Annotated in this window: 33 protein-coding genes and 9 tRNA genes (1 of these 42 running past the window's edge); 15 read left to right on the top strand and 27 right to left on the bottom strand. The window is 64.7% G+C overall.

The features are described from left to right. Positions 1–1,285: 1,285 nt before the first annotated feature. Positions 1,286–1,672, bottom strand: a complete 387-nt coding sequence (locus QWL29_RS15935; RefSeq protein WP_182988985.1) for a hypothetical protein — start codon at positions 1,670–1,672, stop codon at positions 1,286–1,288. An 18-nt stretch (positions 1,673–1,690) separates the two neighbouring features. Here QWL29_RS15935 and QWL29_RS26650 point away from each other — a divergent pair, with 18 nt between their 5' ends. Then, complete coding sequence (locus tag QWL29_RS26650) at positions 1,691–2,062, top strand: helix-turn-helix domain-containing protein (RefSeq protein WP_308635549.1); 372 nt, start codon at positions 1,691–1,693, stop codon at positions 2,060–2,062. Positions 2,063–2,310: 248 nt separating this feature from the next. Continuing rightward, positions 2,311–2,811 carry a hypothetical protein gene (locus tag QWL29_RS15925; RefSeq protein ID WP_305823855.1) on the top strand — a complete coding sequence of 167 codons (501 nt, stop codon included), beginning with the start codon at positions 2,311–2,313 and terminating at the stop codon, positions 2,809–2,811. Positions 2,812–3,568: 757 nt separating this feature from the next. Here the strand turns inward: QWL29_RS15925 and QWL29_RS15920 are convergent. From QWL29_RS15920 to QWL29_RS15870, 11 genes are all read right to left on the bottom strand, one after another. Further along, positions 3,569–5,809: a hypothetical protein gene (locus tag QWL29_RS15920; protein WP_305823854.1), complete on the bottom strand. Its 2,241-nt coding sequence runs from the start codon at positions 5,807–5,809 to the stop codon at positions 3,569–3,571. Continuing rightward, a complete protein-coding gene (locus tag QWL29_RS15915; protein ID WP_305823853.1) occupies positions 5,806–7,398 on the bottom strand; it encodes a site-specific integrase in 1,593 nt (530 codons plus the stop codon). Before QWL29_RS15915 ends, QWL29_RS15920 begins: the two co-directional genes overlap by 4 nt. Further along, positions 7,349–8,497 (bottom strand): tyrosine-type recombinase/integrase, encoded by a 1,149-nt coding sequence (locus tag QWL29_RS15910; protein ID WP_305823852.1) that lies wholly within the window; start codon positions 8,495–8,497, stop codon positions 7,349–7,351. The genes QWL29_RS15915 and QWL29_RS15910 overlap by 50 nt, the downstream gene beginning before the upstream one ends. Positions 8,498–8,723: 226 nt before the next feature. Continuing rightward, positions 8,724–9,167 (bottom strand): inner membrane protein YiaA, encoded by a 444-nt coding sequence (yiaA, locus tag QWL29_RS15905; protein ID WP_305823851.1) that lies wholly within the window; start codon positions 9,165–9,167, stop codon positions 8,724–8,726. Between the two features lie 76 nt (positions 9,168–9,243). After that, a complete protein-coding gene (gene crcB / locus QWL29_RS15900; protein ID WP_305823849.1) occupies positions 9,244–9,630 on the bottom strand; it encodes a fluoride efflux transporter CrcB in 387 nt (128 codons plus the stop codon). After that, positions 9,615–10,145: a molybdopterin synthase catalytic subunit MoaE gene (gene moaE / locus QWL29_RS15895; protein WP_305823848.1), complete on the bottom strand. Its 531-nt coding sequence runs from the start codon at positions 10,143–10,145 to the stop codon at positions 9,615–9,617. The genes crcB and moaE overlap by 16 nt, the downstream gene beginning before the upstream one ends. 20 nt (positions 10,146–10,165) lie before the next feature. Continuing rightward, on the bottom strand, positions 10,166–12,793 hold the full coding sequence (locus QWL29_RS15890; protein ID WP_305823847.1) for a DUF349 domain-containing protein: 2,628 nt from the start codon (positions 12,791–12,793) through the stop codon (positions 10,166–10,168). Positions 12,794–12,979: 186 nt separating this feature from the next. Further along, positions 12,980–13,522, bottom strand: a complete 543-nt coding sequence (locus QWL29_RS15885) for a hypothetical protein (RefSeq protein ID WP_305823846.1) — start codon at positions 13,520–13,522, stop codon at positions 12,980–12,982. A 294-nt stretch (positions 13,523–13,816) separates the two neighbouring features. Continuing rightward, positions 13,817–14,302, bottom strand: coding sequence for a DUF2804 family protein (locus QWL29_RS15880; RefSeq protein ID WP_305823858.1), 486 nt, complete (start codon positions 14,300–14,302; stop codon positions 13,817–13,819). Next, positions 14,259–14,798, bottom strand: coding sequence for a DUF2804 family protein (locus tag QWL29_RS15875; RefSeq protein WP_305823845.1), 540 nt, complete (start codon positions 14,796–14,798; stop codon positions 14,259–14,261). The genes QWL29_RS15880 and QWL29_RS15875 overlap by 44 nt, the downstream gene beginning before the upstream one ends. Continuing rightward, positions 14,795–16,018: a winged helix-turn-helix domain-containing protein gene (locus tag QWL29_RS15870; protein WP_305823844.1), complete on the bottom strand. Its 1,224-nt coding sequence runs from the start codon at positions 16,016–16,018 to the stop codon at positions 14,795–14,797. Before QWL29_RS15870 ends, QWL29_RS15875 begins: the two co-directional genes overlap by 4 nt. A 161-nt stretch (positions 16,019–16,179) precedes the next feature. Between QWL29_RS15870 and QWL29_RS15865 the strand changes: the two genes are divergently transcribed. The 10 genes from QWL29_RS15865 (at position 16,180) to QWL29_RS15820 (ending at position 27,164) form a co-directional block, all read left to right on the top strand. Beyond that, complete coding sequence (locus QWL29_RS15865; protein WP_305823842.1) at positions 16,180–17,418, top strand: exonuclease SbcCD subunit D C-terminal domain-containing protein; 1,239 nt, start codon at positions 16,180–16,182, stop codon at positions 17,416–17,418. Continuing rightward, the gene (locus tag QWL29_RS15860; RefSeq protein ID WP_305823841.1) at positions 17,415–21,179 is read left to right on the top strand and encodes an AAA family ATPase; all 3,765 of its coding nucleotides are present in this window, start codon (positions 17,415–17,417) and stop codon (positions 21,177–21,179) included. The genes QWL29_RS15865 and QWL29_RS15860 overlap by 4 nt, the downstream gene beginning before the upstream one ends. A gap of 64 nt (positions 21,180–21,243) precedes the next feature. After that, a complete protein-coding gene (locus QWL29_RS15855) occupies positions 21,244–21,456 on the top strand; it encodes a DUF1287 domain-containing protein (RefSeq protein WP_305823840.1) in 213 nt (70 codons plus the stop codon). Between the two features lie 283 nt (positions 21,457–21,739). Continuing rightward, positions 21,740–21,949, top strand: coding sequence for a hypothetical protein (locus QWL29_RS15850; RefSeq protein WP_305823839.1), 210 nt, complete (start codon positions 21,740–21,742; stop codon positions 21,947–21,949). 1 nt (position 21,950) lies between these two features. Then, positions 21,951–23,090 (top strand): methyltransferase, encoded by a 1,140-nt coding sequence (locus QWL29_RS15845; protein WP_305823838.1) that lies wholly within the window; start codon positions 21,951–21,953, stop codon positions 23,088–23,090. Between the two features lie 178 nt (positions 23,091–23,268). Beyond that, positions 23,269–23,345 (top strand) — tRNA-Met (locus QWL29_RS15840). 71 nt (positions 23,346–23,416) lie between these two features. After that, complete coding sequence (locus QWL29_RS15835; RefSeq protein WP_305823837.1) at positions 23,417–23,653, top strand: hypothetical protein; 237 nt, start codon at positions 23,417–23,419, stop codon at positions 23,651–23,653. Positions 23,654–23,664: 11 nt separating this feature from the next. Continuing rightward, a complete protein-coding gene (gene dbpA / locus QWL29_RS15830; RefSeq protein WP_305823836.1) occupies positions 23,665–25,071 on the top strand; it encodes an ATP-dependent RNA helicase DbpA in 1,407 nt (468 codons plus the stop codon). Between the two features lie 119 nt (positions 25,072–25,190). Further along, the gene (locus tag QWL29_RS15825; RefSeq protein WP_305823835.1) at positions 25,191–26,684 is read left to right on the top strand and encodes a serine/threonine-protein kinase; all 1,494 of its coding nucleotides are present in this window, start codon (positions 25,191–25,193) and stop codon (positions 26,682–26,684) included. Positions 26,685–26,687: 3 nt separating this feature from the next. Further along, entirely contained in the window at positions 26,688–27,164 is a 477-nt protein-coding gene (locus QWL29_RS15820; RefSeq protein ID WP_305823834.1) for a TssQ family T6SS-associated lipoprotein, read from the top strand. Positions 27,165–27,175: 11 nt separating this feature from the next. Here the strand turns inward: QWL29_RS15820 and QWL29_RS15815 are convergent, their stop codons facing one another. The 3 genes from QWL29_RS15815 to earP all read right to left on the bottom strand — a co-directional run bounded on the left by QWL29_RS15815 (position 27,176) and on the right by earP (position 30,718). Continuing rightward, positions 27,176–28,780, bottom strand: coding sequence for an amidase (locus tag QWL29_RS15815; RefSeq protein ID WP_305823833.1), 1,605 nt, complete (start codon positions 28,778–28,780; stop codon positions 27,176–27,178). A gap of 130 nt (positions 28,781–28,910) precedes the next feature. Continuing rightward, entirely contained in the window at positions 28,911–29,486 is a 576-nt protein-coding gene (locus tag QWL29_RS15810; protein WP_305823832.1) for an elongation factor P, read from the bottom strand. 65 nt (positions 29,487–29,551) lie between these two features. Next, positions 29,552–30,718, bottom strand: a complete 1,167-nt coding sequence (earP, locus tag QWL29_RS15805; RefSeq protein WP_305823831.1) for an elongation factor P maturation arginine rhamnosyltransferase EarP — start codon at positions 30,716–30,718, stop codon at positions 29,552–29,554. 355 nt (positions 30,719–31,073) lie between these two features. On the opposite strand from earP, the gene QWL29_RS15800 reads away from it, so the two are divergent. The 3 genes from QWL29_RS15800 (at position 31,074) to QWL29_RS15790 (ending at position 34,714) form a co-directional block, all read left to right on the top strand. After that, positions 31,074–32,201 carry a hypothetical protein gene (locus QWL29_RS15800; RefSeq protein WP_305823830.1) on the top strand — a complete coding sequence of 376 codons (1,128 nt, stop codon included), beginning with the start codon at positions 31,074–31,076 and terminating at the stop codon, positions 32,199–32,201. A 226-nt stretch (positions 32,202–32,427) separates the two neighbouring features. Further along, complete coding sequence (locus tag QWL29_RS15795) at positions 32,428–32,673, top strand: hypothetical protein (RefSeq protein WP_305823829.1); 246 nt, start codon at positions 32,428–32,430, stop codon at positions 32,671–32,673. 49 nt (positions 32,674–32,722) lie between these two features. Beyond that, positions 32,723–34,714 carry a S8 family serine peptidase gene (locus QWL29_RS15790; RefSeq protein ID WP_305823828.1) on the top strand — a complete coding sequence of 664 codons (1,992 nt, stop codon included), beginning with the start codon at positions 32,723–32,725 and terminating at the stop codon, positions 34,712–34,714. A 66-nt stretch (positions 34,715–34,780) separates the two neighbouring features. On the opposite strand, the gene QWL29_RS15785 is transcribed toward QWL29_RS15790, so the two are convergent. From QWL29_RS15785 to QWL29_RS15730, 12 genes are all read right to left on the bottom strand, one after another. Continuing rightward, positions 34,781–34,856 (bottom strand) — tRNA-Glu (locus QWL29_RS15785). A 70-nt stretch (positions 34,857–34,926) separates the two neighbouring features. After that, positions 34,927–35,002 (bottom strand) — tRNA-Glu (locus QWL29_RS15780). Positions 35,003–35,072: 70 nt separating this feature from the next. Beyond that, positions 35,073–35,148 (bottom strand) — tRNA-Glu (locus QWL29_RS15775). A gap of 29 nt (positions 35,149–35,177) precedes the next feature. Continuing rightward, a tRNA-Ala gene (locus QWL29_RS15770) sits at positions 35,178–35,253 on the bottom strand. Positions 35,254–35,345: 92 nt separating this feature from the next. Continuing rightward, positions 35,346–35,421, bottom strand: a tRNA-Glu gene (locus tag QWL29_RS15765). Between the two features lie 29 nt (positions 35,422–35,450). After that, positions 35,451–35,526 (bottom strand) — tRNA-Ala (locus tag QWL29_RS15760). 92 nt (positions 35,527–35,618) lie between these two features. Beyond that, a tRNA-Glu gene (locus QWL29_RS15755) sits at positions 35,619–35,694 on the bottom strand. A 34-nt stretch (positions 35,695–35,728) separates the two neighbouring features. After that, positions 35,729–35,804, bottom strand: a tRNA-Ala gene (locus QWL29_RS15750). 194 nt (positions 35,805–35,998) lie between these two features. Next, on the bottom strand, positions 35,999–37,390 hold the full coding sequence (gene gltX, locus QWL29_RS15745; RefSeq protein ID WP_305823827.1) for a glutamate--tRNA ligase: 1,392 nt from the start codon (positions 37,388–37,390) through the stop codon (positions 35,999–36,001). 93 nt (positions 37,391–37,483) lie between these two features. Continuing rightward, positions 37,484–41,176, bottom strand: a complete 3,693-nt coding sequence (locus tag QWL29_RS15740; protein ID WP_305823857.1) for an AMP-binding protein — start codon at positions 41,174–41,176, stop codon at positions 37,484–37,486. Further along, complete coding sequence (locus tag QWL29_RS15735; protein WP_305823826.1) at positions 41,169–42,554, bottom strand: aminotransferase class I/II-fold pyridoxal phosphate-dependent enzyme; 1,386 nt, start codon at positions 42,552–42,554, stop codon at positions 41,169–41,171. Before QWL29_RS15735 ends, QWL29_RS15740 begins: the two co-directional genes overlap by 8 nt. 40 nt (positions 42,555–42,594) lie before the next feature. Next, a protein-coding gene (locus tag QWL29_RS15730; RefSeq protein ID WP_305823825.1) for a bifunctional diguanylate cyclase/phosphodiesterase crosses the window boundary here: on the bottom strand, positions 42,595–43,090 show its 3' end. The gene runs 2,042 nt beyond the window's last position; only the last 496 of its 2,538 coding nucleotides appear in the window; its start codon lies off the right edge, out of view — the gene reads right to left on this strand; the stop codon is at positions 42,595–42,597.

Genomic DNA, 43,090 nt, shown 5'->3' with positions numbered 1-43,090 from the left:
GCCTGACTCACACTAACCGGCCTCCACGAAAGCCGGGGCGGTTCACAGCGAATTGCTGCACCGATGGTGGGGGGAATGGTGACGGCACCGCTTCTGTCGCTGTTCGTCATCCCAGCTGCTTGGCGTTTGCTGCAGGAGCGCGCTATACCAGGACGCTAGGTACTCGACCGCAAGCTCTGACTGTAGCTGGGCTAACAAAAGCAGTTCGCCCAGCCGGTGCGGCTTACAACGTCGTTGCGGCATACGCAATACAACCGTGCATAAAACGATTCGCTACACATTGGCTCACTGAAGTCGACACCTCGTCCGGACTTCGGTGAGCCTTTGTAGAGCAGCCTGATGACCACGTATCTGGAAATTGATGAACTAGCCGTATTGTTGGGAAGAAGCGCCCATACAATCAGGCGGAACCTCCTCCGAAACCCAACAGCCGTGCCGCCAAGGATGTACATCCCTGGGACGAAAATGCTTCGGTGGCGGGCACACGAGGTAGAAATCTGGATGCATGAGACTGGCTGGACTCGACGTCCCTCGTGGTTGGGACAGCGAGGACCTGACGCATTGACCGCCATCGCGGTCGGTCGAGAAGCCACAGCCTCAAGGCCCGCATCGGCCGAGGAGATGATACCCAGCTTGCCATCGACAACGCTCAAAAGTTGAATGCAATACGCTGCTGCCGATTTATGTACCTGCTCAGCCCTACCGGTGCAGCGCACGTCCAGGTGTACTAGAAAGACGCACGGAACTGCCCAACTGCCTGCACAAGAGTACGCAGATTTAGGGAGCATTTCGCCCCTGATTGTAATGACGGACGAATCCGCTCAGTATCACCGCAAGCTACGGCACGTGGAAGTCAGCGGCCTCATGAACGGAGCCAACCTCACGCACATACGCGGATTCAGGGAAGCTTGCGGCCGAGCGTGTAGCGAGACCATCTGTCGCGGCCTTTGCCTTAGTTGCGAGGTAAAAGAACTGACTACACATGACATAGGCCTACATCGGAATTGATGCCTAGCCAGCGTATTTGAGCGGCCCCCGGTAGGCTTACCGTCTGTAGTAGGACGCCGACCTACCGAAAAACTAGAGCGATGGCTGTGGCAATTAAGCTTATCAGCAATGCGCCCATCCCCACGCTGACCAGGAATATGGGCGCTCGCTTTTCGTCCTGCAATATCGCTCGTATTTTCTTAAGCATTCGTAACCCTCATCAAGGCCGTTGCCACTCATCCGCAAGACTTCAATCTGGACTCGCGACCGATGAACGGGCTTCGACTGCGACATCTACCTAACACTCTGCAGTGCATACCGGGCGCGCCAAAACTTTTGCAAACTGAACATTTAAGCTCTCTTTTCGGAGGTCGTACTCGACCAATCTTGATACCAGTTCGTCGCGAGCGTGGACATATAGCTCTTCGCAAAGACCGGGGATGAGTTCGTTCGCGTTTTCGTCGAGATACGCCAGCCATTCCTCGTCCTGCATCTTTACCAACTCGCGGATGTAGCCCCGGAGAACAGGCGCTAGCTCAGCAATTTCCTCATCACTCGTCCCGCTGTCTACCAACAGCGCTAACTCTCGAATCAGCGCGATAAGCAGGTCAACAGGAAAAAAGCTGGGCAGTAAATTGCGACCTGTCCGGCGCGAAAGCTCCAGTTTTACCGTAGCTACTGACATAAAAAGTCCAGTCTGTGAATGAAGTTTTTAGGGTTGAAGGCGCCATTTTCCATCGCCGCAGAGGGTGCTCCCCATGAAGCGGTCATGCGCATGCCGTATCGTGAAATATTGTATACTATACTTTATAGACGTACTATGGGGATTCGCACATGCTGCTGGCACATGAGCGCTCCTTTCAAATTTTTAACCGCCCGAGAGCGGTTTGCCCGCAATTTACGGGAGTGGCGTTCGAAGCGCGGTCTCAGCCAAGAGGCGCTTGCAGCAGAATCTGGCCTCTCGAGAGTGTTTTTGTCCAGAGTCGAAACCGCCGCCGCCACAGTTTCATTAGATAACGTGGAAAAGCTGGCCCACGTTCTAGGCATCGACATCGTAGATTTGCTTCTGCCCTAGAGACTTCGAGGCCTGCTGCGCTCGCCACTTTACTACCGAGACAGTTGATAAGAGGGGGCGCTATGCCTAGGAAGTTGCCGGACTATTTGCCAGCGGACTGGCCAGACCATGCGAGAATTCCTACCAGGGCTGAGTGGGAGCGCGCACAAGAAGAAGACCGGGTTGCGGAGCTAGCGTTCGCGCGGATGAGGGAGCACCCGCCCTCCACGGCACCAACGCCAGAATCAATCGCCGCTGGCGACGCGGCGATGGCAGAAGCGTACAAGCGCGCGGCAGAGGTGGTGGTGCGAAGGATTGAGAGCAGAGAATTGCTCAGCATTGATGAGTTTTGTGAGGCCGTCGGTGTAACCTGCGACTGGCTGAGCGATGCATTGACTGAGGGTAGGCTGTTTGCAATTACCGGGCCTCACGGGCGCAGTTTCTTCCCCGCTTTTTATGCAGACGCTCGTATCAAGCGAGCGGATATCGAGCAGGTCGCCCGCGTGTTGTCGCCACGTGACCCAAGTTCCCAATACGGGTTTTTTACTAGCATCCGGACATCACTTCAGGCGACGCCGCTCGATGCGCTGCGCGCGGGCCGACTTGATGCTGTAATGAGAGCGGCAGAAATGCACGCAGAGGGTGCCCCACCCCGGCTGCTTTCGGTTGTCGACGAACTGGCAGGTCAGTCAGGACCGCTGACGGTGCCCCCGCAGCATGACCCGTCTGGGTCGTTTGCTGACGTGCTGAACGGTGCTACGAGAGGCTGATACATGGTACGTGTGCCCGCAAATACAATGAGTACGTGACAAACATAGCGTCCACAGCTCCGGCAAACGAGACCGCAATGATTCCTCAACGTCCGAAGTATGCATGGACGAGCAGTAGAATGAAACAAAGCCGGTATTGCCATCCGGACAACGGAGCGCACATCGAACAAGACTCGCTGTCCACAAGCTTAAGGATGCGCTGCAGTTAAGAACGCTCCCATGGCCCTCTAATAGACGACCGAGCTGCGGGTTCGGACCTACTGCTAGAGGTCTAAGCGCATTTGTCCTCTACTTTTTTATTTTACGGGGTTTCTTACTTTCCTTAACTGAAACGTCCGTATCGGGCCGCGAATTTCGGTCGATATCGGGCAACGGAAGGTCCAACTGGTCCGTAGACATCCCAGCCGCTGTAGCGTTGTACAGCCATCGCATGAATTTTTCTACAAGAAATCGATTCTCAGCAGTCAATCTTGTAACTGTCGCCTCAAGTGATTGAACGCGCGGGTCGCGGACTTCCTCGCTAAGCGCAGGCGATTTTTTATGCTGTGACCGTTGGTCCCGCAAAATTCCCACACGAATGGTATATGCGGACTTAATCTGGGGTTGTCGGTCTAGGGCTTGGCGCGTGTACGTAGGAAGACCAGCGGCGGTCAGCGCCTCAATCAGAAAGTCCCACGTAAGTTTATTCGTCGGCCAAGCATCAATGATTTGAACTGCGACACGGACCATCTCGTCATCTATGTTCTTAGCCCGAACCTTATTCATTATCCGCCCGCCTCGTTACGCCTTTACGCCTGCTGTGTAGCAGTCGCCTCTGGCCGCCCTGCTTTTCGTTCGAAACTTTGCCGCTCGCATCTTCAAGTACCATCACCGGACTCGCAAAGGGGGTTTTAGGCTGACTCCCTATTTTACCGAAGCTTCCGCTTGGACTGGTGGCTTCCAACGCCGCCCGTAGGCGACCAGCCTCACCCACCTGGGAAAGTGATTCAGAACCTGACAGTCGAATCAGCGCTCCGCCCTCAACCTGCGGGTCATCCAGAATACTAATAATTTGCTTGAGCCTCTCGACATTAGCCTCATGCGTTTCCAGCCAAATCTTGGCGGATAGTTTGCCAGCGTTAAGAGCAGCTAACGCGCGCTCAACCAGCATTTGATTTTCCATCAACGAAGCCCGAAGACGTGTTTCGACAATAGCATCACCCTTCACGACCACATGCTCGTCGCAGCTTATATGGTCACCAAATTTCGGGCACGGCATCATCACGAAATCGTGCACGCAGTATCCCAAATCCGTCGTATGCCCGGCCTGAACACGCTTCGCCAACCATTCAGAACGAAGAATCGGGATGTAAGTCTTTGTGGAGACAGGGGGAGCGAAGGAGGCGGTAGCGCGTCCAACAGAATCGCGCATCTCTTCAATACGTTCCGCTGCACTCACATGGTCATACGCCGAATTCTGAGCGACGTTCTTTCGCCCGGACCACGCCGCAATATCGAAGGCATCCATATTCGCGCTTTGCGCAATCGTGTTCAAAAAATGTCGCAGCTGGTGTGACTGAATCCTAATTGGCCTTCCTTCGCTGTCACACACGCCGGTACTTTTAAACAATGAAGGCATACTACGTGCGGTACTCTCATCAACAGCCCGAGAGATTTCGTACTCCCCAACAGGCCTTAACATGCATACCAAAGTTTTCTTGCGAGGGTTATATTCATGTACTCGCGAAATGCACAAGGCTTCGCTGTACTTAAGTCCGCTTCGTTTATGAAATATTGGAAATCCAACAGGAAGCATGCTGATAATTTTTCGTTGCAATTCAGCAAACCGAATCCGCGGCACGTCTATCGCCCTAATTTTTCCGGGGGCGCCACGTAAATCGTCGCCGACCCCAATGTCATTTCTTCCGCACCACGTCAATACGTCTGACAGTGTTTTACGGTCAGACTCTGCATCCGTTCCATCGCCAATCGGAGCTGAATCGCCCCACAAAATATTGTCGACTTCACGTGCTGAAAGCAACCGCTTTAAACGCAAATGACTATTTTTTTTAGACAGGTAGAGTCGACCAGGGTACGCCTCGTAGTGTCGAGCTAGCGCCCTAGCCGGCGCAGAGTAATCGACCAGCCTCTTAACGGCCTCCTGTGCAACCGCAGACATAGTCGCCGACACCGGCTTTAGAATTGCCCCCCCGCCCTTAGCGGCCCAATAGCGCAGCAGGAACCCAGGCTTGCCGTCCCCCCTTGGAACCAGACAGTCGACAGTCAGACGTATCACTTCACTTAGTCGACCTGGCTGGCAAATAAGCAGACCCAAGACGGACGAAACCAGCAAGTCACGAGGTTTCTCAGCACGATGGAACGCCTCTCCCAATGCTTCCAAATGCTCTTGCATCGGGAGTTTCTCGCTGCGACGCTCATCGAAGCTCTTACCAAGCTTGACAGAAAAATCAGTTGGTACAGCTAAAAAGTTAGTCCATGCACTTCCCACTCTCGACAGCCGATTGTCATCAATGAAGCGACTTAGACGGCTAAGAGCATTCCCAATTTGATAGGCCTTCCCCACACCAAAATGTTTTTTTGCAAGGCTTGCCGCCTCGTCAAAAGTGGTCGACGTGATTTTCGTAGGGCAGAATTCGCCCCTTCCAACTAACGCCTGCTCGACCATTTGCAAGGCCCTTAGTCGTGTCAAGGTCGGCGTGGCACTTACAGGCTCGATTGCATGCATATATCGAATATAGCCCTTAGCAAAATCTGAAAATCCGGCGGCCAAGGGTACTTTATTGGCACGAGACCGCGCTGTAAGAAAGGTGCAAAACGAAATGCTGCTATTCCCACGCTTGTTATCCGAATTCAGCGCCGTTCCAACTTCCCATTTGTCCGCGTCAAAATCTATTGCCCCGTAGACGGTCAGTTCATCCCGACACAGAGCAACAAACCTACGAAGATTTAGTAGCGCCGTCGAGCTCGGAAATGGGATAAATGTTGCTGAGGGTGTCACGATACGGCACCTGCAAACGACCTCTTCGAGTATTCATCAGCGCACTGAACAATTATGCTGGCCACGGCCATCATTGCCCTATCATTCACGCTGACAATGGCCGCTGAGCAGCCGGCCTTCAAAAGCCGAGCTCTATCTTTCTCAAGGTAGTCATACACTAACTGGTGTGGGCCATCCAGCCATGCATTGAAGAGAAAACAAGTGTAGCAAGCAATCGGCTTATTAAAGCCACAAAAGTCCTCCTTGCCACATCGACCTACACCTTTTTGCATTGATTTGTCGATTATAGGACTGGTGATATGAAGTGCCGGGTCTAAGTCTGCGTTAGTCACAGTTTTTATCAACACGCCTTTAAATGCCTGGGCAATAGTCCCCAATCGCGCAGCAGTAGAAAACTCGACCCTATCGTGTAACTCGAATGCACCCGCTAGCGCCACATACGGCCGCACGCTTATAGTCGTCGTATGGCCAAGTCTGAGTGCAGTTCCCGCTACCCCTAACCCCTCCCGTATACAATTCGTACCCAACGTGTACCTAAAACGATACACATTAAATACCATTTGCGCACCCGTTCTTTCGCTGATGGCGCTAAGATTAGAAAACGTGGCACGAATCTCGTCCGTTATCGTCACCGCCAACATATGATACTCAAAACCCTTAACGTTCGCGCCAGCGCTCTTTCCCCTACTTGGAAAAAGAGGACCAGACTCGGGGTCGGGGAGCAAACCAACATATTGGTTCAGCATTTGACTCTTGTACTCAAGCATCAACGCAGCCAACTCAGGTATTAAGTCCATTTCCTGGAACCGACTCCGTTCTGCCTCACCCCGTGCTTTAACCTGTGGAATTTTCAAAACACAGCGCTCACGACCGTCCTCGCGTATAATTTGAAGGTCCAATAATTTGAGAAGCGCATATTGCTTAGGACGCTGCCCAAATAACGCGACTAGCCAAGCCAGCACATATCTTGAAAGCGGAATACTGCCGTTTGCGTAACCTGAATACAGCGCATCAAATATAGTCTCCCGTTCCATGTCTGTAAATGGACCAACAACCGGGTCTAGCTGACTAATTGCACTACCGCTTGTAACACCGCGAAGTTTAGTCTCTGACAAGTACTTTGCTCCGCACGCAGAGATTCCAGGAAAACCAAGCTTACCCATGCGTTTTAGAAAAGGCCTGCAGCTTCGAAAACAAATTTCGCTCGGGTCAGATTCTTTTAACACGTTGCGCGCATTGAGAAGACTGACCGCCGTAAAACTTCTAGTCAAGCCATCTGCGCCTCCCTTGATAACTCTACACAAGCGGCAGAGATTCTCGAATGTAGCGCTCAATGTCCCTGCGGCCAAGTTCTCTGCCGTCCATATAAGTGTCTTCCGTAATCCCCAGTGCAGCTCCTCACCAAGTTCGACCAGACTTGAAAAATCGATATGCACGGATTTGGTACCATCCTTGAAACTCCACAGGTCGCTTCGTGGGTCAAAGACCACACCATTTGCAGTTGTTGCAACAGCCGATATTTCGAAACGACCCGAGAATCTATTTGATACCGTCGTGTTTGGATGTGTGACGCTTGGCATATTGTTCATTCTGTGCTTTCAATGACGATTGATGCGCTTTCTCTTTGATGCGACGCTTGTTGTAATGGTCGGGCATCGTTGATATCGCTGACCACCGCATCAGAACTCGACGCCGCTGGGCTTCATCCGTGTCTAATACACCTTCTCTCTCGAACCCAAGTGATAAGATGTAGTTACATGTATGTCGGCACATCTGAGACGATAATTTTTTGGGTAGTGCGGGACACGACTCACGAATCTTCCGAAAAATATGTTGAAGTGCACTATCTGTCAACGCTCCGCCGCCTCGTGCCAAAAATAGAAACGGCATATCGTCCTGGGTTTGGGACTTTCGTAAATTTGGAGAAACTATATACTCGTAAGTTGCTGCCATAAGGTCACGAGATAGCGGGATTTCACCTTCTATTGTTTTGGCTTTTGCAGGCCGACGGCGCTTATCCACCTTAGAATCTTGGCGCCTAAGAACCCGGACGACGGCGCGCTGCCAATCGATATCTTCAAGTCTAATGCCTAATAATTCGCCGCGACGCAATCCCAAAAGGATGAGCCACTGCATAAGAAGAGAGTTACGATAGCGAACGAATTCAACTCGGAAGGGATTTTCGTTAGCCAGGGGGTCGGTAATGCGCCACAAGTCATTGATTTGCGACTCACTTAAGGAAGTGCTTTGTTCCTTCGGCTTGGGCCTTGCAGGAACCCTCGCATCAAACATCTCGAACGTGTGAACCCGTGCAGTCTCTAGTCTGAGGTATCGCTCGTTATCTCGGTCAAGCGAATATAGAGCACGCAGGGCTCTCTCGTTGACGTAGTCGCGTATGTAGGCAACTCGGTCACGATAGGATGTTATCGCATCTCGCTTTGGGACTGTAGGAAGCTTTTGGTACAGCTTCATAATTTTAACATTGCGCCCACGCAACGCCACTTCCTTCACTTCCAGAAGCGGTAGGATACGCTCAAGCCTCTGTTTGCAAAGGTCGACTATTCTCTCAACTTCGAAAAGTAAAAGTAGTTTGCTTGATTTTAACCTCGCGGTCAGGTCAATATCGAGAATGCGGCAGGCCAGTTCTAACACCATAATTGCACGCAAGTGTGCCTCTATGGTGTTCACGGCTAAGTGTCTGGACCGTAAATTCTTTAATGCGTATAGAGTCGGTTCAATGAGAGGGGCGCCACTCTCGGAATCGACCAGTGAGACGAAATCCTCCCCCGACTGCAGTCGAAAATAACGAATGCCAAATGGATTACGCATTTGTTTACACTTCTCTGCAATGACACCATTGCACAGTGCGCTATTTACATTTTTTTGTCAAGCTCGATATTTTCCAGCTGTTTTCCTATGAGAAATTTAAAGTTGTATACGGTTTATGCAATATGATGCTTGACTTCTGCACCGCCACCACGGCAAACAGGCTGAGCACGAAGGCCATGGCGTAAAAACCTTTTTCGCTGGGCGCCAGGGTGGCGTTCCAGAGCCCGATCGTCAGCAGCGTCATCACCGCAATCAGGGAAAACCAGCAGATGCCGAAGTACAGGCCGGTGACGGGAATGCCTTCGCTGCGGTCGCGCACCGACTTTTGCAGCGAGATCGCGGCAAACAGGCCGTACAGCAACAGCGTGAAGTAATAGCCTTTCTCGTTCAGCGGCATCGTTGCATTCCATAATCCCCAGAGAAAGGCGATGGCGCCGATCAGCAAGGCACCCCAGGAAGCGCCGACAAACGCGGCGGTCGGTCGTTGAACAATGGTCACGGCGGGCTCCAGTTGTTTGTCTGGCGGCAAGTCTAGCACCAAGATAATTGCTTGGGTTGCGCAAATACGCGTGAGTTCGACCGTACCGCCAGGCGCTACTCGCGGTTCAGGCGCGCAGGACGCGCCAGGTCGCAAAGCCGGCGATACAGAGCAGGATCGAGCCGCACAGGTGCAGCAGCGTATGAGTCAACGCCCAGCCGTAGGCGCCACGCTGCAAGAGCGCCACGGATTCGCCGGAAAAACTGGAAAAGGTCGTCAATCCGCCCAGGAAGCCGGTGACGATAAACAGGCGCCACTCGGGCGACAGGTGCGGATTGCTGCTGAAAAAGCCAAGTGCGACGCCGATCAGGTAGCCGCCGACCAGGTTGGCGGCCAGGGTGCCGGCCTGGACCTGGGCGTGGATGTTCGCCAGCCACAGGCCCAGCCCCCAGCGCAGCCAGGCGCCGATGGCGGCGCCCGCCCCCACCGCCAGCCAGCTCAGCGGGTTGCCCACTTGGCTTTGGCGGAGTCGTCCGAGAGGCGCGCATCGACCCAGCGCGCACCGTCGGGCGTCTGTTCCTTTTTCCAGAACGGGGCGTCGGTCTTCAGGTAGTCGATGATGAACTCGCAGGCGGCAAAGGCTTCGCCACGGTGGGCGGCGCTGCAGGCGACCAGCACGATCTGCTCAAGCGGCGCCAGCGGGCCGACGCGGTGGATGACCAGCGCGTTGTACAGCGGCCAGCGCGCCTCGGCCTGGGCGACGATGTCTTCCAGCGCCTTTTCCGTCATGCCAGGATAGTGCTCCAGCTCCATTTCCGACACCGAGGCACCATCGTTCATGTCGCGCACGGTGCCGACGAAACTGACCACGGCGCCCACGCGCGCATCGCCTGCACGCAGCTGGGCCAGTTCCTGGCCGAGGTCGAAGTCGGCGGTCTGGACGCGCACCTTGCTCGCCTCGCGGCTCGACTCGCTGCTCCGCTCCCTGCTCGCTTCGCTGCCCAGCTCGTTACTTGTTTTTCCGCTCATGTTCCCGCTCATGTCCGCACTCACTTCGCGTCTCTCGCCGTACGCATGAGCAATTGTTCGATGCGCAGCGCGGTGCGGTCGTCGACCAGGGCCGGCAGCGCGCACAGTTGGCGCAGGCCGCTTGCCTTGTGGCCTGGCTTTTCGCCCGCCTTCAGCGTCGATTGCAGGGCCTCGACCTGCAGTTTCAGGCGGTCGCGGGCAAACTCGGCGCCGCTGTCGATGCCGGCCGCCACTTCCTGGCGCAGCAATTCCTGCAGCAGGGTCGCGCGGTTGGCTTCCAGCAAGCGCGCATAGCCGGCACGGTCGCCCTCGGCGGCATTCAGCGCCGCCTCGAAGCGGGCGTCGAGCACCGGATCGTATTCGGCGCCGGCCGGCAGCAAGGCGGCCCAGCGTGCGCGCCAGTCGGCGGCGGCGATCGTCTGACCTGGCTGGGCCAGCGCATCCTCGAGCTCCTGGCAGGCGCCCAGCTTGTCGCGCAGGGCGCCGGCCAGCGCCAGCCCGGCGGCGCGGCGCGCCAGGTCGGCGTGGTGCTGCACCTTGGCCACGGCCTCGTGATAGCGCTTCTCGACACGCGCCTCGTGGGCGCGCGGCACCGGGCCGACGGCATGCCATTCGGCCGCGGCTTCGCGCAGCAACTTGCCGGCCGTGGCGGGGGTGGCGTCGGGCGCTGCCGCTTCCAGGCGCCCCGTGATCGCTTCCTTGGCGGCCTCGTGGGCACGGCGCTCGGCGTCGGCCGCATGCGCGGTTTCCTTGCGGGCAGCAAACAGCTCGTCGCAGGCGGCGCGGAAGCGTTGCCACAGCGCCTGCTCGGCCTTACGCTCGAGCGGCAATGCACGCGCATGCTCCTGCCAGCGGGCCTGGATGTCGCGCAGGCGGTCGACGGCGTGGCGGTCGTGCGGGTCGATCTTCGCGACTTCGTCGATCAGCTCCTCGCGCCCAAGCATCTCGGCCTTGCGCTGCTCTTCCAGCGGACCCTGCAGCGTGGTCAGGGCGGCGGCAAACTGCTGGTCGAGGCGCTTCTTGTCCTTGCGGTCGATGGCGCCCAGGTGGCTCCAGGCCAGACGCATGCGCTGGACGGTGCCGGCCACGTGCTTCCAGTCAGCTTCGCCCGATTCCAGCTTGGCGATCTCGGCCTGGGCCTCGGCCACCAGGGCTTCGCCGCGCGCGGCATTCGTGTGACGCTCGTCGGCCAGGTGCTTGAAGTGGGCCGCGGCCGGGGCATAGGCCACGGTGCAGGCATGGTCGAAGCGTTCCCACAGGCTTTTGGGCGCGGCGCCGGACAGGCTGTCGAGCGCCTTCCAGCGGTCGCGCATGCTGCCGACCTTTTTCGCCAGCTCGGCCATCGGCAGGTTTTGCGTGGACAGGGTTTCCACGGTCTTGATGAGTTCTTCACGCGAGACGTTGCCGCCCCAGCGCGCCCAGTCAGACAGGCGTTTCAGTTCGGCGCGCAGGTGGCTCAGGCGGTCGGCCTGGGCTGCACTCAGGCGCATGCCCTTGCCCTTGGTGTCCTTCAGCGCCTTGTCGAGTTCGGCGGCAGTGCCGAGCGAACCTTGCTGCAGGGCCGCTTCCAGCGCATCCATGGTGTCGATGAAGCCCTGGTCGGCGCCTTTCTGCATTGGCTTGGCGGTTTGCGCCGTGGCCTGCACGGCCGGCGACGCCGGCGCCGGCTTGTGCACCGGCTGCGGCAGCGAGCCCAGCAACGCATCGAAGCGTTCCTGCAGGGAGGCAGCGGCGGCGCCCTGCGCCAGTGCAGGCAGTTTCTGCCAGGCCTGGCGCAGCTTGTCGGCCTGCAGCTCGGCGACAGGCTGGACCTGCCACTCGGCGAGCGCGGCCTCGCGCGCGGCCAGGGCGGCCTGGGCCTGTTCCAGCGTGGCGAGGCTGGCGCTCAGGCGTGCGTGTTCGTTGGCGAACTCGGCAGGCAGCGCACGCGGCAGCGTGGCGTGTTCCGGCGCGGCCAGCGCAGCGCTTTGCTCTTGCTGCACCGCATCCAGGCGCGCGGCCAGTTCGGCGGCGTTCAGGCCGGCCGTTTCCAGCGCGCGCAGGCTGGCCACGCGGTCGATCATGGCGCGCTGCAGCTGCACTTGCGCTTCCAGGCGCTTGCCCAGCTGGGCACGCACGGACGTGAATTCGTCAACGAGTTCGGGGGCGGCGATCACCGCCCATTTACGGTCGAGCTCGGCAACGTGGTTTGAGGTAAGCAATTGATCTTGCAACAGTGTGCGCGCTTGATCCAGGGTGGCCTGGCCGCGCGTCAGTTCGGCGTCGTGGTGGCGGATCGCATCCAGGCGCGACTGCATCAGCTTGGCGACGCGGCGGTCGACGTTGCGCATGGCCACATGCACGCGCTCCAGCCCTGCGCGGCTGTGGACCTGCTCGGCCGCGGCCAGGCGCAGTTCGGAAAAATCGGCCTGCAGGATGAATTCCACGGCGCGCATTTCATCGCCGTCGAGCTGGCGCAACGCTTCGGTCTGCTGTTCGCGCCCCTGCTGGGCCGCCTTGGCCTGGCCTGGCGCGCCCTGCGCCGTGCCGGGCGCGGACGGCGCGGCCCCGGCTGCAGGCTTTGCCTCCTTGTCGGCAGCCTTGCCCCCTGCCGTGGCCGGCGCGTTGCCGGGTTTGTCGCCCTGGCGCTTGAATAGGAATTCGAACATGATGAAATCGCACTTCCAAAACCCCCATCATAACAAAGAACCATGGCAGTTTTGGGCGCACTCGACAGGCGCGCGGACTGTTGTCGGGTGGATGCAGTTAAAGCTTGCCGCTAGGCAGTACGTGCGGCGAACGACCATCCCACGCAGGCGGCTTACCTCTTCATCATTGCTTGTTGATGCACAGGCTCAATGCACGTACGACACCGGCGGCGCCTGGCGCTGGCTGTGCTCGACGCGGGAGGGCCGGCTGGCAGGCGGCGTGACCAGGTGCACCCGGTGTTCCTCGCGGTAGGCATCGTGGGCCAGCATCTGGTGCGCCATGGCAAACCAGGTTTCGCCGGCAATGGCCACGCGCGCCACCGGGAACAGTTCCAGTTCCTCGCGCTCGAAACGCAGCGTGAGCGCCGCGCAAAAGCGGTCGACGGCTGTGCAGAAGGCTTCCACGCCCTCCTCGCTGTCGATGCCGCCGTGCAGCAGGCCGTTCGCCGTGGCCAGGGCCTCGACCGCGTCGCGGCTGAGCTGGTCGAGTTCGGCCACCAGGGAATCGGCGTTCGCGCTGGCGCGGCGCAGGGCCGGCAGCAGGAAGCGGTCGAGCTTGCGGCGCTGGCAGCTTTCGTAGAGGCCGCGCAAGGTATCGCAGACGTATTCGGCCTGGCCTGTGGTCAATGCCGTCTGGCGTGCATAGCTTTTCTGGACGAGTTGCTGGACGGCATGCAGACTGACGCGCATATTCGTTTGTTCAACTGACAACGCCACGAGCGTGTAGGTAGCGGTAAGCATTCGGTCTCCTCTCGATTTCTCCAACGCAAGCGCATGCTCCGCAAGGGAGCGCGGCATGGCGGGAAGTCTGGTTTTGGACAGGCTGTGCTTGTTGTGTTTTTCTTCAGCCCGAAAGAACTCGTAGTGTAAGGAGCGGACCATGGCTGGCGTTTGATCTAGCTCAAACTCGGACCGAAGGACGCGGAAGCGACAGTCAAGCATACGAAGCCTGCCGCGTTGGCGAACGCGGGCGCAAAACCGCCATCACCAGCGTGCCCGGTAGTCCTCGGCCAGGCCGCTCAGCCCCGTCACGGTGCGTTTCGGCGCATCAGGCGCGGCCCGGACCCAGCCGTCGAAGCGGCCCAGGTGCTGGCGCAAGCGGCTGCTGGCAAGGAGCAATTGCTTTTCGTCACGACGCACACCTTCGGGCGTGAAGCGCAGGGCCAGCAGGCCGTCGGCGCTTGTCATGCTCCAAACGCCGTCGGCCTCGATGCGGCTCTCCAGCGCGCCGAGCGCGATTAGTTCGCCGTCCAGCCAGAGCGCGTTCTCGGCATCGCCAAAGTAGCCGCTTTGCAGATTGATGCCCAGCCCGCGCCCATGCGCCGAGATCCAGCGCCAGGCGCTGCGCCGGCCCAGCAAGCCGTTCGAATAATCGTAGCTGGCCACGCCGCCGTCGAGACGGAAGCGCTTTCCGCCGGCGTCGGCCCTACCGTGCAGCAGCAGGCCGGGCGACTTTTGCGTGCTGTGCACGGCGCCGCCATCGAAGACCGGGCCGACGGCCAGCAGGCGCGGCGCCGCGCCGCCATATTCTGCGTCGATGCGGAAATTGCCGGCGCGCAGGGCGCAAGCGATGACCGAGCGCACCATCGGCTTCGATGACGATGCGCCGGCCCGGCATCGCGAAACGCGCGCCTTCGCCCACGGTGGCGCCGACCTCGGCCGTCAAGGCCGGCAAGCCGACCGGAGAAAAGGCCTCGACCACCTCGCCGAGCGCACGGTCGAAGGCATAGGCAAAGGCGCTGTTGTTCCAGCCGATGTCGATCACGACCAGGCCGACGAAGAGTTCGTCGGTCACCAGCGATACGAAATGCCAGCGCTTGTGATGCAGGCGCCGCCACAAGGCGCCACGCGCAAACGGCGGCGCCAGCCGGTCCCAGCCCGGCGCCCCTGCCTGGCCCTGGTAGCGCCCGCACAGCGGCAGCCCGTCCGCGCCCACCACGTCCAGTGGGGCGGCGGGCAGGCTCATGCGGCTGCCTGGCGTGGCGTGGCGGCGTCGGCGATGACCAGCGCCAGCCGCCCCGCCATCTCGACTGGCTCGGTGCGCCCGAGCACGACCTGGGCGCAGCCATGCCAGCGCGCGCAGCGCAGCAGAGCACCGGCAACATCGCGCACCAGGGCGTCGCTGGCGCGCAGGCCGGGCTCGAACAGGGCCGCCTTGACCTCGAAGATGCCGGCGCGGCGGTGCGCCTTGGCATCGATGCGGCCGACCAGCGCGCCGCGGCGCAGGATGGGCAGCGTGAAGTAGCCATAACGGCGCTTGGCGGCCGGCGTATAGCATTCGAGGCGGTAATCGAAGCCGAACAGTTCCAGCGCGCGGCGCCGGTCCCAGACCACCGGGTCGAAGGGAGAAAGGATGGTGGTCAGCGTCGGCGCCAGGGCGCCATCGGCCGCGCGGCGCGCCAGTTCGGCATGGTCGGGATGGATGTAGACCGGGTCGGCCCAGCCTTCGACGCTTGCGCGCAGCAGCAGGCCCTGCCCGGCCTGCACGGCCGGGTCGACATGCGGGCGCCGGGTGCGGTGGTAGTCGGGAATCCAGGCGGCGCGCGCCAGTCCCAGCGCCTTCACGGTGCGCAGCGCGAACGTGCGGCGTACGTCTGGCAGCTCGGGCAATTGCGCATCGCTCCAGCCGGGCAGCACGCGTTCGGCCAGGTCGTACACGCGCTGGAAATTATGGCGCCGCGCAATCATCAGCGCGCCCGAGGTGAACAACACTTCGAGCGAACGCTTTTCCGGTTTCCACTCCCACCAGCCGCCGCTTTTACCGTCAAGGCGCTCGAAGTCCGAGGAACGCACCGGCCCTTCGCTGCGGATGTGCGCCAGCAGCGCCGCTACCTCGCCCGCACGCTCGCGCATCCAGGTACTCGAATATTTCCAGCCCATCGCGTCGGGGTCGAGCATGCGGTGGCGGTACAGACCGTAATCCTCGATCGGCAGGAAGCAGGCTTCGTGGGCCCAGTATTCGAACAGCTTGCCTTTGGCCAGCAGCCCGTCCAGCCATTCCGGCGGGTAATCGCCGAGCCGGCTCCACAAGACCAGATAGGGGCTGCGCGCCACGACGTTGATGGTGTCGATTTGCAACATCTCCATGCGGCGGATGGCATCCAGCACGTCGGCCTCCACCGCCTTGCGCCGGCGCGGCTGCAGCAGGCCCTGGGCCGCCAGGTGCAGGGCACGGGCGCCGCTCATGGAAAGGTGCAACTTATCATCGTCAATACGCATGCAAATATTCTAATGAGGTTTCGGCATCGACTGCCGCGCCGGCCGGACATTTTTTTGTGAGCATGCGCCAGCTGCGTTATAGTTCAGCCGATCCTTCCCTAATTCCTCTCCCCGATTTCCGATTCCCCATGCGGCTGTTGCACACTTCCGACTGGCATCTCGGCCAGACCCTGCACAATTACGACCGGACCTACGAACACCAGTGCTTCCTCGACTGGCTGCTCGACACCATCGTGAGCGAGGAGGCCGACGCCCTCCTGATTGCCGGCGATATCTTTGACAACGCCAATCCATCGTCTGCCGCCCAGCGCCAGCTCTACGGTTTCCTGCAACGCGCCAAGGCACGCACGCCGCACCTGCAGATCGTTGTCATCGCCGGTAACCACGACTCGCCGGGCCGCCTGGAAGCGCCGGGGCCGCTGCTCGAAGCGCACGGCACGGTCGTGATCGGCAACGTGGTGCGCGGGCGCGACGGCGCCATCGACCTCGATCGCCTGCTGGTGCCGCTGCGGGACCGCCATGGCGAAACCAAAGCCTGGTGCCTCGGCATTCCCTTCCTGCGCCCCGGCGACGTGCCGCGCGTGGAGGCCGAGGGCGACGCTTACCTGAACGGCATCGCCGCCCTCTACCGCCAGGCCTTCGATCTGGCGGTCGAACGCCGCGAGGAGGGCCAGGCGATCCTGGCGATGGGCCACTGCCACATGGTCGACGGCCAGTCCTCGCAGGATTCCGAGCGCCGTATTGTGATCGGCGGCACCGAGGCGCTGCCGGCCTCGATGTTCGACCCGCAGATCGCCTATGCCGCCCTGGGCCACCTGCACCTGGCCCAGCGCGTCGGCAAGAAGGAGCACCTGCGCTATTGCGGCAGTCCGCTGCCGCTGTCGTTTGCCGAAGTCGGCTACCAGCACCAGGTACTGCGCATCGACCTCGAGGGGTCGATAGCGCGCGACGTCACGCCGATTTTCGTACCGCGCGCAGTGGACATGCTGCGCGTGCCGGCCAAACCGGCGCCGCTGGCGGAAGTGATGGCGGCGCTCGAATCGCTCGAACTCGACCCCGGCCTGCCGCCCGCCTGCCACCCCTACCTGGAAGTGCGCGTGCTGCTCGATGGCCCGGAACCCGGTCTGCGCGCCCAGGTCGAGGCGGCGATCGCCGATAAGCCGGTGCGCCTGGCGAAGATCGAACCGACCCGCAAGCTTGTTACCGGCGAAGCCGCCGAGGCGCTGACCCTCGACCAGCTGGCCCAGCTCCAGCCCGACGACATCTTCAAGCGCCTGTGGCAGCAGCGCTATGGCGAGGACGCGCCCGACGACCAGCTCTCGGCCTTTTCCGAATTGATGCTTCCGGGCGACAGGGAGCGTGCATGAAGATCCTGCGCATCGCCGGACGCAACCTGGCTTCGCTGGCCGGCGATTTCTGCGTCGATTTCGAGGCCGAACCGCTGGCCTCCAGCGGCCTGTTCGCCATCAGCGGCCCGACCGGGGCGGGCAAAAGCACGCTGCTCGACGCCCTCTGCCTGGCTTTGTATGGCAACACCCCGCGCCTGCCACGCAGCGGCGGCCGTGGCGGCAGCGCCCTGCCCGACGCCGGCGGCGACACCGTGTCGACCTTCGATCCGCGCAACCTGCTGCGCCGCGGCACCGCCGAGGGTTATGCCGAAGTCGACTTCGTCGGCAACGACGGCCTGCGCTACCGCGCGCGCTGGAGCGTACGGCGCTCGCGCAACAAGGCCAGCGGCCTGCTGCAGCCGCCCGCCATGACCCTGCACCGCCTGCCGGAAATGCTGGCGCTGGGCGCGACCAAGACCGAGGCGGCGCTTGAAATCGCGCAGCGCGTCGGCCTGTCGTTCGAGCAGTTCACGCGCTCGGTGCTGCTGGCCCAGAACGAGTTCTCGGCCTTTTTAAAAACCGACGAGAACGAGCGCGGCGAGCTGCTCGAAACCCTGACCGGCAGCGCCGTGTACAGCGAAATTTCCAGGCGCGCCTACGAGCGCTACAAGCTGGAACAGGAAAACGTGCGCCGCATCAGTGCGCGCCTGGCCGACCAGACGCCGCTTGCGATGGAGGCGCGGGCCGAGCTCGACGCCGCCAGGACGGCTGCCGAAGCGGCCCTGCAGGCGGTCGAGGTACAGCGCGCGCTGCTGGAAACCCAGCTGCGCTGGCACCAGGAGCGCGACAAATTGCGCCGCAACGAGCTCGATGCGGACGCCCTGCTGGCCCAGGCCCGGGCCGACTTCGAGGCTGCGCGCGAGCGCCGCATGCGCTTGGCCACGCTCGACGTGGTACAGGACGCGCGGCCGCTGATGGCCGACCTGGTGCGCTTCGAAAAGGAACGGGTGGAGGCCGAGACGGCGCTCGCCAGCGGCCAGCGCGATTTGCAGCGCGTGCAGGACGCGGCGCGCCAGGCGGTGCAGGACGTGACGGCTGCGCAGGACGCCGTACACGATGCCGAGGCCGCACAACAGGCAGCCGCGCCGCAACTGGACGCGGCCAAGGCGCTCGACGCGACGATTACCACGCTGCGCGAAGCCCACGAAAAACTGAGCACCCAACGCGACGCTGCGGCGACCGATGCGGCCCAGGCCCAGGCAGCACTGGCGCAGGCCAGCCGGCAGCTGGACGCCACCCGTGCGCAGGAAGGGCGCAGCGCGGCCTGGCTGGACGCCAACCGCCGATTCGAAACGCTGGCTGCGCAATGGCCGCGCTGGGACAAGCTGCTCGGCCAGCTCGACGCCGCCGCCCAGGCCAGCCGTGCAAATGCCGCCCAGCTGGCCAAGGCCGAGCGCGCGCTGCTCGATGCCGCGGCCCGCGCCACGGCCGGCAAGGAAGCGGTGCTGGCGGCCTCCACCCGCATCGAACAGCAGCAAGCCGCACGTGCGCAGGCCGTGGAAGCACTGGCACAGTTCGACCTCGACAGTTTGCTGGAAGGCCGCGCCGGACTCGAAACGCGGCGCGATGCCTTGTCCGCCGCCGAGAAAATCTGGCACGGCCTGGCCAGCGCGCGCCAGCGCCTGCAGCGCATCGACCGCGAGCTGGAAAAGAGCGGCACCGCGCGCCAGGCCGCCGAGACCGCGCTGGCCGCCGCCGCCGATGCCGCCCCGGCACTCAAGGCCGCCGCAGGCCAAGCCCAGGCTGCGCTCAGCGCCGCCGAACTGGCCTGCGCCGCCAAGGTCGAGGACCTGCGCGGCCGCCTGGTCGAAGACGCACCCTGCCCAGTGTGCGGCAGCGAAGCGCACCCCTACGCCCATCCCGACGTGCGCCTGCACGCCGTGCTCGATACCTTGAGCGACCAGCTAGACGCATTGCGCGCCAGCGTGCAGGCCAACCTGTCGGCCCAGGCCACGCACCGCGCCGAGCTGGCCGCCAGCCAGGAACGCCTGGAACTGCTGGGCGAGGAACGCGCCGGCTTGCAGGGCGACGTCCAGGAACTCGACAGCGCCTGGAACGCGCATCCTCTGGCGGCGGGCGCCCCGTCGGAAGCGGCACGGGCCGACTGGTTCGGCGCCCAGCTGCTGGAGGTGCGCGAAGCCTTGCGCACCAACGATGTGCAGCAGGGGGCGGCGCGCCGCGCATTCCAGGCGCGCGATGCGGCCCAGGCGGCGTTCGACGCAGCGAATGCGGAATTCAAGCGCGTGCAGGAAGCGGCGCAGCTGGCGTCGTCTGCGCAGCTTGAAGCCCAGCATGCGCAGACGACGCTGGCCGCGCAGGCCGAACGCGACACGGCGACGCTGGACGCCCTGCTGGCCGAACTCGACCCGGTCATGTGCGCCTCCTGTGGCGATGGCTGGCAAAGCGGCTGGCGTGCCGACCCCGCCGGCTGGCACCGGGACCGTGCCAGCGAGGCGCAGGCCTGGTTGGCGCAATCGGCGCAATTGGCCGAGCAGCGTGCCGCGCTTGGCAGCGTCGAGGCCCATGCGCGCGATGCCGGCGTGCGCGCTGAACACGCTGCGCAAGCCGCGAACGCTGCGCAGGAAGCCTACGCCCGCAGCGATTCCGCCCTGCGCGAGCGCCGCACCGAGCGCGCCGCCTTGTTCGAGGGCCGCGCGGTGCAGGACGTCGAACAGGGCCTGCGCCAGACATTGACGGCCGCACGCGAGGCACTGGCCGCACGCCAGCTGGCCGCCAACGAAGCGGCCCAGCAGGAAACCCGCATCCGCGCCGGCATCGCGCAGGCCGGCGAGCGCATCGCCACTCTGCTCGACGATGCGCGCGATGCCGCGACGCGCCTGTCGGACTGGATCGAGGACTATGCCGCCCAACACGCCGACCTGGAGCCGGTGGAGAATGGGGCCGCCCTGGCCACGCTGCTGGCAGTCGGCGCGCAGTGGATGTCGAACGAACGCGCGGCGCTGGGCGAGATCGACGGCGCCGTCGCCAGGGCGGCCGCCGTGCTGGCCGAACGCAAGAACCAGCGCGCGCTGCACGAGGCCAGCGCCGATCCCTCTTCAAACGCACAGGATGCCGACGTGGTCGCCGCCACGCTGCAGAAGGTGCTGGACGAACGCCAGACACTGCACGAGCAAGCCGCGAAGCTGCGCCTGCAAACCGCGCAGGACGACGAACGCCGCATCAAGGCGCAGGCGATGCTGGCCGAGATCGAGCGCCAGCAAGCCGTCGAGGCGCGCTGGGGGCGCCTGTCGGAGCTGATTGGTTCGGCCGACGGCAAGAAGTTCCGCAACTACGCCCAGCAGTTCACGCTGGAGGTGCTGCTCGGCTACGCCAACAGCCACCTGAGCCACCTGGCCAAGCGCTACCGCCTGGAGCGCGTCGACAACGCCGGCGCGCCGTCGCTGGCGCTGATGGTGCGCGACCACGACATGGGCGGCGAAATCCGCTCCGTCAATTCGCTGTCGGGCGGCGAGTCCTTCCTGGTGTCGCTGGCGCTGGCGCTGGGCCTGGCCTCGCTGTCGTCGAACCGGGTGCGCGTGGAGTCGCTGTTCATCGACGAAGGTTTCGGATCGCTCGACAGCGAGACCTTGACCGTGGCGATGGATGCGCTCGATGCGCTGCAGTCGATGGGCCGCAAGGTGGGCGTGATCTCGCACGTGCACGAGATGACGGAGCGGATCGCGGCCAAGATCCAGGTGCGGCGCGCCGGCGGCGGGAGCAGCGCGGTGACGGTGCTCTAGCGATCCGTCAAACGTGGCGCCGGCCTGGCGCCGATACTGATCGTTCACTTCAGGAGAGATAAAGATGTCGCGCTTGCCGATCCTCGCCGCCCTGCTGCTGTTATCCGCCACCGGCGCTGCCCGTGCCGAACCACGTGCCGAGCCGCAGGATCTGGTCGCCGCCGCCCGCGCGCAGATCGGCGTCACGCTGCATTACGATCCGGCCTACGTCACGCTGGCCTACCCGCGCGGCGACGTGCAGGAGGGAATGGCGTTGTACCAATTGAACAGGAAATAGGCACCGGCCGACACGGCTGGGTAGACCACGAGCTTCATCAGGGTGCCGAGATGCCGCGGGCTGATGGATTTGCTTGTCGATTTGCTCATGGTCTAGCTGTTCATGATACTCCTCGGAAAATTTTATGGGCTAACTCTACCGTCCAGCCAGGCCGGCACCATCAGATCGCGCAAGCATTGATTCCGAGCGCCGGAAAGCAACAACCTCTAGCCCGTTCCCCTTCCATACTTCTACAACTTCCCTTGTACAATGCGCGCTTTGCATTCCACACCTTTTACCGACCATGAAACCCGCCCGCACCCTCACCTTCAAATGCGCCACATGCGCCAAGCCCGTTACCGTCTACCTGCAGAAAGTCTCGGCCTGCTCGCACATCCAGCCTTACCAGGGCATCTGCGGCTGCGGCGAAGTCAAGCTGCACGCGACCGGCAGCGCGGACGCGGTGAAGTCTTTCCTGGATTCGAACGGCACCAACTGGCACCACCACCATTAATATGACGCGCATCGAATGGGTGGAAGGCGGAGAAAACCGCTCGGCGCTGTGGCGCTCGGAAAGCGGCTGGCCGGCGCCGAAAAAAGTCGTGCTCGCCGACGACACCATGGCCGCCGACACGGCCTATCGCCTGGCGCTGGACGGTACCGCCCTGCTCTGGCGCGGCGACTTCCAGAACGCGCGCCAGCTGGTGCAGGCACTGGCGCGCCGCATCGACCACAGGGGCTCGCGTTCAAAGCGGGCCAAGGCCGGCAAGGCCGCGCCGACGCCGACCGAACAGTTCCACCGCCACCGCCTGGCCCAGCTGCAGCGCGCCCGCACCCTGGCGATGCTGCTGATCCCGTTCGATGCCGACTACACGATTGCGCTGCGCCGCGCACCCGAGGTGAAGGAAGCCTGCCTCGAGGCCTGGGGCCCGTCCAGCGAGACCAGCGTCGCCTCGCTGCGCGAACTGCTGGGCCTGATCGGCGCCCACGAATGGCGCCGCAAGGGCGTGCACATCCCGGCGCTCGACGGCCGCATCCACCCCTGGTACGGCGTGTTCTCGCCGGTGCGCGGCGAATACGTCGACCTGGTGGCGCAAGCCCCGCTGCCGCCGCAGGCAAAGCTGGCCTTTGACATCGGCGCCGGCACCGGCGTGCTGAGCGCGGTACTGGCCCGGCGCGGCCTGCAGCACGTGGTGGCCACCGACATGGACCAGCGCGCGCTCGGCTGCGCAAGCGACAACCTCGCACGCCTGGGATTGACGAGCCAGGTCGAGCTCATCAAGGCAGACCTCTTTCCTGACGGCCAGGCCGACCTGGTGGTCTGCAACCCGCCCTGGCTACCGGGCAAACCCAGCTCGGCCATCGAATACGCGATCTACGACCCGGACAGCCGCATGCTGCGCGGTTTCCTCGGCGGCCTGAAGGCGCACCTGGCTGAACATGGCGAAGGCTGGCTGATCATCTCCGACCTGGCCGAGCACCTGGGCCTGCGTACGCGCGCTCAACTGCTGGAGTGGATCGCCGCGGCCGGCCTGGATGTGGCGGGCCGGCACGACGTGCAGCCGACCCACGCGAAAGCCCAGGACGCCGACGATCCGCTGCATGCGGCGCGCTCGCGCGAAGTGACCTCGCTGTGGCGTTTGCGGGCAGCCTGAAACCAATTCGAATATCCGATTTGCGTCAGGCCGCCAGACGCGGTACAATGCTTGCCTNCGCTGCATGCGGCGCGCTCGCGCGAAGTGACCTCGCTGTGGCGTTTGCGGGCAGCCTGAAACCAATTCGAATATCCGATTTGCGTCAGGCCGCCAGACGCGGTACAATGCTTGCCTCAGACGCGGGGTGGAGCAGTCTGGCAGCTCGTCGGGCTCATAACCCGAAGGTCACAGGTTCAAATCCTGTCCCCGCAACCAAACACTTAGCACGAAACGAGCCCGACTCTTGTAGCCGGGCTTTTGTTTTCTGGGGCTCGCAGTTATTCCAGATGAGAGACAAAAAAGACAACGCGACGATCGACCTCCCGGGTTTTGAGGCGGCCGCACCGCTCGAACCCAGCGTTGTCGAGCCAAAGCGCACTCCCCGTCCTCGTCGCGCCAACCTGAAACAGGAGCAGCTCACCCTGCTCGAAGAAACCGACACCAGCGGCCTGCCCGTCTGGCGCCGCGACGACAACCTCGATTTGACCGGCCTGCCGGTCTGGGCGCCGGCCAATCCGGCCTGACCGGAAGAACCATGACCCACGCATTCTCCACGCTGCCGCTGGCAGCACCCTTCCTCGCCAACCTCGACACCCTCGGCTACCGCGAGATGACGCCGATCCAGGCCGCCAGCCTGCCCGCCGTGCTGGAAGGCCGCGATCTCATCGCCCAGGCCGCCACCGGCAGCGGCAAGACGGCCGCCTTCGGCATCGGCATCCTGCAAAAGCTGAACCCGGCGTGGTTCGCGGTGCAGGGCCTGGTGATGTGCCCGACGCGCGAGCTGGCCGACCAGGTGGCCGGCGAACTGCGGCGCCTGGCGCGCGGCGTCGGCAACGTCAAGGTGCTGACCCTCACCGGCGGCGTGGCCATGCGCCCGCAGATTGCCTCGCTCGAGCACGGCGCCCACATCGTGGTCGGCACCCCGGGCCGCATCCGCGACCACCTGGGCCGCAGCACGCTCGACTTGTCGAAGGTGCAGACCCTGGTGCTCGACGAAGCCGACCGCATGACCGACATGGGCTTCTACGACGAGATCGCCAACATCGTGCGCGCCTGCCCGGAACGCCGCCAGACCCTGCTGTTCTCGGCGACCTACCCGGACGATATCCGCCACGCCACCTCGCACTTCCTGCGCGACCCGCTGGAAGTGGTGGTCGAGAGCCAGCACGACGAATCGACCATCGAGCAGCGCTTCTATGAAGTCGGCTTCGACAACCGCGACGACGCCGTGGCGCGCCTGCTGAGCCACTACCGTCCGGTCTCGGCCATCGCCTTCTGCAACACCAAGGCCCATTGCCGCGAACTGGCCGACACCCTGCGTGCCCAGGGCTTCTCGGCGCTCGCCCTGTATGGCGAACTCGAACAACGCGAACGCGACGAGATCCTGATCCTGTTCGCGAACCGCAGCTGCTCGGTGCTGGTGGCCACCGACGTCGCCGCGCGCGGCCTCGACATCGCCAATCTGGAAGCGGTGATCAATGCCGATGTGTCGAAGGATGCCGAAGTGCACGTGCATCGCATCGGCCGCACCGGCCGCAACGGCGAATCGGGCCTGGCGCTGACGCTGTGCGCGCCGAACGAAAAGAAATGGGCGCGCCTGATCGAGGAATACCAGGATGCCCCGGTGGCCTGGCACAAGCTGGACGAGCTCGGCGGCAACGAGCTGGCCGCCGATCCGGCGCCGATGCTGACGCTGGTCATTTCCGGCGGCAAGAAGGACAAGCTGCGTCCGGGCGACGTGCTCGGCGCGCTGACCGGCGACGCCGGCTTGCTGAAAGAACAGGTCGGCAAGATCAATGTGACCGAGTTCCAGACCTATGTGGCGCTCGACCGCCGCATGGCGCACGACGCTTTTGACCGCCTGAATGCGGGCAACCGCCTGGGGCCTGACTTCGGCACCATCAAGGGTCGCAACTTCAAGATGCGCTTCCTCGACCTGTAACGAGCGCGTGTTTTTTCACACGCTCTGAAAAGTGCGCCGCCAGTGCGCACGTTTGACTCAGCAGCGACACGCTCGCGCCAAATCTGGCATAGTTTTGCTAAAAATAAACGGTTAGCAAAATGACCAGCCAAAACACAGTCCTTTATACGCCATTCGCAGGCGGACGCACGGTCCGCGACATCGTCGAGCACAGCCCTGCGCTCGTGAGCGAAGCGTGGTGCCGCCGGATCCTGCAGCACATCCTGCAATCGCTGGAACAGCAATACGCGAGTCATGCGCCGCACCGCATCATCACGCCCGACACCGTGGCCGTGCTGGAGAGCGGCGAGGCGCTGCTGCTGCCGTCGCCGGACGGGCTCGCCTCCGACGAAGCCGACGGCGCGCAGGACATCCACGCCCTGGCCCTGGTCATCCACTATGCCATCAGCGCCGAGTTCCCGCCGGAAGGTCCGCTCGGCCCGCGCCTGTACGACCATTACAGCGATGCATTGACCCGGACGGTAGACCGCTGCCTGGGCCCGAACCTGCGGCTGCGCCCGAAAAATATCCCCGAACTGCGCGCCATGCTCGGCATGGATGACGCAGCAGCTCTCCCTGCCGTGCCTGCCGTGCCTGCTGTGCCTGCTATGCCTGCTGTGCCGGCCAAGGAGCCAGTCGCCCCCGCTGCGGCGCAAGTCGCGGAAACGCCGCCCAGCGTGCCGGCGCCGGCCGCACTGGCAGTGCCGCTCGACACGCCGTTCGAACTCAGCACGGCGGAAGCGGCGGATCCCGCCGAACCGGCGCGCGTGCCAGCCCAGCAGAGCGCGCTTGACGCTACCGCCGGCATGCCTTCCGGGGCGCATTCCAGGATACCAGCCAGCATGCCGCCCCCGGCGATCTCCCGCGAAACAACACCCGACAAGCCGATTGCGGCCACGCCGCTCAAGCCCTCGGCCCATGCCGCGCCCGTGGCGGCTTCCGCTGCCGCGCCTGCAATGGCTCCTGCGGCGCCAGCGCGTCCGCCGGTTCGCACGCCACCCCAGCCTGCCCGCAAGAAAAGCAGTGTGGAGCGCTGGGCCATGGTCGCCGGCGCCGCCATCGTGCTGCTGGCAGCCGGCAGCGCGCTCTACGCCCACCTGAACCAGGACAATTCGGACGACACCCTGGCGCTCGCAGTGCAGCAGGAAACGGCCGCGCAGGGGCTGGACGCCGGCGAGGCGGTGGTCGCACTGCCGGCCGGGAGCGCCGCTACACCGGACGCGAGCACCGCGGCCGAAGCCAGGCCCGCCGACGACACTACGGATGCGGACACCACCGCCGGCTCGCTGCCGGATGCCGTCAACACCGCGGCGCCTCTGCACAATGCCACTGCACCGGCCGCCCGCCAGGCCGACGCCGTCGTCAACGGCACCACCTATAAATTGCTGATCAAGCCCTGGGGCACGGTGTACGTGAACGACGTCGACCGTGGCGTCAGCCCGCCGGTCAAGCGCCTGACGCTGGGCCAGGGCCAGCACACGATCCGCATCGTCAACCCGAACTTTGCCGAGCACGTGATGACCGTCAATGCCGGCACTGCCGAAAGCGCGACCATCGAACACGATTTTACGGCGCAAGCCGACGGAGGCCGATAAACGATGAACCGAAACACTTGCCATCGCTTGCTGCTGGCCATCCTCGCTGGCAGCACCCTGGGCGGCTGCGCCCAGATTGCACCCCTGCTCGAGCGCAACCCATCCGGCAACCATCCAAAGGCCGAGTCGCGTCCGGAGCCGCGCGCCGAAAACCGTCCGCGCACCGAGACCCGCCCGGACGCGTCCAGCGGGCGCGAACAGGTGGCCCTGCGCGAAGGCATCCGCCTGTACAACGATGGCGACTTCAACGGCGCCATCAAGCGCCTGAACTCGACCGATATCCGCAGCGGCGCCCCGCTGCAGACCCGCACCACGGCCCTGAAGTACACGGCCTTCAGCTACTGCGTCACCTCGCGCCCCAGGCAATGCCAGCAGGCTTTCGAGAAGGCCCTGAAGATCGACCCGGACTTCTCGCTCGAGCCGGGTGAACAGGGCCACCCGCTGTGGGGCCCGGCCTTCGAGCGCGCCAAGCGCAGCTGAGCGCTACACACTTACACCTGGATGTTTACCGTGGCCGGGAAGCGCGGTGCGCGGCGCCGCTGCGAGGCCTGCTCGTAGACATAGGCCATGCCGATCAGCGTGGCCTCGCTCCAGGCGGTGCCGACGAACGAGAGTCCGACCGGCAAGCCGCGCGCCTGCCCGGCCGGCACCGTGATGTGCGGGTAGCCCGCCACCGCCGCGGGCGACGAAAAACTCATGCCGTAGTGGTCGCCGTTGATGTAGTCGGTCAGCCAGGCCACGCCGCCGGTGGGCGCCACCAGGGCGTCCAGGCGATGCGCGCGCAGCACCTGGTCGATGCCTTCCTCGCGCGCATAACGCAGGTTGTTGGCCAGGGCGTCGCGGTAGACCTTGGCGTCGAGCCCGCGCTTGGCATGAGCGGCGATCAAATGCTCCTGGCCAAAAAACGGCATCTCGCGCGCTGCCTGCTTTTCATTGAAGGCAATCACATCGGCCATGTTCTTCACCGGCGCATGCGGGGCGTAGGCGGCCAGCCAGGCTTTCAGGTCCGGGGCGAACTCGTGCAGCAGCACCTCGATTTCCGTCTCGCCGTACTTGTCGGTGTTCGGGACCGTGACGTCGACCAGCACCGCGCCTTGCGCCTGCAGCAGCGCCAGCTCCTGGTCGACGATCGCGTCGATGGCCGTGCTGCCGCCAAAGAAATTGCGCGCCACACCGATGCGCTTGCCGCGCAAGCCGTCAAGCCGAAGCGCCGCCGCATAGTCGGCCACCTTGCCCTGGCTCTCTTTCGTCACGCCATCATCGGCATCGACGCCGGTCATGGCAGCCAGCATCAGGGCGGCGTCGGCCACGCTGCGCGTCATCGGGCCGGCCGTGTCCTGGGAGTGGGCAATCGGGATGATGCCGCTGCGGCTGACCAGGCCCAGGGTCGGCTTCAGGCCGACGATGCCGCAGCTCGAGGCCGGCGAAACGATCGAACCGTCGGTCTCGGTGCCGACCGCCAGCGTCGCCAGGCTGGCGGCAATGGCCGCGCCGGAACCGGAGCTGGAGCCGCTCGGGTTGCGGTCGAGGGCGTAGGGGTTGCGGGTCTGGCCGCCGCGCGCGCTCCAGCCGCTCACCGAATGGGTCGAGCGCATGTTCGCCCATTCCGACAGGTTGGTCTTGCCGATGATGACGGCGCCGGCCGCACGCAAACGCGCCGCGACAAACGCATCGCGGCTGGCGCGCACGCCGTCCAGCGCCAGCGAACCGGCGGTGGTGCACATGCGGTCGCCGGTGGCGATGTTGTCCTTGAGTAGCACCGGGATGCCGTGCAACGGGCCGCGCAGCTTGCCGCCGGCGCGCTCGCGGTCGAGTTCCTGGGCAATTTTCAAGACCTCGGGATTGGTCTCGATGACCGCATTCAGGCGCGGGCCGGCCTTGTCGATGGCGGCGATGCGGGCCAGGTAGCGCTGCACCAGGGCCTGGGAAGTGATGGTGCCGGCCGCCATCGCCGCCGATTGTTCGCGCACGCCCGCTTCGAGGAGGTCCGCTTCGGCGCGCGGCCTGGGCTTGGGCGTGACCGCCGAGGCCGCTCCTGCCGTGCCGGCCAAGGCGCCGGCAGCCATGCCGATCCGAACAAAGTCCCTACGATCCATTTCCACTCCTTTATGTTATTAGAGCAATAGAATAGCAGCGCCATGGGCGTAAGACGCGCCTGCCGCGCCGGGCAGGGACGAAAAAAAACGCTGCCGTGAGGGGCAGCGTTTTTCTTGACAGCGTGATCGATCAGTTACGAACGACCTTCTTGTATTCGTTGGTGCGGGTATCGATTTCGATGATGTCGTCCTGGCTGACGAACAGCGGCACCATCACGACGTGCTGGTGGGCTTCGATGGCGTTCTCGATTTTCGCTTCCTTCAGGACGTTGCCCGAAGTGTTGCCCTTGACTGCAGGCTCCGAGTACACGATCTGGCGTGCGATGATGGTCGGCAGTTCGACCGAGATCGCCTTGCCGTCGTAGAACACGGCTTCGCATTCCATACCGTCTTTCAGGTAGTGCAGCGCGTCGCCCAGGTTCTCTTCTTCGATTTCGAACTGGTTGTACTCTTCGTCCATGAAGACGTACAGCGGATCGGCGAAGTACGAGTAGGTCACCGGCTTCTTGTCCAGCACGACGACGTCGAACTTGTCATCGCCACGGAACACGTTTTCCAGCGGAGCGTTCGTCAGAAGATTCTTCATCTTCCACTTGTAGGTGAAGCCCGTGCGGCTCGAGCCGTTGACATCGGAACGCAGCACGATAAAAGGCTTCTCGTCAACCATGATGATGTTGCCGACACGGATTTCTTTTGCGGGTTTCATATGAATTATGATCGAAAAAAGGGGTTGCAGTAACCGAGCATCATATCATGTAATGTGCGGCGCGCCTAACGAAGTGAAGCGGCAAAGCCGAGCAGGTTCGAGGCCACGTCGCCGTTCTCCTGCATCCGCGCTTCCCACGTCCCTGCCCGCTCGGCGATGGCCGGCAGTTCGGCTTGCAGCGCCAGCCACAGCGCCTGCCAGTCCTGCTCGCCGGCGAGGCCCGGACCGGCGCCGTTCCAATGCAGGGAAACATCCCGCAAGCTGTCGAGCCCTTCGGCATAAACGTCGAGGAAAGCGCGCAGTTTCTTGTGGTGCAGATTCTCGTCCTGTAAATAGATATGCCAGACGAAGGGCCGGTTCGCCCATTGGGCCCGCACCCAGGAGTCCTCGCCGCGCACGAAGTTCAGGTCGCAGGCCCAGAGCAGGCGGTCATAATCGGGCTGGGCCACGAAAGGCAGCACGCGCACGGTCAGCGCCCCGCGCGTGGCGCAGTCGCCGGCCGCGGCAGGCCTGCCGAAAAAGGCGGCCACGGCATCCGCCGCGACGCCTTCCGGCACCAGGCAGGCGATCGGCCCGGCATGCTTTTCCCAGGCCTGGAACAGCGCTTCGACCGGGGCGAAGGGATAGCAGAACAGCGACACCTTGAATGCCTCGATCTCGCTCTTCCCCAGTCCCAGCCCGCGCAGGAAGGCGTGCGCCCGGCCGGGTTCGGACTGGAAGGCGCCCCTTTCGGCGCCCAGTGCGCGCTCGCGCAGCAGGCCGCCGGTCTTGTTCGTGAAGCCGGGGAAGAAGAAGTGCTTGGTCAGCTTCAGGCGCGGGTGCATCGACGGCAGGCGGTGGCAGCCCTCGACCCACTCCTCGGCGCTGAGGCCCTCATAGTTCAGCCAGACCGGGCGCGGGCTGCGCTGCGCCATCGCCTCCACATACCCCGGCGGCAGGTCGCAGCCGAAGAACTCGATGACGATGTCGTCGACCTCGGCGGGCGTGTAGCTGCCGTCCTGGCCAAGCCAGTGGCGCACCCGCACACCCTGCACCTCCTGCAGCGCGGCTTCTGTGTCCACTTCCGGGCAGATGCGGCGGAAACTCTGCAGGTCGTCCACCCACAGGGTGACGGCGACGCCGTGCTCGTGCCGCAGCTGGCGCGCCAGGCGCCAGCAGATGCCGATATCGCCATAGTTGTCGACGACCTTGCAGAAGATGGTCAGGGTGGTCTGGGGTGGATTCAGGGACATGTTCAAAGAGGAATACCGAGGGATTACTGCGGGAAAGCGCGCCATTCTAACCCATTCATTCGGCATGACTGCCGCTTGTCTGCGCCAGCGCAAACTGCTTTGCGCAAACCGGGCATGGTGCCGAATCGGCTCAAACTTCATGGCAGGCACCCGGTCCAATCCATAGCCGCAGGAAGGCGAATACCAATTCGCCCCTGCTCTTTGTCCACGCGCCGGCCTTACGCGGCGCGCGGATACCACGTACGCGGCCGCTTGCAGCACGCGGGCCAGGAAAATTCACATCAGCCAGGCACGCTGTCGCGTGCCAACCGTCGGCGTTGTTGCCGGCAGCCGCATTACACAGGAGGAGTCGAGCATGAATGAATTCCAGCAGTTCGGATATGGCCAGCCCGAGATCGCCCCGCAATCCCTGTTGGGCGGATTATTCGGGGCACCGGCCGGCGGCGCCGTCGGACGCGGTGTCGGCGACATCTTCGGCAACCCGAATCTGGGCAGCCGCATCGGCCAGTTTGCCGGCGACCTCATCGGCAGCCTGTCGCCGTTCGCCGCCGATCCAACAGCCGCTTACGGCGGCCAGCAGCAGGATCCGCAGCAGGCCCAGCAACTGCAACAACTGCAACAGCTGCAGCAACTACAGCAGCTGCAACAACTGCAGCAACTGCAACAGCAGGGACAGGTCGATCAGCTTGCCCCGCAAGGCCTGGGCAGCTGGGTCAGGAAACTGGCCAAACCCGCCGGCGCCGTGATTGGCCAGGTGACCCGCAATCCAAACCTGGGCGGCATCGTCAGCGGCGGCCTGCAGAGCATCGGCGGCTTCCTGCCGCAATCCGTCGATGCCCAGGGCGGCGTACAGCAACAGCAGCAGCATCCGCTGGTCCAGCAGTTGCAGAAGCTCCAGGCCCAGCAGCAGCAATTGCAGCAGGCATTGCAACAGGTGCAGCAGCAGGCCGTCGCACTGCAGCGCCAGCTGTCGGCCCAGGCGCAAGCCCAGGTACAGGCCGGTGGCCAGATTGCACCGCAGAGCTGGCTGACCGACCTGACCGGCCTTGCTGGCCAGCTCGCGCAGCCGGTTGGCGGCATCATCGGTGGCGCGTTCGGCAACCAGCAGCTGGGCAGCCAGATTGGCGGCATGGCCGGCCAACTGACCGGCCAGCTGGGCCGCATGCTGCCGCAGTCCGTCGACCCGTACGCAGCCTATGCCCAGCAGGCGCAACTGGCACAACAGGCAGGCGGGCAGGGCCAGATTGCACCACAGAGCTGGCTGACGGACCTGACCGGCCTGGCCGGCCAGTTCGCGCAGCCGATCGGCGGCTTCATTGGCGGCCAGTTCGGCAACCAGCAGCTGGGCAGCCAGATTGGCGGCATCGCCGGCCAACTGACCGGCCAGCTGGGCCGCATGTTGCCGCAGTCGGTCGATCCGTATGCGGCATATGCCCAGCAGGCGCAGCAGGCCCAGCTGGGCGGCCAGCAAACCATGCATTGATGGTTGCCGGCGGCGGAAGCGGCCAGCCGCCGCGTTCGCCGCTCATTGCAGCAAGCTACCGGGTGCCTCCTGCCTGGGAGGATGTGAAAAATCCGTCAGGGCAAGGGATACGGCCTGCCGGGCTGAGTCGAAGACAGTACGAGCGTACGGCGAGACGAGGCAACGCAGCCATGGCGATTTTTTCACATCCTCTGCGGGTGGGAGGTTTGAACAGGAGGATATGCCGATGCCAAGTTCCGGAGGGCCGACCCGCTACATCGTGCGCGCAGCCAACGATGACGGCGCACTCGCCAGTTTCATCGCCAGCATCCACAACGACCCGGCGGTACGCCTGGTCGACACCATTGGTCCCAGCGCCGGGCCGCCGCATACCGTCGTTGTCGAAACCGACCCGGCGACTGCCGAACAGCTGAAACAACGCACCCGCAACCAATTGATGATTGAACCCGACAGCCCACTGTCGCTGTTCTGATGCGGCCGACGTGGCTGGCCCGACAAAAACGAACGAAAGGAAAAACGACATGCCGAAAACTCCTCAAGGCGGGCCCGGCGATGGTCCCGAGCACGCCGGCCAGCCGAATGGTCCTGGCGGCCAGCCGAATGGCCCCGACGGCGCCGGTGGCGCCGCCGGCATCGATGGTGCAGCACGCGAACCGCGCGGCCGCACCGTGGCCGAACGCAAGAAAAAATACCTGGTCGCGTCGCGCCGGCCGCTGGGCGGCTTCGGCACGCTGGGCCTGGAAGCCGCGGGCCTGGCGCCGCTGTCCCTGTCGACCATCGAGCAGGCGCTGCAGGCCAGCCCCGACATCGACGTGGTCGACAAGATCGCCCCCCGCAGCGCGCTCGAATCGTCCGGCATCGACGGCGGCAGCAGCGAAGGCGTGCTGGTGGCGCGCATGACCGACCGCCAGGCTGCGGACCTGAACGGGCGCGGCGGCGGGCGCCTGCTGGTCGAGCGCGACCAGCACCTGCAGCTGCTCGACCCGATGCTGCGCCGGCCCGACCTGGTGTCCTCGCTGACGCCGTACAGTGGCCCCGCCGTCGACGTCATCATTTCCGTGGCCGGCCAGGAGGGCAAGCCCCTGCCCGAGGCGGAAGTGTCCCTGTTCGGCGGCATGTTGCCGGCCTCGGGCGTTACCGACGCCAACGGCATGGTCCAGCTGCGCCTGTACGGCGACGATCCGCGCACCATCAGCGGCCTGTACGTGAAGCCGCGCGCCGACTACTGGAGCTTCTACCAGCGCGATCCCGACCTCAGCATGGACGAGCCGAACATCGTCACCCTGCATGCGCTGTCCGAATCGCCGTCGCTGCAGGGTTTCCCGCGCCAGAACGCCCTCGGCTGGGGCGCGCGCGCAATGCGGCTGGATCAATTGCCGCCCCACTTACGCGGCCAGGGCGTGAAGATTGCCGTCATCGACTCGGGTGCGGCGCTCAGCCACGGCAACCTGAACCGCATCCACGCCGGCTTCGACATCATCAACAAGCGCACCGACCCGAACACCTGGAGCGAGGACACGCTGGGCCACGGCTCGCACTGCGCCGGCGTGATCGCGGCCAGCGATCCGGCCTGGGGCATCCGCGGCTTTGCGCCCGAGGCCGAGATCCATGTCTGCAAGCTCTTCCCGGGCGGCCAGGTCAGCCAGCTGATCGAGGCGCTCGAGTACTGCATCGAACACGGGATCGACGTCGTCAACATGAGCCTGGGCGGCGGCGCGGCGTCGGAAGCCCTGGAACGCCAGATCGTGCGTGCGCGCCAGGCCGGCGTGGCCTGCATCGCGGCCGCCGGCAATTCGGGTGGGCCGGTGCAATATCCCGCCGCCTCGCCGAACGTGCTGGCGGTGGCGGCGCTGGGCAAGCTCGGCGAATTCCCGGCCGACAGCTATCACACCGAAACCGTCAGTCCCGATGCCGATGCGCAGGGCTACTACAGCGCCAAGTTCAGCTGCTTCGGACCGCAGGTCGACGTCTGCGCACCGGGGGTGGCGATCGTCTCGTCGGTGCCGCCGAATAACTTCGCGGCCTGGGACGGCACCTCGATGGCGGCGCCGCACATCACCGGGCTGGCGGCCCTGATCCTGGCGCACCGGCCGGAATTCCAGGGGCTGGGCGGAACGCGCTCGCCGGACCGGGTCGACCGGCTGTTCCAGATCATCCGCCTCAGCGCGCGCCGGGTCAGCCTGGCCGATCAGTCGCGCATCGGCCACGGCATGCCCGATGCGCTGGTGGCGCTGGGCCTGCCCCTGAATCCCGCGCAGCAACCTGGCCCATGGCCGGGGGTGGTCGGCAATGCGGCGCTCGCGAACCTGCCGGGGCTGGCCGGTATCGGTGCGTTTGGAGGAAGCGGCGCGTTTGGAGGGCCTGCCGGGCTTGGTGGGCTGGGTGGGAACGGACATCCTGGAATGCTCGGCGGATTCCCGCCCGGACAGCAATTCTTCGCCCCATCGCCGCTGGCCTTGCAGATGCTGCAGTATGGGTATTCGCTGAACGGCTTGCCGCCGCCGCGCTGGTGAAACAGACCGGGCGTGTTCCGGCACCTGGAAAAGCAAAAAGCCGCTCAAGGCGGCTTTTTGCACTATTGGCGTCCCCACGGGGATTCGAACCCCGGTACTCACCGTGAAAGGGTGATGTCCTAGGCCTCTAGACGATGGGGACCTAAAACTGTTCCGATTACTGCTTTACTACTGTGCGGCTTAGTTAATACTATTAACTGCTGCCAAATTCTTGGCGTCCCCACGGGGATTCGAACCCCGGTACTCACCGTGAAAGGGTGATGTCCTAGGCCTCTAGACGATGGGGACCTAAAACTGTTCCGATTACTGCTTTACTACTGTGCGGCTTAGTTAATACTATTAACTGCTGCCAAACTCTTGGCGTCCCCACGGGGATTCGAACCCCGGTACTCACCGTGAAAGGGTGATGTCCTAGGCCTCTAGACGATGGGGACCCTGGACTGCTATAACGTGTTTTCCGACGTGGTGGAGGTAAGCGGGATCGAACCGCTGACCTCTTGCATGCCATGCAAGCGCTCTCCCAGCTGAGCTATACCCCCTACGGGAAAACAACACTATAACATACTGCATTTACTTCTACTACTGCTGCCGCTGGCGCAGCTTCTTTACTACCAGCCAGTTGCCAATCGCTTGGCGTCCCCACGGGGATTCGAACCCCGGTACTCACCGTGAAAGGGTGATGTCCTAGGCCTCTAGACGATGGGGACCCTGGACTGCTATAACGTGTTTTCCGACGTGGTGGAGGTAAGCGGGATCGAACCGCTGACCTCTTGCATGCCATGCAAGCGCTCTCCCAGCTGAGCTATACCCCCTACGGGAAAACAACACTATAACATACTGCATTTACTTCTACTACTGCTGCCGCTGGCGCAGCTTCTTTACTACCAGCCAGTTGCCAATCGCTTGGCGTCCCCACGGGGATTCGAACCCCGGTACTCACCGTGAAAGGGTGATGTCCTAGGCCTCTAGACGATGGGGACCCTGGAACTACACACTACAAACTACACTTCAGAGTGGTGGAGGTAAGCGGGATCGAACCGCTGACCTCTTGCATGCCATGCAAGCGCTCTCCCAGCTGAGCTATACCCCCGTATTTCACTATCTCGCTCACTGTATCACCTTGCTGCTGTGTTACCGTGTGCTGCTGAAGTGCGAGCATTATAGCGGGGGTTCTTGCATTTCGCAAATGCCGATTTGCGTGCGGACAAACCTTGTTTGAAACCTTCTTAGAAACGTGGTTTGAAACCCCTTTGCGAACCGCATGCCCCCGCCCTGTAAGACCGATTACAGGCCCTTGCTCACGCGTGCCAGCACGGTCTCGCGGCCGAACAGTTCCAGCACCGCGTCGATGGCCGGCGTCTGCAGCTGGCCCGTCACGAGCAGGCGCAGCGGCATGGCGATCTGCGGCATCTTCAGGCCGTGCGCGGCCAGCACTTCCTTCAGCATCGCGGCCAGGGCGGCCTTGTTCCACTCCACCGTCTGGCAGCGCTCGACAAACGTCGCCAGCGCCGGACGCACGGCATCGGTCAGGTGCTGGGTCAGCAGGGCCGCATCCGGCTGCGGCTGGCGATAGAACAGCATGGCGGCATCGGCCAGTTCATTGATCGTGTTGGTACGCTCCTTCAGCAAGGCCAGCACGGTCGGCAGCGCCGGCGCGCCGTCGAACTCGGCGCCTTGCGCTTCCATCTTCGGACGCGCGAGATCGGCCAGGCGTTCGTTGTCGGCCAGCTTGATGTAGTGGTTGTTCAGCCAGGCCAGCTTTTCCGGATTGAACTGGGCCGCCGAGGCGGTCAGGTGTTCCAGGTTGAACCACTCGGTGAACTGCTCCATCGAGAAGATCTCGTCGTCGCCGTGGCTCCAGCCCAGGCGCGCAAGGTAGTTCAGCATTGCTTCCGGCAGGAAGCCCTGCTCCGGGTACTGCATTACGCTGACCGCGCCATGGCGCTTCGACAGCTTCTGGCCGTCCGGGCCCAGGATCATCGGCAGGTGGCCGTACTGCGGCAGCTCGGCGCCGAGTGCGCGCAGGATATTGATCTGCCGTGGAGTATTGTTCACGTGGTCGTCACCGCGCAGCACGTGGGTAATCTCCATGTCCCAGTCGTCGACCGAGACGCAGAAGTTGTAGGTCGGGGTGCCGTCCGGACGCGCGATGATCAGATCGTCGAGTTCCTTGTTAGCGATGGTAATCGGGCCCTTGACCACGTCGTTCCAGGTGACTTCGCCGCCCTCCGGGTTCTTGAAGCGCACCACCGGCTTCACGCCTTCCGGCACGGCCGGGAGGGTCTTGCCCGGTTCCGGACGCCAGGTGCCGTCGTAGCGCGGCTTCTCGCCAGCGGCGCGCATACGCTCGCGCATCGCTTCGACTTCTTCCGGCGAGCAATAGCACAGGTAGGCGGTGCCGGCTTCCAGCATGCCCTTCACGACCTCGCGGTAGCGGTCCATGCGCTGCATCTGGTAGAACGGGCCTTCGTCGTGCGACAGGCCCAGCCATTGCATGCCGTCCAGGATGGCCTGCACCGCTTCCGGCGTCGAGCGTTCGAGGTCGGTGTCCTCGATGCGCAGGACGAAGGTGCCGCCGAAGTGGCGGGCATAGGCCCAGGAATACAGCGCGGTGCGCGCGCCGCCGAGGTGGAGGAAGCCGGTCGGGCTGGGGGCAAAACGGGTGCGGACGGTCATGGCGAAAAGCGAAATGGTAAAGGGGCTATTTTACTCCGCTATGGACGGCGCGCGGCACCGGCCGTCGCGGGCGCGCCACCATCGCTTCATGCCTCATGCCTCGCGCTGTGCATCACGCTGTGCATCGCGCTGTGCATCAATATACGCCGCCAACGTGCGCACCGTCGGGTAATCGTAGAGCAGTTCGGCGCCCACCCTCACCCCGCTGGCCGCCTCGATCTCGAGCGCCAGCGGCACCGAGGCCAGCGAATCGATGCCGAGGTCGCCGAACGCGGCGTCGATGCCGACCTCGACCTGTGGCTGGCAGCGCAGGGTGCCGGTCGACAAGTGCACCCTTCCCCCATCGAACGGTTCGGCAGCGCTTTCGCGCAGCCATTTCAGCAGGCAGGCGCGCACCAGCTCGACCGAGGATGCAGATGCTGGCCCGGGTGTGGACATGGGCGCAGCAGCAGCCGGCAGCGCCCGGTCCGCCCCGCCCCCCTCGATCCCGTCGCGGCCCAGCAACGGATCGAGCGCATGCGCGGCGCCGGGCAGGGCCTGCTCGACGTCCCCGATCGCCAGCGCATAGCCCTGTACGCGCGCCAGCAGCGCCGCGGCGGACGGGCAAGCGCCGGCGGCCGGCCGCTCGGCTGCGATGGCCTCGCGCAGGGCATCGAGCCGGCGCGCCGCCCAGGCCGCCGCCTCGCCACGGGCGGCCGCGGCCAGCAGGGTCCAGGCCGCAAACTCGCCGTTGCGCCAGTCCTGCCACTGGCCCTGCCCCGCCGCCGGCAGGCGCGCCAGGCTGTCGGCCAGGGCTGGGGCGCTGAACAGTCCGGCAACCGTGCGCGCCAGCGGATTGCCCGGCGTGCGCACCAGGGCGCCCAGGTGGGCATACAGCGCTTCGCTCGGCCCTTCCAGGATGCGCAGCACGCGCGCATCGCGCAGCAGGCGTGGGGCGATGTTGTTTTCCAGGTAGCCGCGCCCGCCCAGCAACTGCATCAGGCTGTCGGCGGCGCTCCACAGCAGTTCCGACAGCACGCACTTGCAGGCGCTGCAGGCGTCCTGGAGCGCGGTACTCGCGGTACTTTGACCCACCGTGCCCCCCATCGCGCCACTGTTCGCGCCGTCCGCCGCGTCCAGTGCGCGCGCCAGCGCCTGCACCAGCGCCCCGGCCGCGCCGATCGCGCAATCGAGTTCGTGCAGGCGCAAAGCGGTGACGGGGTTGTCGAGCAGCCGTCCGCCGGCAACGTCGCGCCGCGCCGCGTAGCGCGCCATCAGCTGGGCACAGCGCTGCATCGCCCCCACGCACAGGGCGCCGATACCGAGCCGGGCAAAGGCCATCGCGTCCTGCGCCACCTCCATGCCGGCGCCGGGCGCGCCCAGCACCTGCTCGTCGGGCACGAATACGTCGTCGAAGCGCAGCGCGTTCTGCACCATCGCGCGCATGCCCATGGTCAGCGCTTCCGGGCCCTGCACCAGTCCCGGCGCGTCCTCCGGCACCAGCAGCGCCACCGTGCCAAGCGCCCTGCCCGCCGGATCGAAGGCACGCGCGAACACGTTCAGCACGCCCGACCACGAGGCCAGGCCGATCAGGTGCTTGTCGCCGCTCAGGCGCCAGCCGCCGTCCACGCGCAGGGCGCGGGCGCCGATCGCACGCGGATTCGAGCCTGCCTGCGGCTCGCTCATGGCGAACGCGGCCAGCTGGCGGCCGGCGGCCAGGGTGGGCAGCCAGCGGCTGTGCAGCGCCGCGCCGCCGGAGCGCAGCAGCGGGCGCAGGCCCAGGCCATTGTGCACGCCGACCACGGTGGCCAGGGTCAGGTCGATGGCGGCCAGCTGCGCCATCACCCGCACCAGGTCGGCGCTCGCCAGCGCCTGGCCGCCGGCCTCGAACGGCGCCTGCAGGCCGAACAGGCCATGGTTGCCGAGGTCGAGCAGCAGGTGCGGCGCCATGGCGCGGCGCTCGTCGTCGAGCGCCGAATTGATGCGCCGCGCCGCGTACTGGCGCAGCCAGGCGATGATGGTGTCGGCACGCGCCGCGCTGCCTGTCCCGGACGTCTCCCCGCCCTGCGGGATGGACTGCGCGCGTGGGCGCACCAGCGCCAGCGCGCCGGCAGCCAACAAGGCCTTGCAGCGCGCGCGTTGCACCTTGCCGCTGGTCGTGCGCGGAAAGGCGCCCGGCGCCGCGAACGCCAGCGTATGCAGCGGAACGCCCAATCCCGCGGCCACCGCACTGCGGATGCGCCGGCCCAGCGCTTCGACGTCGCCGCTGCGCGCCAGCGCGCGGCTGGCCTCGATTACCACCGCCAGACGTTCGCCCTCGCCGTCCTCGATACCGAAGGCGGCGCAGCAGTTCGGCGCCGCCATTCCGCCTGCGCGCTCGGCCAGTTCCTCGATGTCCTGGGCATACAGGTTGCGGCCGTTGACGATGATGAGGTCCTTGCGCCGTCCGGTGACGAACAGTTCGCCTTCGTGCAGGAAGCCGAGGTCGCCGCTGCGCAGCAGGGGCATGGCGCCGGGCGCCGCCTGCGCTGGCTCGTCGGTCAGGCGCCCATGGTAGCCGCGCGACACGCCCGGCCCGCCGATGCGAATTTCGCCCACCAGGCCGGCGCCGGCCGCGGCTCCCGTATCGGGATCGGCGATGGCTACCGTTACCCCTGGCGCCAGCGGACCGCAGCCGACCACGGCCCGCGCCATCGCATCGCCTGGCGCCGCCGCGCGCACCTGGCCGCGTTCCAGCGCGGCGCCGTCCAGCGCCAGGATGCGCGGCCCGCGCCCGAGCGGCCCGCCGGCCACCAGCAGCGTCGCCTCGGCCATGCCGTAGCAGGGAAACAGTGCGCCGCGGCGCAGGCCGCACGGCCCGAACGCCGCCATGAAGCGCTCCAGCGTTGCCGCACGCACCGGCTCGGCGCCGTTGTACAACACCTCCAGGCACGAGAGGTCGAACTGCGCCGCCGCATCGGGCACGATGCGGCGCACGCACAGGTCCCAGGCGAAATTCGGCGCGCCGCTGCAGGTGGCGCGGTAGCGCGTTACCGTTTCCAGCCACAGCGCCGGGCGGCGCAGAAAGGCGCCGGGCGACATCAGCACCGAGCGGAAGCCCAGCGCCAGCGGCGCGGCGATGCTGCCGACCAGGCCCATGTCGTGGAAGGGAGGCAGCCAGCTGACCATCACCGTCCGCGGCCCGAAGCCGAAGGCCTGGCCGATGGCGGCGACGTTGGCGGCCAGGTTCGCATGCGTGATCTCCACGCCCTTCGGCTGCGCCGTCGAGCCGGAGGTATATTGAAGAAAGGCGAGCGCGCCGGGGTCCGGCAGCGCGAGTTGCGCTGCATCGGCCGCAGCGGCAGCCATCGCGGCAGTGAATGCATCGCCCGTGTCCATGCACAGCAGCGGCGCCGCGCAGCCGGCGCGCGCCAGCGCCGCACGCGTGGCTTCCTCGGCCTCGGGCGCGCCGAGCACGATGGCCGGTTGGGCGTCGGCCAGCAGGGCCGCCAGCCGTTCGACGTCGCGCCGGCGGTGCGCGGGCGCGGCCGGCACCGCCACCACGCCGGCCGCCAGGCAGGCGAAAAAGGCGACCACGAAGCCGCAACCCGGCGGATACAGCAGCAGCGCGCGCGCGCCCGGCGCCACGCGGCGCGCCAGCAGCGCGCCCAGTGCGGCCACGCGCGCGGCCAGCTGGCGGTAGGAGACATCGACGACCTCGCCGTTCTCGTGCAGGAAGGTCAAGGCGACGCGTTCGGGGCTGTGCGCCGCGTGGTGAGCAAGGCGATGAAGCAGCGTGGCGCCGCCAGGCTCGGCGGCTTCAGCCACGGCTGCGCTCCCGGCGCCCGGGGCCGCGTTCGGGCTCCACGCCGAGTGCGGCGCCGGCGCCGTTGACGGCGGCGCCGACCAGGCGCGCGCCGTGGCGCAGCTGCCCGGCGCCATGCGCGGCCATCACCTGCAGGCGCAGGCGCGCCGCGCCCAGCGGCACGCCGGGGAATTCGACCGCGTTCACGTGCACGTTGGCGCGCGCCAGCGTGCGTCCGGCCAGGCGCGCCACCGGCTCGCTGCCGATCCACACCGGCACGATCGCCGACGGCAGGCCAAGGCAGCGCAGGCCGGTTTCCGCCAGCCCGGCGCGCAGGGCCACGGCATTGCGCAGCAGGCTGGCGCGCAAGCCATCGCCTTCGCTGCCGCCGGCGATGCGCAGCGCTTCCAGCACCGTGGCCGCCTGTACCGGCGAGAGCGCGTTCGAGAACAGGTGCGGCCCGGCGAACAGCTGCAACTGGCGTTTCACGGCGCGCGAGGCGCAGGCGACGAAGCCGCCGTTCGAGGCAAAGGTCTTCGAGAAGGCGCCCATCACGATGTCGATCTTGCCGAGCATGCCCTGCTCGCCGATGCTGCCGCTGCCGCCCGGCCCCAGCGCGCCCAGGTCGTGCGCCACGTCGACCAGCAGCGTGGCGCCGTATTCGCGGCACAGGTGCTGCATCAACGGCAGGTCGGGCACGTCGCTGTCCATGCTGAACAGGCCTTCGGTGACGACCAGGATGCCATTGTCCGGGTCGCGCAAGCGGATCGCCGCCAGCACTTCGCGCACGTGGCCGGTGTCGAGGTGGCGGTGCAGCGCGACGTTGCGCGTGGCCGCGCCGGCGCCCTGGCGCAGCGAGGCATGGGCCAGGGCATCGACCACTACATAGTCGCGCGGCCCGACCAGCGCCGTGATCAGGCCGAAGGCGGCGCCCCAGCCGGTCGGGAACAGCGTCACGTGCGCGCAGCGCAGCAGCGCGCCGAGGGACTGCTCGAGCGCCAGCGACGCGCTGCTGTTCCCCAGCAGGACGGCCGAACCGGCGCTGTGCGGGCCGGACACCAGCAGGGCACGCTGCGCCGCCTCGCGCACCGCCGGATGCGAGGCCAGCGACAGGTAATCCTGGGAGGCGAAGTTGACGCCGGGCGCGGCCTCGCACACCGCCGCATCGCCCTCCTCGCGCACGCGCGCCTCGGGTCCGGGCGCGCCGTCCACCGCGCGCGCGTACTGCCACAGGCCGTGCGCGGCGCGCAGCGTGCACCAGGCGTCGAGCGCCTCGGTGCGGCGGATCAGGTCGGGGCCGCGCGGCTGCGCGAACTGGGCCACGTTGCCGCGCAGGGCGCCGCAGGCGGTCAGTCCGGCGATGTCGGCGGCCCGCCCGAAGTCAAGCGTTTCTTCATGCACGATGTACTCCTGGAAGGGTGAATGAGAGGATCGGGAAAGATCAGGCCAGGGCCGGCACCGCGGCCGGGCTGCCATGCAGGCCCTGCTGCGCCAGCAGCACCGCCACCTGCTCGGGAGCCAGCGGGCGCGCGAACAGGTAGCCCTGGGCTTCGTCGCAGCCCATGGCGTCGAGGTCGGCCAGCTGCTCGTCGGTCTCGACCGCTTCGGCGATCACCTTCAGGTCGAGGCTGTGGGCCATGCCGACGATGGCGTCGGCGATCGCATACGGACGCGCGCGCGGGTGCTGCCCGAGACGGCGCACGAACAGGCCATCCATTTTGAGGATGTCCACGGGCAGTTCGGACAGGTAGTTCAGGCTCGAATAGCCGGTGCCGAAGTCGTCGATCGACACCAGCACCCCGGCCGCGCGCAGCTCGCTCATGACGCGCCGGTTGCCGTCGAGGTCGTCGATCAGCACGCCCTCGGTGATCTCGAGTTCCAGGCTGCCGCGCGCCAGGCCGCTGGCGGCGACGATGTCCAGCACGCGCGCAGCGATG

This window comes from Massilia brevitalea (assembly GCF_030711405.1).
Lineage (GTDB): Bacteria > Pseudomonadota > Gammaproteobacteria > Burkholderiales > Burkholderiaceae_D > Telluria > Telluria brevitalea.
The sequence above is the reverse complement of the archived record's forward strand: the minus strand, read 5'-3'. Positions and strand labels throughout refer to the sequence as shown.

Bases quoted from the DNA above. Each gene is read 5' to 3' on its own strand.
- QWL29_RS15795 (WP_305823829.1), top strand. From the start codon at position 32,428: ATGCCAAGTTCCGGAGGGCCGACCCGCTACATCGTGCGCGCAGCCAAC.
- QWL29_RS15835 (WP_305823837.1), top strand. From the start codon at position 23,417: ATGAGAGACAAAAAAGACAACGCGACGATCGACCTCCCGGGTTTTGAG.
- QWL29_RS15915 (WP_305823853.1), bottom strand. From the start codon at position 7,398: ATGAACAATATGCCAAGCGTCACACATCCAAACACGACGGTATCAAAT.
- QWL29_RS15860 (WP_305823841.1), top strand. From the start codon at position 17,415: ATGAAGATCCTGCGCATCGCCGGACGCAACCTGGCTTCGCTGGCCGGC.
- QWL29_RS15865 (WP_305823842.1), top strand. From the start codon at position 16,180: ATGCGGCTGTTGCACACTTCCGACTGGCATCTCGGCCAGACCCTGCAC.
- dbpA (WP_305823836.1), top strand. From the start codon at position 23,665: ATGACCCACGCATTCTCCACGCTGCCGCTGGCAGCACCCTTCCTCGCC.
- QWL29_RS15810 (WP_305823832.1), bottom strand. From the start codon at position 29,486: ATGAAACCCGCAAAAGAAATCCGTGTCGGCAACATCATCATGGTTGAC.
- QWL29_RS15890 (WP_305823847.1), bottom strand. From the start codon at position 12,793: ATGTTCGAATTCCTATTCAAGCGCCAGGGCGACAAACCCGGCAACGCG.
- earP (WP_305823831.1), bottom strand. From the start codon at position 30,718: ATGTCCCTGAATCCACCCCAGACCACCCTGACCATCTTCTGCAAGGTC.
- QWL29_RS15825 (WP_305823835.1), top strand. From the start codon at position 25,191: ATGACCAGCCAAAACACAGTCCTTTATACGCCATTCGCAGGCGGACGC.
- QWL29_RS15855 (WP_305823840.1), top strand. From the start codon at position 21,244: ATGTCGCGCTTGCCGATCCTCGCCGCCCTGCTGCTGTTATCCGCCACC.
- gltX (WP_305823827.1), bottom strand. From the start codon at position 37,390: ATGACCGTCCGCACCCGTTTTGCCCCCAGCCCGACCGGCTTCCTCCAC.
- moaE (WP_305823848.1), bottom strand. From the start codon at position 10,145: ATGAGCGGAAAAACAAGTAACGAGCTGGGCAGCGAAGCGAGCAGGGAG.
- QWL29_RS26650 (WP_308635549.1), top strand. From the start codon at position 1,691: ATGAAGTTTTTAGGGTTGAAGGCGCCATTTTCCATCGCCGCAGAGGGT.
- QWL29_RS15885 (WP_305823846.1), bottom strand. From the start codon at position 13,522: ATGCGCGTCAGTCTGCATGCCGTCCAGCAACTCGTCCAGAAAAGCTAT.
- QWL29_RS15850 (WP_305823839.1), top strand. From the start codon at position 21,740: ATGAAACCCGCCCGCACCCTCACCTTCAAATGCGCCACATGCGCCAAG.
- QWL29_RS15925 (WP_305823855.1), top strand. From the start codon at position 2,311: ATGGCAGAAGCGTACAAGCGCGCGGCAGAGGTGGTGGTGCGAAGGATT.
- QWL29_RS15935 (WP_182988985.1), bottom strand. From the start codon at position 1,672: ATGTCAGTAGCTACGGTAAAACTGGAGCTTTCGCGCCGGACAGGTCGC.
- QWL29_RS15845 (WP_305823838.1), top strand. From the start codon at position 21,951: ATGACGCGCATCGAATGGGTGGAAGGCGGAGAAAACCGCTCGGCGCTG.
- QWL29_RS15870 (WP_305823844.1), bottom strand. From the start codon at position 16,018: ATGAGCGGCGCCCGTGCCCTGCACCTGGCGGCCCAGGGCCTGCTGCAG.
- QWL29_RS15800 (WP_305823830.1), top strand. From the start codon at position 31,074: ATGAATGAATTCCAGCAGTTCGGATATGGCCAGCCCGAGATCGCCCCG.
- QWL29_RS15790 (WP_305823828.1), top strand. From the start codon at position 32,723: ATGCCGAAAACTCCTCAAGGCGGGCCCGGCGATGGTCCCGAGCACGCC.
- QWL29_RS15820 (WP_305823834.1), top strand. From the start codon at position 26,688: ATGAACCGAAACACTTGCCATCGCTTGCTGCTGGCCATCCTCGCTGGC.
- QWL29_RS15875 (WP_305823845.1), bottom strand. From the start codon at position 14,798: ATGAGCCTGCCCGCCGCCCCACTGGACGTGGTGGGCGCGGACGGGCTG.
- QWL29_RS15815 (WP_305823833.1), bottom strand. From the start codon at position 28,780: ATGGATCGTAGGGACTTTGTTCGGATCGGCATGGCTGCCGGCGCCTTG.